Origin of the sequence: Paenibacillus swuensis, from assembly GCF_001644605.1 — a bacterium.
Lineage (GTDB): Bacteria > Bacillota > Bacilli > Paenibacillales > DY6 > Paenibacillus_N > Paenibacillus_N swuensis.
Window position 1 is genome coordinate 3,036,201 of sequence record NZ_CP011388.1, and the last position, 57,671, is coordinate 3,093,871.

Below are 57,671 nucleotides of genomic sequence, written 5' to 3' on the forward strand. Positions count from 1 at the left end.
CTTCGTCAAGTTGCCAAGCAAGGAGGAACCGTACCCACCCGTATAGGCAAAATAATGATGCTGGATAAAAGAACCATCCGCATAAAATCCGTCGGAGGTTTCCACCGTCGGGAAGACATCGGTCAGCCCTTCCCGGGCCGCTTCCAGCTTCTCCGGCTTGTTCCACAGAATCCCTTGAACGGCGAGAATCATGCATTTCCACACCCGGTTCGCACCGGTCATCACCCGCCCGTCCTTATAATCATAGGTGGGTCCCCAACGGTGGATGGCTTCCATCCAAGTCTGAACTGTCGCAAATGGCAACGAATCATAGAGCAGGGCGCAAATATCGTTGATCTGCAGCGGCATCCCGATTTCCCAGTACCACCATTTCTCCTTGGGGTCCGGATCCGGCTCGGATCTGTGTTCATAGATCCATATCAGCGCTTCCTCAATATCGCTCAACAACACTGGATTTCCTGCCAGCTCCGAGCCTTTCAGCACATAGGCAAGGGCCATTTCCTTGATCCTTCGAAGCGCCGCATGCGTATGATCCGGCAAAGTTAAGGCAAGATCCGGCCAAAGCGATGTCCGGTTAGCCGCCTTGTTCATCCCCTGCCAATGTTGATCGGCAAGGGTGTTAATGGTCTGTATTTTGCCACTAAGTAAAGGATCAGCGTTTTCCTCAGTCCCCCCGGTTAATAACGTATTCCACCGAGCTAACATGGCTTCGTTCCAATTTCGTTCCTCCGTTGTCAGGTTCATGCGGCAAGTTCCTTTCCTGTTCCCAGCTTGTATTGAGCATGATAATGCCTGAATTCTAACATGAATGACGAAGCCTGTCTTGTACAAAAAAAGAGACACTACTCCCTCGTTATGGACATGTGAATAGAGCGCTTTCTAAGGTAAATTGAAGCGAAAGGGAGGTTGCATCATGTCATCGAACAACGCACATACATCCGTTGCTTCGCTTCGGAAGCACGCAGGAACGCAACGTAGTACATCCAACTTTCAAAGAAATCTAAGAAAATACGCCTGGTTCTATATGTTAATCACGCCGGGAATGCTCTACTTTATTCTCTTTCATTACGTACCCATGTGGGGAATCGTGCTTGCATTCAAAGATTACAGCCCGTTCCTCGGCGTAGCGAAGAGTGAGTGGGTAGGCTTGGCTCATTTCAAAGATCTGTTCCTTCACGATACGTTCGGCATGCTGATGAGAAACTCGTTGCTGCTCAGCGCGATGAATATGATTTTGTATTTTCCGTTTGTAATCATACTGGCGTTAATTCTGAATGAAGTGAGACTTCTGGTATACAAAAGGATCGTGCAAACGATTGTTTATATGCCGCATTTCATCTCCTGGGTTATTATCGCCGCGATTACGCTGATGTTCTTCGGACCCTCCGGTGTCATCAATCATTTCCTGGAAAGCTCGGGGGGTAAGGAAGTTCCGTTTCTCGTCAGCAACGAATGGTTCCGGCCGATTATCGTGTTTCAGAGTATTTGGAAAGACGCGGGCTGGGGCACGATCATCTTTCTGGCCGCATTGGCGGGAGTTAATCCAGAGTTATATGAAGCTTCCAAGGTGGACGGCGCGAACCGCTGGCATCGCATCTGGAACATCACACTGCCAAGCTTAAAGAGCACGATTATCATCCTGCTGTTGATTCGTCTGGGGAACGCGCTGGATTCCGATTTCCTGCAAGTGTTCCTGATGGCCAACTCGCTGAATGCCGACGTTTCCGACGTATTTGATCTGTATGTGTATCGCAAAGGGTTAATCGGCGGGGAATTCAGCTTCGGGGTTGCGGTCGGATTGTTCAAATCTGTCATTGGTTTAATTCTGGTGTTATTCGCGAACTGGATGGCCAAATTAGCCGGCGAAGACGGTATATTCTAACTTCAACTGGGAGGGTCTGTGCATCATGAAAGAAAGATTTACGCTGATTGACGGGCTGTTATACGCCTTCCTGGCGGCCTTGTCCCTGCTGGTCATCGTGCCGTTCGGACATTTGCTTGCCGTATCGTTAAGTCCCGCGGAATACAGCTTGGGCGGTAACTTCTTCTTAATACCTAAAGATTTTACGTTGGAGGCTTACAAATACTTGCTGACCAGCTCCGACCGCTTCCTAATCGCCATCAAAAATACGGTATATCTGACCGTGCTGGGAACCATCGTCAATCTGGCGGTATCCATTACACTGGCTTACGGTTTGTCCAAAAAATTCCTGCCCGGCCGCAGCCTCATGCTGCTGCTCATCTTCTTCACGATGATCTTCTCGGCCGGTTTGATCCCGACGTATTTACTTGTTCAGAGCCTGGGGCTTCTGGATACGTATTGGGCGATTATTTTGCCCGGTGCAACGAATGCTTTCACGGTTTTCGTGATGAAGACCTTCTTTCAGGGGCTTCCGGAGAGTCTGGACGAAGCGGCTCGGATCGACGGCGCAGGAGAAGTTCGAATTTTGCTTGCTGTCGTGATTCCGCTCTCCATGCCGATTATAGCCACATTCTCCCTGTTCTTCATGGTGGGTCACTGGAATCAGTTCTTCCAAGCTATTCTCTATATGAGCGACAGTGATAAATGGCCGATTCAAGTGTTGCTGCGGCAAATGATCTTGTCGGCAAATGCCAGCATTGGCGCGGAAGTCAGCTCGGAAGCGATGGAATTCCAAATCGGCAACAACGTGAAGATGGCGGCTGTCATTCTGGCTTTGGTGCCTATCGTGTTGGTGTATCCGTTCCTGCAGAAGTATTTCGCCTCCGGCGCTTTGCTGGGGTCTGTTAAAGAGTAGCAGGGGGGAACCTCCTGATTCTTGGGGATAAGCCGGCATCAGGGCAGCAGGGGAAGTGAACAACCTGATTCTTGGGGATAAGCCGGCATCACGGCAGCAGGGGAAGTGAACAACCTGATTCTTCGGGATAACCCGGCATCTGTGCCGCAATAAAAGTTTTGAGGGAGGTGGTGGGCCCCTTCGCGACAAGTGGGGGAACACGACAGAAAAGTATGATACAATTTCAAGCATATAAAGGGAGGCTCACTTAGACATGAACACAAAGTTCAAGATGAGAATGACTGCGACGGCACTAGCCATGGTCTTGGCCGTATCCGGTTTAGCGGGATGCAGCAGCAACAGCAATGGTAATGGCGCGAACGGGAACAAGAATACAAACTCCGGTACGACTCCGAATGAAGCGGCAACCAACAAACCGGCAGAGCCGGAAGGGCCGTTAAAAATTAAAGCGATGAGCGTTCTGTTCGGAGATGCTCCGGCTATGCCGAACCCAGCTTTGGAAGCGGTTCAAAAAGCGGGTAATGTTGAACTGGACATCGAATATGTGCCAAGTGACGTCTACAATGATAAATTGAATATTGCAATGACGAACAATGAATATGACCTGATCCTATGGGAAAAAGGGAAAGCCGACGAGAAGTTTATCAAATATGCGAAGCAAGGCGCGTTCCATGATGTAAGCGAAATGGTGAAGGGCAAGAACAAGCTGGATGAAATTCCTGCAGCGACGTGGAACTTAACGGCCGTGGACGGCAAGAACTTCGGTATTCCCCGCCCGCGCGCTTCATTCGGTAACGGTGAAAGTAACATCATCATCCGCAAGGATTGGCTGGATCAATACGGTTTACCCGTACCGAAGACGGTGGATGAGCTGACGAACGCTCTGAAAGTGTTCAAAGAGAAAGATCCGGCAGGCGGCGGAAAGACCATACCTTTGAGTCTGTATGGCAGCTGGGCCGGTAATGTGACTTATGACTATGTATTCGGCAACACGACGCCGTTCCGTTTCGCATTCGGTATGCCCGCCGAATGGCGTATCGAAGGGGACAAGGCAGTCCATGAGTCACAGACGCCTGAATACAAGAAGTATCTCGAGTTTGTGAAGACCATGTGGGCGGATAAGCTCATTGATAAAGATGCGGCGATTCTTAAAGGTGACCAGGCTACGAACAAGTTTCAATCCGGCGTGGTTGGCGCAATTGCGAACAACGTACGTATGATCGGTGAACCGGAGATTGAGAAGATTCAGAAGAATGATCCGAAAGCCGAGCTCGCGTTCATTCCGGTGTTGACGGGTCCTGACGGCAAAGCCGGTACAAACCTGACCAGCGGATACTACGGACTGTGGGTTATCCCGTCCAAGGTGGATAAAGAGAAAGCGGAACGTATTGTGGAATTCCTGAATTGGTCGGCAGACGGCAAAGTAAACGGCGATTTGTCGCTGGGCATCAAAGGCATTCACTACTCTGAAGTCAATGTAAAAGACGCGAACGCGGTACCGCCGATTCGTGAGGTGATCCAGACGGATGAGCAGAAAGAGGCGACCAAGAAAGATCGTCCGGACCATTTTATCATTCAAAATCCATTTAGCCCTTATATCAACAACGGACGTTCGTTGGAAGTGGTGAAGCAGCAGCGCGCCTATTTTGACGAGATGAACAAGAAAGAATGGTTAATTCCGAATCCGTTCGACGGCATGTCTTCCGAGACGCTTGCGAAGAACCCGGATAACCGCAAGAAGCTGGACCAAGCGGCGCTGAGATTCGTGCTGGGCGAAGTGCAGTGGGACGGCGTTCAAAAGGAGATCGACGCGTGGGTCAAAGCGTATGGCGAAACGATCGGCAAGGAATACCTGGATCAGTATAACGCGGCACAGAAGTAAATAACGAAGAGGTTAAGCAGGCAATTAGCTGCTTAACCTCTTTTTTGCGTCGTGATCAAGGTTGCATTAAGGCAACATCTTCCGATACTCGCTGGGGCTCATCCCGACTTCGCGCTTGAACGTTTTGTTAAAATGCCGGTAGTTTTCCATCCCTACCCGTTCGGCAATCTCGAAGGTTTTCAGCGCGGTCGTCTCCAGCAGCGCCTTAGCTTTGTTCATCCGCAGCTGTGTGACGTATTGAATGTAGGTGAGACCGCTGAATTTTTTGATCAGATGGCTGAAGTACGGAATGCTGTACCCCGCCCGTGTCGCGGCATCTTCAAGGGAGTAAGGATGGTCTAAATTAAGCTCGATTTCAGCCAGGATATGAAGCAAATGCGCGTCTTCGAGCTTGGTTTCTTTAATCAGATTTTTTAATTTCACCAGGAACGTTTCCACCGCTTCATTCACTTGATGAATGGTCTGGGCGGCATCAATCTGTTTAAGAAGCAAACTCGTTTCCAGGGATATTTCTTTGACGATATTTTCCTGAACTTGCTTGAAAGCGATAAGGGCTTCAACGAAGATACTCTTGATTTGCAAGGGGTCCCACTGCTTCTGTTCGGCTTCCATGACGAGCTGACGCTGACTGGGAGCTCCGCCGCTTTCCCCGGTAGGATAATGGTACAGCGACATTTGTAATTTCTTCACACGGTCTTTACGAACTTCAGGAGCAATCGGCGTATAGCAGAATAAGTCTTCATTCGAGTTCGCGGTCAAGTCCTGATTCTGCTTATAAAAGAAACGGAATTCCGTCCGGTATAAAGCCCGGAGCGAATCCAGCCAAGGCACGGCGGCTCGCTCGGCATCCATGGTGCGGATCGTCGCGCAGAAGACGTTCTTCTTCAGATAGGTCTGAAAAGCTTGGCGAATCGCGGCGATCAGCTCTCCCTCGGCGGAAGGTTTCGTTAATGAGCATATGCCGATGAATTTGCCTTTGTCCAGAGCCACAACCTTGGCCGAACCGTATCGTGACAGTAACTCCTGCAGGACATTCACGCCGGCGAATTGCCAAATGCGAAGCTCTTCGGTTTCCTCCAGCATGAATCGCAGCGAATCCTGATCCAGCTCCACGGCGATCAGCAGCGGCGACTGATTGTCCGTGTCTACACCGCATTCGGCCAGCCTTTCGAGCCACGGCGCCTCCTTGCCGCGGATCAGATCAAGGAACAGGCTGCGGTCCTGATCGAGCTCGCCGGTACGCAGTTGTCTTTCCAGTTCCTGTTGACGCTGTGTACGGGAAGACTCCTTCTTCAGGAGCGAGGCAAGCTCCATTAATCTGCCGATAAACACCTCTTCATTCAACATGCATTCATCTTTAATTAAATAGGAAGCCGCGCCAAGACGAATCGCTTCCTGCGCGTAGTGAAAATCTTGGTGACAAGTAAGAATAATGACCTGCGGCATGGGGAGCCGACCCTCGTCCGCGGCTTTACGCAGCTCGCGAATCAGCTCAAGTCCGCCCATAACAGGCATCGTAATATCGGTAATCACGATGTCGGGCATTTGTTCCAGACAAAGCGCAAGGCCGAGCTTCCCGTTGGACGCCTCCCCGGTAACGCGGAATACTTCCGGGTACTTGCTTACCATACTGTGAAACAGGAGCCGGATCGGCTTCTCATCTTCAATGATAACGACATCTGCACTCATGTTGAGGAAACCTCCTTCTTATGGTGAATACGGTGCAAAGGTAAAATCAGTGTAATCTGTGTTCCCTGACCGGGTTCGCTTTGAATGTCCATGGAGGCTTCTGAACCATAGAGGAGACGAACACGTTCCGCCACATTCTTCAGACCGATATTCTCATCTATATCCGGCCGGTTCAGGTACATTCGAAGCTGTTCCAGCTTATCGGCGCTGATGCCCTCACCGTCATCCGAGATGATGAGCTGCACCGTTTGCCGAACCGGATCCTCCCTGGACATCAGCGTTAACTTGCCTTGCTCCCTTCCTTGCGGGAGAATGCCGTGAAAGAGGGCATTCTCCACCAACGGCTGCAGAAGCAGCTTGGGAATGCTGATGTCGAGCAAGGATTCATCGACGCTCACTTGCCAAGCCAGCTTGTAGCCGTAACGCAGTTCCATCATGTATAGATAATCGCCAAGATACGCGATTTCTTTACGCAAAGCCACGGTCTGCTCATAGTTCTCCATGGAGTATCGCAACAAGGCGAACAGTCTGTTCATGAGTTCCTTAAAGTGCACCGTGTCGTTCATTAAAGCGTAAGCGCTGACCGTGTTCAGACAATTGTAAAGGAAGTGCGGATTGATCTGGGACTGCAGTGCCCGAATTTCGCTTCGCCTTTTCATTTCTTCGGTCGTGCGCAGTTCTTCAATCACCGTGTGCAGCTGATGGGTCATGTTGTTAAGAAAGCCGCCTAATTCCCCGATTTCATTGTTGGGGTAAGTCGGGAAGGACGTTTCCAGATGACCATGTTTAATGTGGGCGATATGCCGTTTCACAGTCTGTAACGGACGATACAGATAGTATCCGAGGCCAATGACGCTGACAACGCCGAGCCCTAGCATCATGAACAGCAAGAGCTTCACGCGCGTTTCCATGACCAGGGTCTTAGCTGTGATCTGAGCGATCGGGATTTCCGACATGACCAGCCAATTGCCAAACGTCGTAGGACGGTACATGGAAATCATGGAGGCATGGTCCGTGAACTGATCCGGTTTACCTTGAGACTCCCAGCGGGTGAGTAACGCCTGCGTGCGTTCTTCGAATTCCGTCTTGTCCATGCTATTGGATGTGGCGATCATCTCGCCCGAGTCGGTAATAATCGATACAGATCCTTGAGGACCCAGGTCAATATGAGAGACAAGCTTCCGCATGGCAAGGTCCGGGATGGTAATAACAAGAACACCGCGGGCTTCGTCATACGAATTATAAGGAACTTTACGCAAATAAAATGTGTTGCCGTTCAGTAAGGGATTGGCATGATTCTGGCTTTTGTCCAAATACGAATTCGCCAAGCCTTGTTCCATGAAATTCTCCACGATACCGCGGAAAGGTGACTGGGCGAGCGGCGTGATATTCTGAAATTTCGTCAAATTCTGCGTGGACCGGGTAGAGGTGAAGATATCGCCGGTAATGTCGGTGTACAAGCTGAGAAACACACCTAAATCTTCAATAACGGTGGTCTCCGCATCCACCGCGTCCGCGATTCGCCTTTTTTGCTCAATATCGTCGAACTGGGTTTGCGCTACCTCCATACGGTCGACGAGGGATAAAAGGCTGTTCTGATAACTAAACTGCTTGATGCGGGAAAAGGCGCTGTCCATGCGCTCGCCGACCTGGGAAACGACCTGATAATTCACTTTATTGACTTCCGCTTCGAGAATGGATTTCGAGGATTGTATCGATAACAGTGCGAGCAGAAAGAGCGGGACGATGCATACCAGAAGCATGATCATGACCGTGCGAACGTAAAAGCTTTTTTTGAGAAACATCCAAAAGGGTGTCTGCATAGGGTTCCCTTCCATTTCGTCAGGTGGATTGACCGGGCTGATTGTCTGTGTTCATGATCTAATTGTAAAGGATTTCACGGCCAGTGAACATGACGGATCCGAGGTGAAAAAAAGACACACTTTTTCCGCTAAAAAAAGATACACCGGTTCGGCTTATACTTAAATGGCTAGGGAAGGAGCGAGTGGGTGTGAACTATCGACAGCTGCGCAAGGATCATACATTTACGAAACCGCTTATAAGTGACGAGGAATTCTTTATGGAGGTGCTTGATTCAGGGAGGCCGGGCCTGGAGGTTGTTCAGGCTTGTATCCAGGAGCAGAATTGGCCGCGCGCCAGAAGTGCTTATTTGGATTACGTGGAGGCGACGAGCAGGGAAAGGTATTTTTTTGGAAATCAGGATGTGCCGGGGTTGGCCGCGTTTATTCATGATCAATACCAACCGGAAGCGTACGAGCCGATCCTCGCTGAAGCCAAACGTGTGGTTGACCTGGATATCCCTCTGTATGGGAGCAAAAGAATGAAGTTCGAGCCCGGCGCCGTCGATTGGAACGGTTCGTTTCATGATTCTTCCCAGCACCAGTTGTTTCTCACGAGGTTCGGTTATGTGCTGCCGCTTGCCCGCGCTTATTTGCTGACGGGGGACGAGGCTTATGCCATGTGCTATAACGATTTAATGGCTTCGTTCATTGCGGAGTGTCCGGTTCCGAAGGACGACACCTTCCTTGTGGAGCATTGCTCTTGGGAGCCGCTTACGACGGGGATCCGGATGTTCATGTGGCCTGAAGCGTTTATCATCTTTCTGAGTTCGGAATCGTTCCTTCCAGAGGTGCGGATGACGGTGATTAAGTCGTTTTATGAGCACGCCGACTACATCGCCCGTTATCATACGAAGCACGGCAATCATGCCACGATGCAGCTGCGGGGATTGTTTTATACGTCTTTGCTGTTTCCTGAGTTTAAGGCTTCGGCGGGGTGGCGCACGTATACGCTAGAGGTATTTCCCGGTTATATTATGCAAAATGTGTACGAAGACGGCATCCAATTCGAAGCCAGTCCGACGTATCATATGACGGTGCTCCGGGATGTCATGGAGTTCGTCGAGCTGTGCAAGCGGCATAATCTCCGCCAGGGCGAGGGCTTGGTGATCGTGCTGGAGAAGATGCTGGAAGCGGTCATGCATCTCCGGACACCGGCGGGCGAGCTGCCCCGCTTCGGCGACACGGACGTGATCGGCGGCGCGCAGCTGACGTCCGTGATGAGCAACGGCGCGCGTCTGTTCGGCCGCGCCGATTTCAAGGCCTTCGGCGAAGCCAAGCTGCCGGTTCTGACCGCCCTGCGGGTCGGTCCGGAGGAAGCGGCGCGCTACGCCGCGATGGAGGCACGGCCGCCGGAGGCGCTGGCGGCCGTGTATGCGCAGGGCGGCTATATGCTCGCCCGCGGGGGTTGGGATCCGCAGGCGATGTATGTCGCCATGCGGTCGGGCGGCGGCGTCGGCGGGCATGTGCATGCCGACGCGCTCAGCTTGGTGATCAGCGCGTTCGGCCGCGAGCTGCTCGTGGATTCGGGCAAGGGCGTCTATGAATGGGACGCCGTGCGGAAGTACATCATCTCGACCCGCGCGCATAACACCGTGGTCGTGGACGGGCAGAACCAGTACGTGCGGAACCTGCACTGGGATTCATCCGTCGGCGCGCCGGCCAAGGTCTGGGACCACAGGAGCAATGAGAGGTACGAGTTCTTCTTCGCGAGTCATTACGGGTACACGCGGTACGATGATCCGGTCATCCACTCCCGCAAAGTATTGTTCGTCAAGAACCGCTACTGTGTCGTCATGGATATCATGCAGGCGGAGAAGCCGCATACGTATGAGCTCTATTACCATTTGCCTCCCGGAGACGTTGGAACCAGCGCTTGTTTAAAGCGGATTCACACCTTGGCTGAGGGACAGGCTAATGTCATGCTTCTGCGCGCGGATGGAGGAGATCAAGTGAATGCTACGCTGGAGAGCGGGCTGTTCTATTATGATCAGACGTATTCTCCGAAGCCTGTTGTGAAGTATACGCAGTTGGCCGGACATGCGACATTCGTAACCGTGCTCATTCCTTACGAGGATCGCAAACCGGAGGTCGCGGAGGTGCGCACGCTGGGAGCGCTTGTGGGCGGAAGAGAGGCTAAGCCATGGGAGGTTACAGCGCTGGAAGTGGAGTTGGACGGTGAAACGGAACGGATCTGCGTCAATCACTTATCCGTGAAAGCGGAGAGCTTTCTGGATGCGACCGGGAATCCGGTGGCCGCGGATTTGATCCCGGATAAGAGGGACTCGGTTGAAGTAGAGTTTGAGGGTATGCGATTTGCTACCGATGTTGTACTTTTGTGATTGACGCGAGTTGAACATGAGAAAAAGAAACACATTACCGTGGAATAAAACATGGGACTCTTCCCGCGCTTAAGATATGCTGAACATGCTTAGATCGTTAAGCATGTTCTCATTTCCGGGAAAGAAATGTTCGGATCTCTAATAAGTCGGGCCAAACGTTTCAAAATGTGTAATCGCTTACAAATTTAATCATTATTGGGGGGACGATTTGTGATTGTAGTTAAGTCTTATCGGATTTCGTTGGTACTTTGCGCGCTGCTGGTTATTTCATTATTGTCATTAGCACAACGTGTATTCGCCGAAAACATTCAATATCCGGCGGATGCGGGCGTCATTGATGTAACGAAAGCGCCGTATCTCGCGGACCCTACCGGGGCCGTGGATGCCACTGCCGCTATACAGAAAGCTATAACCGATGCCCGGGGAAATTTACGGGCCCGGACGATTTATTTCCCGAACGGGACGTACAAGGTTAGCGATACATTAATTATGGGAACGGATAAGGATGCACACCGAGGGATGATCTTGCAAGGTCAGAGCCGCAACGGCGCCGTCATCAAGCTTATCAACAACGCGCCCGGATACGGGAATTCCGCACAACCGAAGGTGCTGATTAATTCCAGCCGATCCAAGGATAACTGGGCCAACAGCAACTTCAATCTCAGCGTCATGAATATGACATTGGATGTTGGCGCGGGCAACCCCGGCGCGGTAGGGCTTGTCTATATCGCATCGAACGAGGGGACAGTTCGGGACGTACTGATTCAGTCGAGCGATCCTGCCGGAGCGGGTTATATCGGCTTCGATGAATCCCTTGAGAAGATTCCGGGTCCCGCCTTCATTAAACGGCTGGAGGTTAGGGGCTTCGATTACGGAATCAAGACCGCCTCGCAACAATACAGCACAACCATGGAAGACGTTACGCTGAAACAACAGCATATCGCGGGGATTTATAATGCTTCCCATACGCTGAACATCCGGAAGCTGAACAGTATTAACTCGGTGCCTGCAATTGTGCAGGCTGAGGATTCCCTTGCGCAGCTGCCCGACGGGCAATACGCGATGGAAGGACCGGGGATGATTTCCCTGATTGACAGCCAGTTAACCGGCGGATCGTCTGCTGTGCCGGCTGTGGACATTCGCAGCGGCCATTTGTTCGCGCGGCAAGTGCTGACATCAGGCTACAAGTCCGTTATCAAGGACCACGGCGTAGAAGTAGCGGCAACAGGTAACGTGGACGAATACGTGACGGGCGGTATCGTTCACGCGACATCATTTCAGAAGAATTCGCTGAATCTGGAAATCAAAGAGACACCGGAACCGGCGTGGCCCGATCCAGCTACCTGGGTGAGTGTGCGCACTTACGGCGCGAAGGCGGACAGCCTGACCGATAATACGGCCGCCATTCAGGCCGCGATGAATTCCGGCGCGGAAACCATCTATTTCCCGAATACTTCCGCGGATGAAGCTTCGGCTCGCTATAACGTCAGCGATACCATCACCATCCCGGCAAAAGTGAAGCGAATTGTAGGGATGTTTTCAATCCTGACACCGACAGGAACGCTGAAAACGACAGTCGGCAAGCCCATGTTCAAGCTGGAGGACGGTCCCCATGAGATCGTGCTTATCGAAGGACTGCGGACAACCGTGAATAACGTGCATTCCTATTTTATTGAAAATAAGAGAAACAAAACATTGGTTATGCGCGATATGGCCATCCGGGCTGGATACGCTTACCGGAATTCGGGTACGGGAGACCTGTATCTGGAGAATTTCCACACCCTGGCGAATTTCAATCCGCCTATAGCGAATCCTGAGCCCGGTCTAATCTTTAAAAACCAGAATGTTTGGGCTCGCCAGTTTAATCCGGAAGTTTCCTCGCCGGAAGTGATTAACGAAGGCAGCCGCCTGTGGATTCTCGGGATGAAGACCGAGTACGAAACCACATTGATTGAAACCCGGGACAGCGGCAAGACCGAGCTTATCGGCTGTCTGAGCGCGACCGTAAAATCGACGGGGAAAGCGCCGGCTTTCATCACGACGGACAGTGAATTCTCCGCGGCGGGTTGTTCGGAGACGCGGAATACGGCGAGCAACGGTGTATTCGAATGGATCGCTCAAGAGAATCGAAACGGTGTGACGCGCAACGTCTACGCGAATGATGTTCCATTCCACCGCGCTGCGCAGGATCCTTCGGCCAGAGCTTTTGCCATTCCGCTCTATACCGCCTATGGTCCCATGGATATTCTAAAGGAAATCAAGGTAGACGGTATACCTGTTACATTCAACGGTGAATCCCATCTTACGGTTACTCTGCCTTCGGGCACGACCAACGTTCCGACGGTAGTCGGCATAGCCGCGGACCCGGCTGCGCAAGTCCATGTTTATCCGGCTGCTTCCGTGCCCGGATTGACGCTCATTTCTGTTCAAGGAACAGGTGCCGATGCAACGCTCCGCTGGTATCAAGTGAAGTTTGTAACCAAAGACGATGTGTTCGCGACATGGATTGATGAAGCGGATAACGATGATCAAGTCTATTCGAAATCAGCGAATATGGTAAATACACCGGTGGACTCCAGACGGGTTTACGGCGATCTGTTCCGTTGGGTGTCAGACGGTAAACAGGCGGGGAACGCCAACCTGGTATATCGCGCACCCAAAGGTACCATAGAGCGTGTACAGGTGGAGACATACGAGCTGATTAGTTCGGCGGCCGCATCCGGTTTGCGCATGTCCGTTGCCAAAGACGGCACATCCTATCAACCGCTGGCTGTCCAAAGAAGGGTGTTGTCCGTTACCGAGGGCATGAGCCGCGTATTGTATACGGCGACTGCGCCATCCGTAACGGAATCCACTTATCTCGGTCTAAACTGGTATGCCGAGCAGACGGAGGGTATGCCGAGGATGCAAATCGGCCGCGTCAGCTTCGACTATGACGTCGATGCTGTGGTGCTGTCGCCTGCGGCGAATCAAGTATACTTGGACCCGGCTCATGTGGATTTCAGCATCTACACGTCCGATTCTTCGGGCATTAAGAACATTGAAATCTATGCAGGATCCACTTTGCTGGGTGAGGCGACAAATGCCGGTGACAGTGTTTACAACTTCCGTTGGTCGCAGCCTCCGGGTGGCGATTACAGCTTGCAGGTGAAGATTACCGCAGGCTCCGGACGTATCATCTATGCCGATCCGGTCCGGATTTCTGTGAAGAATCGGATTGAACCCGGCGCGCCGGTTCCGATTATTGACAGCTCCCCGGTGGATGGTTATATCTCCTACGTGGACGGAACGAATAATCCGACGAATACAGGCAGATTAAACGGCTATTTACGTTTAAAGCCTGACGGTACGTTCGCAGGGGCGGACGGCGCTGTGGTGAAAGCGGAGAATACGCTTGTTTACGAAGCGAACAAGACCTACAAAGTGCGGACTCAGCTGAATCTCGGAACGAAGAAATACAGCCTCTGGGTAACGCCAACCGGCGGACAGGAAGTACAGATTGCCAATAATTACACCATGAATACTTCTGGCTGGGGCATCAATTATGTACGCCGCATGGTGAATAAGTCGAATGCGGACGGCGAATTCAAGGTTGAGAATCATAAGATCTGGTCGGACGGGGCACCGAATCCGGTTACAACGCCAATCTTGTACAGCTCCGGGTCTTGGGGAGCAGGGCTAGCGACAACCGACTTGGTATCCACAAACTATACTTACATCGGCAACGTATATACGTCCTATAATCTGACACCTCGTCCCGTGGAGAAAAGTAATAGTGTGCTGTATGACTTGGGCGTTGTGAGACAGATGAACGGTATCGGTGTGGTATGGAAGAACGGTGCATCGGCCTCCAATCCGTTTACAGTGGAAGTATCGACGGACGGAGTGAATTGGACTCCAGTATTTAAAGGCAAGAACAGCGGGAAGACGACGAATGAAGAAGTGTACCACTTCAGCAACGTGTCCGCATCCAAGGTACGTGTGTTAAACGCACAAGGTGTGCTTTCCGCGGTCATGTACGGCTATGAACCTACGTTGGATGCGCGTTTGCAGGAAATAAGAGTGGACGGGGTGAGCATGAAAGGCTTCTCCCCGGAGAACACAACGTATCATGTCGGCGTATCTCCCCATGTTACTGCAATGCCTACGGTCACTGGCGTTACTTATGCCGTCTATGGCAAAGCTGCCGCAACTGTCAATGCAGGCGCAGCGGTTCCGGGAGAGTTGAACATTCGAGTTGTCACGGACGGCGGTGTGAAACGTACCTACACGTTACATGTAAGTTCAACATGGAGTCCCGGTTCCAAGATCGAGGCCAGCGACGTTACTTCCGACAGTGTCAAGCTTCAATGGCCGGTCCCTGTCGGCAGCGCACCGGTCGCAGCCTATCGATTGTATCAGAATGATGCTTTACTCACGACGGTGACAGGCAACGTATATGAATTGAAGGGATTACAAGCAGCGACAACACATCAGTTCCGCATTGAAGCTATGGATGTTCACGGGAATGCGCACGGATTTCTGATCGGCGAAGCTGCAACGTTGAAGGGTGTGCCTTATTGGCAGCAAGGTAGCGCGCTAACAATTGTGTCTCCCGCCAAAAAAACCGCTGTGCTTCAATGGCCTCAGGCCGCGAGTGTAAAGCCGATTGCCGGGTATCTGATTTACCGAGACAATCAGGTGATCGCCAAAGTGCCGGGACATGTTCAACGATGGGAAACTAAATCGTTGGATACAGGGAAATCCTATAAATTTGGGATTGTTGCTGTGGACCACAGCGGCGGCATGAGTGAACCGTTAATCGGGAACATCACGATAAAATGAAGAAAACAAAGGAGGAATGAAGAGAATAGAAGGGTTCCGCTGACTGTAAAGGTTGGCGGTTCCTTTTTCATATATAATGTAAACGGTTACAGCTTGTCTATTCCAGTTAAGAGAGGAAGTTGATTTATGGTGCTTATCAGGAGATGGTTGGTTTGCGGAGTGCTGGTTTTGGCGCAGGGATTCGGATTCGGTTTGTCGGCTTCGGCGGAGAATATTGTATTTCCCGGTTCGTCTGGCGCGAATGCCAGATCGGGCATCATTAACGTCGTTCAAGACCACGGCGCCGATCCTACGGGAGCCACGAATGCCGCGGGGGCTATTCAGAATGCAATCAACGCGGCGAGGGGGAAATATAACGTGCGGACAGTGTATTTCCCCAATGGGCAATATCGAATTGATACCCCGTTGGTCATGGCGACCGATGAAGCGAACCACAGGGGGATGATTCTGCAGGGTCAAAGCAGAGACGGCGTCCGCCTGTTCGTGGATTCCACGAAAACGAATAAATTCAAAACCTCCGGTACATCCGTTCCTACGGCGGTGATCTCGACTCATAGCGGGATAGCGTGGACGAACAATGCGTTCAACACAAGTATCCAAAATTTAAAAATCGATATCGGCGCGGGCAATGATAAAGCGGCAGGCATATCTTATATCGCCAGCAATCAAGGCTGCGTCTGTGATGTGAAGATTATGAATGCCGCCCAAACAGGGACAGGTGTGGATTTGGCTACACAGACAATTCCGGGCCCGTCTTTGATCCGCAATGTGGAAATTCAAGGCTTCAGTGTCGGGGTGAAGACGTCCCATCAACAATATACGACTACCATGGAGAACATCACCCTGTCGGGGCAAGGCTCGGCAGGGATTCTTAACGATGCGCACGTAGTTACCGTCCGTAACTTGACGAGCACGAACACGGTTTCGGCGGTCAAGCAAGTGCCCGGCGGGTCAAGCGCGGGTATGCTGACGTTGGTGAAAGCGACACTCAGCGGCGGAGCTTCAGGCAACTATGCCGTGGATGTGCAAGACGGCTTCGTATTCGCCAGGGACGTCAGTGCTACAGGCTATGCGGGAGCCTTGCGGGACATGACGAAGGCACCAGTGGCTGCCGTCGCCAGTCCGTTGTCGGAATACGTCTCCAACAACGCCTATTCCTTATTTGAATCCACCAAAGTTTCGTTGGAGCTTGAAGCTAAGGAAACACCGGCGTTACCTTCGGCAGGCGACGATAGTTCCACAACGGAGGACGACCCGTCCAACTGGGCCGATGTGACCGATCCGAGCACATGGACTTATAATCCGAACGGCGCAGCCGGGGCCGTCCAAGGAGACGCGCTGGATGATACGGCCGCGATTCAGGCAGCGATGCTGTCCGGAAAGTCCACGGTATATTTTACGAACAAAGGGACGTCAGATGTAGGGTCCCGGTATAGAATAAGCGACACGATCACGGTTGGCCCATATGTGAAGCGAATAATCGGAATGTATGCGCAGATTGACCCTATCGGTACGGTGAAGACGTCCTTGCCTTCCAAGCCGCTGTTCGACTTTGTGAATGCTTCAGGATCACCGAGTACGATTTTAGTTGAAGGTTTGCGTGTAGGGACGGCGGGCGGCCGCCAATACTTTGCACGCCAATCTTCATCGAAGACGCTAATCTTCAAGCACATTTCGGTTCGCAACGGCTATGGTTATCGCAATACCGGGGGAGACGGCAGCGTGCTGGGTACAGGCAATGTATATATGGAAGATTTCCACGTGCTGCCTAATCAGACGCCGGATTCACCGGCACAACCGGCGTTTATCTTCAAGAATCAACGCGCCTGGGCAAGGCAGTTGAATCCCGAGCAAGGCAACCCTAATATTATGAACGACGGGGCGCGGCTATGGATACTGGGTTTAAAATCAGAGTGGCCGACAACCCTGGTGCAATCGGTAAACGGCGGCGCGACGGAAGTGCTTGGTTGTCAGAGCACGCCGGTTCATGATGCGGGAAGTGTTCCGTTCTTCATTGATCATACGTCAAGCACTTCCTATGCGGGATGCGCTGAATCGCGGAGCGTATCCGACAATGGCGGCACCGTTACCTCGCAGGGAGCCTTCTCAACCATCGTAAGCGAAACGAAGGGGGGCACCACCTCATTTCTAACGTCCGCCGCGCTGCAATCCGGGGGATCCTGGCGGAAAGCGGAGCAGAATGGGACGTCTGCCATCGTGAAGTCATTCGTCTTGCCGCTTTATGTCGGCTATTCGGTACCGGCGCAACCTACCAATCTCGCTTCTTCCGCGGGTGCGACAGGTGTCGTTAACCTTACTTGGAGCGACAATACGATGTCCGAGCGAAGCTACGTCGTTGAGCGTTCGTTAAGCGATACTTCCGGGTGGGTCGTCATCTATAACTCCAACGGGATTCCGGACATCGATGCGTACAGCAATACAGGTCTTCCTTCAGGCACAAGGTATTATTACCGGGTTAAGGCCACGAATAACCTCGGCAGTTCCTATTACAGCAATACGGTGAGCAGGGTGGTACCATAATGGGTTAACTCAATTGAAGCCGATCCCGATGTAACATGGGTCGGCTTTATTTTTCGTGAAAGGGTCTACTTATTCTTATTAAAATGTATTATAGTATATATTGTCAGACAATCGTATAGGAGAGAGGATGGTTGGAATTTGATAAGCGGAAACAATGCTCGTAAAATTCAAGGCGTTATGCCAGCTTTAATCACACCGCTTCATGCGGATCAATCGGTGAACGTAAACACCCTCAGAAAGCAGGTCAACCGATTCCTGGATTCAGGTGTCCACGGTCTGTATGTGCTGGGAACAACCGGTGAATTTTATGCCCTCTGTACGAATGACAAACTTCTCATTGCTCAGACGGTAATTAATGAGGCCAACGGACGATTACCTGTTCATGTGGGGGTTGGGGGCAACTCTACAGAGGACGTAATCCGAATGTCGCGCAATATGGCAGATCTCGGCGCGGATGTATTGAGTGTCATTACACCCTACTTCATGAAGTTTACTCAGGCTGAGCTGCTGAACCACTACGAACGCATTGCGGAGGGGAGTTCATTGCCCATTCTGCTCTATAACATCCCTTTGTTCACTCAAAATATACTCGAACCAGATACGGTAAAGACATTATCTTCTCATTCCAATATCATTGGGATTAAAGATACAAGCGGTAATATGGATCTGACGACATCTTATATCAATTATGCCGGTCCTGAATTCTCTGTCCTCGGGGGTACGGATTCGCAATGGTTAGACGTGTTGAAGGCGGGCGGTGACGGAGCCATATCTGCACTCACCAATCTTGTTCCGACCTTATTCGTTGAGATCTACAGAAGCTATATGAGCGGTGAAAGGGAGAAAGCCGAACATCTTCAGCAACTCATACAACCCCTTCACGAAGCAACAGGTAAAGCAACCATTCCTGCCGCATTAAAGTACTTGATGCATTCCGCTGGTTTCGAAGTGGGTGAACCCAAACTGCCGGCATTGCCTGTAGACAATGAACTTGCTCAAGCCTTAACCATAGTAGTTGAAGATTACCGTGATTATCTATACATATACCATAACAAAGGTTGATGAACATGTTAAAACAAATCAAGCCTCTAGGGGCAGTTGAAGCCGTAACGAAGCAAATTATGGACTTAATAAAATCGGGATACTTTAAGCCCCATGAGAAGCTTCCGGGTGAAATGGAATTAATGGAAATGATGAATGTGGGGCGCTCCACGATCCGAGAGGCGAAGCGGATCCTCTCAAGTATGAATCTAATTGAAAGCCGCGCAGGTAAAGGATGTATAGTGAAAGAAGTTTCTGTTGACTCCATATTTAATGAAGATATGCTGGAAATGCTTATTCGGGATGAAGAAGAGATGCTTCACGAATCACGTATTCTAATTGAAAGCCAGATTGCGATGCTTGCTCTCCAGCGCGCGACAGAGGCGGATTTGGCAAAGATGCAGCAATGCGTAGAGCTTCTTAAACGAGCAATTACCATAGGCGGAGATGTTTATGAACCCGGGACCGCGTTTCACAAAGCGTTAAGTGAAGCCTCGTATAATCGGGTCATGATTAAGATTCATGATTTGTTATCCAGTACGCTCGTCAAACTTCAGAAGCCTGGATACGAACAGAAATACGACCCCGACAAGGAGATTCAAGTGCATCAGGATCTTGTGGACGCTCTGAAAGCCAGAAATAAAGAAATGCTCATGGAAGCGCTGGACCGTCACTTTGAATATGTGAGAGAAATATCGGAGAAGCGCTAAGCTGCCGGCTCATAGGAGGAATCTTATATGAAAGAAACAGCAATTGTCACAGGCGGAGCCGGGGGGATTGGACGCGCGATTGTGCGGGGGCTGCTCGCACGCAATATTAACACAGCTATTGTGGATGTTGATAAATCCGGTGAAATGTTTGCGCTGGCGTGTTGTGAAGAGTTTGGAGCGGACTGTGCCCGGTTCTATAAGGTGGACATAGCCGACGTTCATCAAGTCACGGAAGTCGTGAAGAAACTGGAACAATCATGGGGTAACGTTACCTATCTGGTTAATAATGCGGTTTACTCTGTGTATGAGCCCTTTCTTGAAATTACACCTGCCAGTTGGGCCAAAGTAATGGATGTGGGGCTGACCGGTTCTTTCTATTTCGCGCAAGCCTTCTCCCGTGTGCTGGTGGAGGAAGGCAGAGAAGGCAGGATCGTGAATGTAGCTTCGATTAACAGCTTCGCGGTTGAACACGGAGTCGCGCATTATGCTTCAGTTAAAGGCGCTTTGGTACAATTGACGAAATCACTTGCATTGGAACTTGGCGCTCATGGCATCATTGTGAATGCTGTCGCACCAGGGATGACCGAGACGGATAAGAACAGGGAGATCTTTAATACGGAACCTTTTGTGACTCTAAAAAAACGAATCCCGCTCGGCAGGACTGGTACACCGGAGGAGATAACGAATGTAATTCTCTTCTTGCTGCTGACCGAGCACTATATGACAGGCCAAACCCTGTTAGCGGACGGCGGATTACTTTCCGGAATATAGAAAAATTTATCTGTACAACGGGCAACCTGGTATGATATATTCTCTTCAAATATTTAATTGTCTGACAATATATACTGGTGGAGGTAAAGATGATTAAAGAAGTGAAGACGGTAGGAGCGGCGGACGCAGTCGTGAAACAGATCACGGATTTAATTAAGTCCGGATATTACAAACCGAATGAAAAGCTCCCCAACGAGATGCGGTTTATGGAGATGATGAATGTCGGCAGGTCCACCGTACGCGAAGCCAAGCGAATGCTCGCAAGCATGAATCTGATAGACAGCCATCCGGGTCGCGGGGCATTCGTGAAAGAGGTTTCCGCAGTATCCATGATCAATTCAGATATGTTCGAGATGGTAATCAGCGAAGATGTCGACATGCTTCACGAAGCGCGTATTATCTTGGAAACCCAGATGGCATTGCTTGCCATGAAACGGGCCAAGGTTGAGCATATCGACAATATGCAACGCACTGTTGATCAACTAAGTCAGGCCATTCAGAACAATGCGGGAGTTTACGAAGCGGGCCGCGCCTTTCATATCTCTTTGAGTGAAGCTTCGCAAAACACAGTTCTGATGAAAATGAATGATATGTTGAATGAACTGCTGATTAAAATCCAACAACCGGCATACGAACTAAACTATAACCCGGATTATGAGGTCGAGGTACACCAGAATATTGTCAATGCCATTCGGGAGAAGGATTATTTAAAGGTTATATTTGCAATGGAGCAACATTTCGATTATGTAGGAAAAATCGCTAAGAAACTAAAGTGATTTTTTTTAAACACTATTGTCTGACAAACATACAACATGACATGTTACATATGATGAATGCTTCTGTCCTATGAGATTGGGATCTTATTATGTAGTAACAATCTCATTTTATCACTATAGACAGTGAGTTGAAGGCGGAGGAGAGATACGACAAGCTTGGTTTTTTCACTTCCGAAAAAGTCAGAAAATTAAAAAAATAGGATGGTGGATCCCATGAGAAACAGGAAGTTTATCGCAATGTTTATGGCTTGCAGCTTATTGGTCATTAACGCTTGTTCGTCTAATAACGGTTCGAATACCCCTGCTATGACTGAAAGCTCAGAGAAAACGGAAACGGGCGCTGCGGCTGAGAAAAAGGTTACAGGGGATATTACGGTGACCTATATGAAGTCAGGTACTTATGATTTGGCCGCGGAAGAATTGGCTGGAAAGATGAAGGACAAAGGAATTAACGCGACGGTGGCTTCCTTCCCGTGGGTGGACCTCAGACAAAAGAACACCAATGACTTGATTACCGCTTCGGGTAACTATGACGTTATGTCCGGAAGCTATTATCTGGCCGATGTATACAGCTATTTCAGTCCGCTGAAGGAGTATATCGACCGAGATGGTTTCGGGGATACCCTGACGGAAGGGCTTATGGAAAAAAGCGAGCATGTCGACGGTGAACCGATAGGCATTCCCTATGGTGCTGATGCGTTAGGGCTGATGTACCGTAAGGATTTATTCGAGCAAGCCGGGCTTGAGCTTCCGAAGACATGGGATGAATTCCAGAACGCGCTCAAAGTACTTGACGAGAAGTTCTCTAAAGACGGCATTGTGGCCTATGTAGGCGGGGGAGTAACGGATATACCTTATGTATTCATGTCCAGATATGCAGGGAAATTTATCAATAAAGACGGTAAGTATGAACTGAATCCAGAACTATCGCTTGAAGCCATCCGGATTGGAATGGAAGATTACAAGCTGGGGCCCAAGAATATTACGGGTATGAGCGGGGATGAAGCCAATGCGATGTTCATCAACGGAAAAGCCGCTGTGCTGGAAGGCTGGCCCAGCTTCGTTCGGGTCAACGCGGATGACGCCGAGAAATCCGCCATTGAGGGGAAATGGGCGGTTGCGCCGTATCCGGAACCAGGACTTGTTCTGCTGAGCTTATGGCAAATGTATTTGCCCAAAGAATCCAAAAATAAGGATGCAGCTTGGGAATGGATGAAGAATTTCGCGTCGGAAGAAAATGACAAACACTATTTTGAAACTTATGGTATTTCCCCAATCTATAAATCAACTTATGAAGATCAAGATCTGATGACGAAGTACGGACATTATTTCCCTGGTGTATTCGCCAATCTTAAACGCGCGCAGAATCCTCCATTTAGCGGTGAAGCACAGGATTTCATGACCGCTACGTTGGGCGATATTTTCTCCGGGAAGTTGACTCCCGAGAAAGGCATCGAGACGATTAATGAGAAATGGAAGACGCTTGAAGTTCCCGCTTCACTGATGGAATCCGCTAAACGTAACAATCAGATTGCCGATTAAGCTGACATGGAGTGAGATCATGCGATTGCATTATGGAACGAAGGACCGTGTTACGCTGCTATTATTTCTAATTCCCGCACTGCTCATTATCGGGGTATCGCAAGGTTATCCGCTAGTCTATTCGCTCTATGTAAGCTTTATCGACTGGTCGTTGGCCAAGTCGCCCGTACCGCAAGGTTCATTCAGTTTCGACCAGTACACGAAGCTCTTGCAGGATGATTTGTTCAGATCCAGTGTTCTCCGCAGCCTCCAATTCATGGCTTTCACCACTGTAATTACACTAATTGCAGGGTTCTTAATGGCCCTTCTACTGGTGGGCGGAGGACGTTGGATCAGGCTCTCCAGAACGCTGCTGATGCTTCCGATGGCGATTGCTCCCATTGCCGTCGGGACGATCTGGCGGTTGATGTTGAACTCACAATCCGGGTTGCTCAACGCATTTCTCGGTCTTCTGAACATAAAAGGGCCGGAATGGCTGGGAAATCCGGATGCTGTCATGTGGGCAGTGATTATGGCGGGGTGCTGGGCCTGGATTCCTTTTGTCATGATCATATACGTCGCGGCGATTAGTTCTATAGATCCTTCCCTGAAAGAATCGGCGCAGATCGACGGTGCGGGACGCATCGAAATTGTATCCAAAATTATCGTTCCTCTGGTCATGCCGTCTACAATCCTTATTCTGATGATGGTGGTTATCGATACCTTCTTCGTTGTGGACTTTGTTTACTCCCTCACGAATGGCGGTCCGGGAACAAGTACGTACATGGCTTCGTTATATGTATACTTTCAAGGTTTTAAATATTTCAACATCAGTTACGCGTCGGCTTCCTCCTGGTTGTTGATGATCATATCATTCCTCTATGCAGCTATATTGTTGAAGTGGAAAAAGCATACAGAATCCCGATTGTATTAGGAGGCACTATGAGTAAAATCGTCAAACCCTTGCTGGTCGGTTGTATTCTGGTGATTATGCTGCTGCCTCTTCTTAATCTGGGATTTAGCAGCTTTAAGACGCAGAATGACTTTTATCAATCCGCCCGAATGTTGTTAACAGGTAAGCTTACTTTTGAGAACTATATTTATATTTTTACCAAAATGAAAATCGGTCAGTACCTGATTAATTCTCTCTCGGTAACGATTCTGGTGACCGCGGCTTCGGTCGTGTTCGGATCCTTGGCGGCGTTCGCGCTCAGCAGGTTGCCATACCGCTGGCTTACCTTTGTCGTGTTGTTTATTGTTATGGTTCGTTTCTATCCCAAGATTACAACAATTATCCCCTATTATATTCTGATGAAAGATTTAAAAATGTTGGATACGATCGGCGCAATCGTTCTGGCGCAAACCGGATTATTTATTCCTTTCGTCGTGTTATTGATGACAACATTTTACTCGGATCTGCCTAAGGAAATTGAAGAGTCTTGCAGAATAGACGGGGCTAATATCGCTCAGTCCTATATGAAGATCATCGTCCCGATGACCGCGGGAGGTATGGCGGCATCGGCCATTCTGACAGCCCAATTATCTTGGAACGAATTCTTGTTTGCCTCCGCTGTTTCATCGGTAAAGAGTCAGACGTTGCCGATTGCCATCACGAGCTTCCTGACAGACAAGGGCTTGAATTTAGGTGCGCTCTCCGCGATGAGTGTCGTCATTGTGCTGCCGATTGTTTTGTTTATATTTTTCTCCCAGAGGTTCTTGGTACAAGGGCTGACGCTTGGCTCTGTGAAAGGTTAATGAATATAAGAATTGAGGTGTATACATGATCTGGACGTTGGAACGACCGGCTTCCGCATTGCCTAAATCCTATTTATGGACATGGGATCACAGTACGAATTGGGTGCTGGATGATCCCGGAATCATCAACTACGGCTGCTATAACAGATATCTGAAGAAACCGGAGACCTTCAAGGAAGATTATCGTCTGCTAACGGACTTCGCGGCAGGTTTGGGTATTCCCGGGATCGTCATTTACGGTTTCTTGCGGGATTCCCACGGAGGTGAAGTGTTTGCGCGAGAGGTGGCTGAATATGCGGCATCCAAGGGTGTAGATATCTATCCCGGTATTGGTCTGACTTGGTACGGAGGACCTTATTATGAAGGACAGCACCGATTCAATCTGGATACATTCCTGGATCAACATCCCTCAGCGAAGCTGGTAAACAAAGACAGCGGCGACGGCCATGACCCGCTCAATTACACTTTGCTGCTGCCGGACGGGACAGCCGCCGAGGACAGCGGCATTCAAGGGATTTGTCCTAGCGACCCCACTTATAAGCAATGGATCCAGGATGGTTTGCAATGGTTGTTTGAAGCTTTCCCGATCGGCGGCGTCAACATCGAGAACGGTGACTTTATCGTCTGTCATTGCGAGATTTGTCAGTCGCATAAGCAGAATTGGCCTGCAGAGGATCCTGAGTTTTTCAGACATCAGGCTTTAGGTTATGACACGGCGTTGCGCTGTTTAGAAGCGATAGGTGAACGCAAAGATGAACAATTGCTCAACACCTGGGCTACCTATACCGGTTTCATTCCGGGTGAGGGAGAGCGGGATAACGCGACAGGATTCATGTTCTGTGATCGTCCGGCTTTATTGGATCGGATGGAGAGTCTTGAAACCATACAATGGACGATAACAGGGATGGTGCTCAAAAAGCCGTTGCCCTTAACCATGTATTTGGATCATGGAAGACCTGAGGAAATGTTCGATAATCCCATGTGGCCCAAGGAGCTGAAGCCTCCGATTCCGGGAGGGGTAGGGTTATTGCATCAGGGAAGTCAATGGAACGCAAGCCGATACGATTGTGTGGTGAGTACGATTAAAGAAGGATGCGCGCGCGCTCATGACTCCGGTATGGAAGGGGTTGTTATCCAAGGGGAAGTTTCTTCGCGGCATATTCCTTCCGCACTTAATTACCTGGCCTTCTCTCATTTCACACATTGGCCGAATGATACTTTGCGGGATTTCGGCAGAAAGACCCTGGGGCAGGTGTTTCATGATGAGGCAGAGGGAGAAGCGTTTGTTGTTCTGTTCGCCCATTGGGATGCGGGAACATTGACAGAAGAGCATCGTGAGTTGCTGAGCGCCAAATGGACGGCATTACAGAAGCTTATAACCGTAGGAAACAGTGAGACTGTAAATGACAAGATGGATTGGTTCCGGTTCTGGCACTGGCTTCATACGTCCATAACGGCTGCCAAAGAGCCCCATACGGCAACGTTCTATTGATTCACTAATAACAGGAGGGATTTCTGTGATTTCAAGAATGAAAGTTACGGCGGCTTTAACGGTCTTGCTGGTGACGATTGTTATGTTAAATCAAGGATTACCTGTGGTGAAGGCAGCCGTAGCAACGGTTACCGTGGATATGTCGGTTGAGAACGGTACGCCGCAATATTGGGGTTCGGGGTTTCTGTATGGCTTAACGGATGATGGACAGAATCCGGATTCCAGTCTGTTTGAAGCCATTAAACCGCAATGGTTGCGAGCCGGGACGATGGTCATCGGCCCCCAATACGCCAGTTACGCATCTCGTTGGAGTCAAGCGCAGGCTTATTATAACCGCAGCGTCACGGCCGGTGCCAAATATCAACTGGTATTATATGATTTTCTATATGACATCGGGTATAATGCTTCCGCTAATGAATGGCCGGGTGACGGCGGACAATGGACATTATGGGAAGATTCCGTAGATCAGGTTATCACCAGTGTTATTAATAACAACTGGAATAGCTCTGTTCTCTATTGGGACATATGGAATGAACCGGATTTAAGTAACAGTTGGGGGGCTTCACAATCCCAATATAGAGAAATGTGGAAGCGAACTTATAATCTGATTAAGAATCGGATTCCGGATGCGAAATTCGTTGGTCCGGATATTTCCAGATACGATCACGATTGGTTAGATTCGTGGTTACAATACGTCAGTGCAAACAATGTTAAACCGGACATCATAACTTGGCATTTCAGTGAGGATACTTACGCGGATGCTTCAGACTTGTATCAGTTGAAGAATAGCAGAGGATTCAACACAGCCACAATGATGGAGCAAGAGTATGCCTGGAACTATCCGGGTTACCCGCTGCAGGAGAATCCGGGATATATTTTATGGAAAATCGCAAGACTTGAAAAAGCTCAAATCCCGGGACTTCATGCCATCTGGAAAGAAGACAATATTCAGAATACGGGATACGATACTACAGCCAATGACGGAACGATAGGACATATTCTTATCAAATCGGGTAACAATTATCTCAAAAAAGGACAGTGGTGGGCTTACAAATCATATGCCGATATTACAGGAACCATAGTTGATGTTTCATCAGACAGCATGAACTTTGACGGAGTGGCAGGTAAAGACGCATCGCTAAATCAAGCCCAGATAGTACTTGGCAACCGGCTGAACGATACCGGTTTGATCGACATTAACATCAATAGGTTGGATCAGGCTTCCTACTTAATCAACAATGGCCAGGTGAGAGTTGTAGTCAAGAAAATTCCTTACAATAACAATGGCGAAGTTAACACGCCGATTACAGTGTTGAATGAAGTATTAAATGTAAACAACAATAGCGTGACCTTAACAATTGACTGGTTAACGGCTCAGGATGGATATGTGGTCACACTGGAAAGACCCTAGCGAATACTGATGGATGAAATAGAACTAGACACAGTATACAGGAGGAACCGGCTTTGAATGTTATTTCACGGAAAATCAAATCTCTTCAATGTACCGAATGCGGGTCGGAATATGAATTGGGCCCGATCTATGGGGGTTGCACAAATTGTAGAAGCCAGGGAAAGTCGGGCGCGTTGGAGGTTCATTATGATCTTGACGCAGTAAAACTGTCACGGGATTGGCTGGACGGCGGTGTGCGCTCTATCTGGGAATACCGACAACTGTTACCGGTTGAGGATCCGAACTGTTTTCTCTCGTTAGGTGAGGGCAATACCCCCCTAACTAATGATTCTTATTATGACCAACAATACGGGATGCCACATGTTTATTTGAAAAATGAAGGTTTTAATCCTACCTGGTCCCATAAGGATCGATTGAATGTAGTGCTGGTGTCCAAAACCAAGGAATTAAAGGGAACCGGAATTGCAACTTCGTCTACCGGCAATCAAGGCATATCGGCCGCCGCATATGCCGCTGCTGCGGGATTGCCCAGCTATGTATTCTATCCGCCCGAAACCGCGTCCATCTATCACAGATTGACCGGCATGTACGGAGGCAAGGCTGTGGTTACACCTTGGGAGAGCAGGGGAAAGCTGCTTCGTAAGCTGGTGGAAGACCATGGCTTCACACCCTCGTATCCGCTTGTGGACGGAGAATTATCGAACCCGTATGGGATAGAAGGGTATAAGACGGTGGCCTACGAGTTGGTCCGACAGCTGGGGGGCGTACCCGATTACATTCTCGCTCCGGTATCCGAGGGAAACGCGCTCACCGGCATGTGGAAAGGATTCAATGAATTGTTGCAACTAGGACTGACGGATAAACTCCCAAGACTGTATGGTTGTCAGGCTGCGGGGGCAGATGCCCTTGTTCAATCCCTTCATCAGGGGGATGAAAAGGTCAAAGTATTGGACGAAGCCTATTCTTTGGCTACTTCCACGCGTGAAAGAACGGCGGGAGTTCATGTACTCCGGAGTATACGGGCTTCCGGCGGAGGAGCGTTCGCCGTCTCGGACCGACAAATTCAGGATACAATGATCGCACTTGGCAAACGCGGGTACTGTGTGGAGTCTGCTTCAGCCATCCCGGTGGCATGTCTTGAACAACTGTTTCAGGAAGGGAAAGTGAGGCCGGAGGATAAGATAGTCTGCCTGATTACTTCGGCCGGACTGAAGTGGCCTGATCTGATCGCGGAGTTGGCGCCGCCGCCTCTTCGGATTGAAGGGAACTGGGAATCATTCAGCAGGGAAACCGGTTTATGAACATGGAGATCTCCATTGATCAGATGACGATCTGCGATATTCCCCGCGGCACGAAAACTTGGTTGTCTGTAAAGTTGCTAGATACCTTAGCGGGACCTGTTTGTGTCCCAATCGCGATAATTAAGGGTGATAAACAGGGTCCTGTATTGTTAGCGACAGCCGGGGTACATGGCGATGAATTTGAAGGAATGGAAGCCATACGCAGTGTCTTCAAGCAATTGCAACCTTCAACGCTGCGGGGAACATTCGTCGGTGTTCCGGTGGTCAACCCTTTTGCTTATGAGGGACAAATGCGGGAGACGCCGGCGCTGTGGGACGGGTTGAATCTGGCAAGAACTTTCCCGGGCAGCCGGGACGGGACCGTGACGCAGCAACTCGCGAAGCTCTGGTCTGACTGGGTATTAAGGATACTGGGTGAATCGGATGTGTTTGTCGATTTTCACAGCGCCGGCACCCGATATGAGTACGTACCGATTATTGCTTTTCATCAGACAAGGGATGGTAATGAAACAGAATCGCGGGAGCTTGCTCAAGCATACGGCATAGATCGTGTATGGCGCATTCCGGACCGTCCGGATACTCAATTGACGTTCAACGGATACATAGCGAGACAAGGCATTCCCACGATAGCGACGGAAGTGCGCGGGCGGGGAAGCATGGAGATGAATGATGTTTCAATGCTGGAAGCAGGGCTGATTCGATTAATGCAGTATAAGAATATGATCGAATCTGTTGTTGATGCTGGTGCTCAAGAGATGCAGAAACAGACTTGGAGTACTGAATGGGCATGGGTGCACACAACGGGTTTCTTTAAATCAAAGGTTCAGCTGGGTGAACGTGTAATCAAGGAACAGATTCTAGGTGAAATTGTATCCATTTCAGGTCAAGAACTAGAGGTTGTTAAGGCGCCGGTTGCAGGCGAGATATGGGGAATTCGAGTGTTCAACACCATACGGAGCGGTGACTACGCGTTACTAATCGGATATGAGGAGCGGGAGCAATCATGATTACGAAACCGATATTATTTCAAAAATTGACCGACGCGGAAATTAACGAAATCGTCAAACGTGACACGGTCGTCATTATTCCCGCAGCTACGCTGGAGGATCATGGCCCTCACTTGCCGGTGGATACGGATGTGGTTATAGCGGAGGCGATCTGCAGGGAACTTGCTCTTAAAATTCCGGAACAGGTAGTTTTAATGCCTTGCATTAATATAGGATATTCTCCCCATCACATCGACGGCCCCGGGACCGTAACCATCGAATGGGATACATTTATTAATTATTGCAAGGACATCACTCGAAGTCTGATTCATCATGGGTTCCGCAGATTATTGTTTGTGAATGCGCACGGAAGTAACCATCCCGTTCTGGATATGGCGGCAAGGTTGACGAATGTGGAAAACCCGGAGGCCCGTTGCGCGCTGGTATCGTGGTGGAACCTCAAGAAAGTGCAGCAGGCTGTGCAAGCATTTCGCGAATCGGAGATTACAGGACACGGCTGTGAACTCGAGACGTCGTTATATTTGGCGATTGAACCGGAAGCCGTGAATATGAATCTAGCTGTGAAAGACTACACGCATCCTCGCTCCGCGCATTTTTGGGCCGATCTTGTGGGTCAGTCATCTGATCCGGAAGCCGGTAATCCGGTAAATCTGAACGAGTATTGGAGTACGGTTTCGGAAACCGGCGTCTGGGGAGATGCTACGGTAGCGACAAGGGAAAAAGGTGAAATCATCCTTGCAGCAGCCTCTGACGAATTATGCGAGATTGTAGAGGAATTTCTGGCACGACCGATTCGCGAGCGTGTAGCCCGTCAAGGATTTACACCTAAGTATGCTAAATACTAACGGAAACAGGTGAAATAGAATGAAGCTGCTTCCTGAGGTGCATCTAGTAGCCAGTGGATCGCTGGGTTATGGCATCACGGACCCTTATGATTGTAATTGTTATTTATGGGAATATGAACCGGGCCAGTTCGCTCTGTTCGACACCGGCGCAGGCCGCAGCATGAATCCGATGCTCGAACAGCTCCTCCAAGTTGCTGGGAAGCTAACGAATATTAACTATATTTTTCTGACGCATCATCATGCAGATCATATGGGCGGTTCTGCTGTGCTGAGAGAGTTAACCGGTGCTACCGTCTGTGCCTCTGAGCACTCGGGTGCCTTAATTGAAGCAGGAGACGAGAATGCGATTGGCCTCGCCTATTCACGTTCAAAAGGGGGGTATCCAACGGATTATAGAATCCGGGGCTGCCCGGTCGATCTCGTTCTTAGCATGAGCGCGCGTATGCCGCTTGGCGAAGCGGCCTACCTGGATGTTGTGTCCACGCCGGGTCACTGTAAAGGCGGCGTAACTTATCTGATTCCAACAGGTAGCCTGGGAAAGAAAGCGGCTGTTACGGGGGATATTGTGTTCCCTGACGGAAGGATTATGTTGTTGAACTGGCCGGATTGTTCTTTGACCGAGTATGCTTTAACGATTGCTAAACTAAAGGATCTGTCAATCGACATCCTGCTGCCCGGACATGATCAAGCCATTATCGGCGGTGCATCCGAAGCTATAGAGATGGCCCATAACTATTTTGACCGTATGCTCGTTCCGCCTAGTATATACCATGTAAATGTGCAGAGAGGATGAGAGATTTGTCCGTATATGCAAGGTTAGAGCAGCTTGGCCTCAACATCCCCGATCCTCCGGCCAAAGGCGGGATCTACGCCAAGATTAAACAAACCGGCAATCTGGTCTACACTTCGGGACAAGGTCCGATGCTGAACGGAAAGGTCGTTAAAGAAGGTAAGCTTGGTGTGGAGCTAACGGTTGAAGAAGGACAAGAAATGGCGAGAATCGCAGTGTTAAATTGCCTGAGTGTGCTGGAGGAAGGTTTGGGCAGCCTTGAGCGGATTTCTCAAATCGTAAAGATTCTGGGGTTTGTCAACAGCGGTCCCGGGTTTAACAATCAGCCTCTGGTGATAAACGGTGCGTCGCAGCTGCTGTTGGATTTGTTCGGTGAAAACGGGGAGCACGCGCGATCCGCGGTGGGCACGAATGAATTGCCGCTGAATTTCCCCGTAGAGATTGAGATGATTGTGGAATTATCGGCAGACTGATCAAGATTACACGACCAAGGCATTTAAAGCAGCTTGATTGCTTTAAATGTCTTTTTGTTCTTGTGTTGCAATTAGGGCACTTCGGCTGCTTATGATTCACTAGGCTTTCGGAAAGATCCCGGGGGTTTTCCGTAATACTGCTTAAAGGCCCGGGTGAAATAATTGTTCTCCATTCCAATTCGCAGGGCCACTTCGGAGACAGGTAAATTCGGATCGCTTTCAAGCAGAGCTGTCGCATGATTCATTCGAATACGGTTAAGGTATTGCAGCGGTGTCACACCATATTGCACTTTAAAGAGAAAGCCGAAATGCTGAATAGAATAGCCTACAGCCTTCGCGAGATCGGAAATTAGGATAGGTTCACCGTAATGCTCTTCCATTAAGACAACAGCTTTGCGCATGGCTTTATTGCTCACGGACGGATGGTCGGCTTGAACCGGGTGTTGAGCTTGATGATGGGTTCGGCCCAGCCATAAAGGAAGTTCGTAAATTAACGGGGAGCTTGACCATACAGATTCCCCGTCCGTCTTGTCGAACAGCTGCCAAATGGATTCAAACCGGCTCCACACCGGTTCCCAACCCGCCATCGTATAGGCTTGGAATGGGTTCAATCCGTTGACTTCCGCGATACGTTCTGACAGAGCACCGCCGAACCCGATGAAGGCCAATAGCCAAGGCTCCCCTGTAATGGAACTATAGGTATGGGGTTGGCCAGCCGGAATTACTCCGAACTGAGAAGGGCCAAGTTCCATTTCCTCTCCTCCCTGAAACTGAAAACGTCCTTTCCCTTCTCGGCAAAGAAAGATTTGGGCGGCGGGATAACCTCCGGATCTCGACATCGGCTGCTGCTCGTGATAACCAATGCAATACAGATATAATGGGGGGCGCGGATGTTCATGAGGTTCACCTGTAAGCCGAAAGGGAAGCAGTTTGTCAGTCACACTCGATCACCATCTTCATTCTGTACTATGATTGGCTTCCGTTTGTACTAACCGGTTACCGCTCTGTTCGTCTATGATTTTAACTATAAATCATAGGCAGGGTGGGGTAAAGCGCATGTTTAAACAACGTTTGAGCTTGGATAGAGACTGGAAATTTCAGCTGGGGGAAATCACCCAAGAACGACCGGTTAACCATATGGAATACTATTTGAGTGCCAAAGCCGGCGGAGGACAACCCGTCGCGCAGGAGAATTGGAACGATGGCCTGTGGGAGAAAGTCCAGGTCCCCCATGATTGGGTAGTGGGTAGGGATTTTGACCATTCGGAAGCCATTCCTCAGGGCTTTAAGCCCAGGGGTAAGGGATGGTACCGCAAGAAATTCCGATTAGATTCGGAAGATAGAGGAAAGAAGCTGTACCTTCAATTTGATGGAGTGGCAACGCATGCGGCTGTATATGTGAACGGCATTTTGCTTCATCGAAATTTTTGCGGGTATACCAGTTTCACAGTAGATATCACAGATGTAGCCCATTTCGGAGAACGCTCCAATACGATTGCTGTATTCGTGGATGCCGAAGCTTTCGAAGGCTGGTGGTATGAAGGGGCCGGGATTTATCGCCATGTATGGCTTATGAAACAATCTCCGGTTCACGTAAAACCATGGGGCTTGTGGATTAAACCGGCGCGGCGTAAGGCCGGTGAATGGGATACACTCGTAGAAACAACGGTCCGAAGCAGCCTGCCGGAAGGCGCTTGCGAATTCCGACTGGTGACGTCCGTCTACTCTCCCGTGAATGAATCCGTAGCGGTATCCACTGTAGAGGGAACGGTGTACGCGGGAGAAGATACCGTTGTGAAACAGAATCTGCCTCTTACCCATCCCCTGTTATGGGATGTCGATCATCCAAACTTATATTCGTTGGAGACCAGCTTGTATGTGGACGGTGCCCTGACAGACACAGCAACTTCTTCTTTCGGTTACAGAACCATTTCCATATCTGCGGATCAAGGATTCTTCCTGAATGATAAACCCTTAAAGCTGAAGGGAACCTGCAACCATCAGGATCATGCGGGAATTGGAATTGCATTGCCGGATGCCGTACATGAATACCGGATTCGCATGCTGAAGGAGATGGGGTCTAACGCGTACCGGGTTGCCCATCACAATCCGGCCCCGGAGCTATTGGACGCTTGTGACCGCTTAGGGATGTTGGTTATGGACGAAAACCGGAACTTTATTTCCTCAGAGGAAGGCTTGAAGCAGGTCGAAGCCATGGTGATCCGGGATCGAAACCACCCTTCCGTCATCATGTATTCCATTTTCAACGAGGAACCTCATCAGGGTACATATACGGGGCGTCGTATGGCACAATCCATGAGACAATTTATCCGGAAACTTGACGATACCAGACCGGTAATCGGAGCGATGAACGGAGGCTTCCTCGAGGAGAACGGGGTATCCGATGTCCTGGATATTACGGGTTTTAATTATATGCAGCATCAGTATGATGAATTTCACCAAAGGTACCCCCATCAACCGATCCTGGGCTCTGAGAATAACTGCACCTTCTCTACCCGTGGCGAGTACCGGACGGATGCGGAGTGTCAGGTTTTTGCTTCATATGATGAAGATAAAGCGGAATGGGGCCAAACGATTCGTGAAACCTGGCAGGAAATCCATTCGCGTGATTATGTTATGGGATGCTTTGTCTGGACCGGGTTCGATTACCGCGGGGAGCCGTCCCCTCACAGATGGCCAAGCATCAATTCCCACTGGGGTGTCATGGACACCTGCGGATTTCCCAAGGATGCGTATTACTTATGGAAGGCTTATTGGAAAGAGGAGCCTGCTCTGCATGTATTGCCTCATTGGACGTGGGAGGGGCAGGAAGGTACAGAGATCAAGGTGATGACCTTTACCAACTGCGAGGAAGCGGAACTCTTTCTAAACGGAAAGTCACTGGGGAGAAAGCAGGTACCCTTGTATGAGCAGACGTTCTGGATGGTCCCTTATGAAGCCGGCGAGCTTAAGGCGGTTGGCTATGGCAAGGGGGCGGTCATTGCCGAGGATATCCGAAGGACGGCGGGGCCCATAGCGCGGCTGAGATTGGAAGCGAATCGAGAGAACCTGTTGGGTAACGGGCGGGATGCTATGCTGGTAAATGTATACGCAGAAGATGCAGCCGGTACACCGGTGCCGCATGCGGACCAACTTGTGCAGTTCCGCGTGGAAGGGGCTGGGACTGTGCTTGGCGTAGGAAATGGCGATCCCAATTGCCATGAAGCCGATAAGGCCGATCGAAGAAGCTTGTTCCACGGCTGCTGCCAAGCGGTTATCGGAGCAACGATCCTGACAGGGAATGAATCGGACACATTGAGTATCCAAGTCGAGATTCAGGGTAGCTTGCGGTCGGAAAGGCTGACCATTCCGGTTCTGAACGGGGGTCACATCCCGGTTCCGGAAACGGAGGAGCTCCGTCTCATTAACCAGTGGCTTCTCTGTCAAACGAAGTTTGAGGAACGTCCGAATCCCCATGCCGAGATCAACGATTCGGATATGAATTCCTGGGAACGGATTGAAACGGGTAACGGGCCGCAGCGGCAGCTCGAAGGCTTACTCGGCTTTGCTCTGTTTCGGACTTCAATTACTGTGGAGGAGCATGAAACAGAGCATCCGGTGCAATTGTATTTCGGCAAGATCGACGGCTTTGCCGAAATTTATATCAACCGCGAACTTCGGGCCGAAAAGCTTTATTCCCAGGGGAATTCTGTAACGGTTTCCTTGCATAAAGAAGGTGCATTACCGAAGTCCGGCCGCGTCGAAATTACGGTTATGATTCGTGGGGATGCAGATATATCCTGTCCAGGAATCAGCATGTCGGTAGTTTTGCAGAAGTAATCCGAAGTAATCCGCGGCGGGTACGAAGAAAGATAAAGTGGAACAGGCCACCAGCTCAAGACTGAAGTCTAGAGCTGGTGGCCTGTTTATGAATCTTTATAAACTTGCCGCGCTCAAATTATCAAAAGCCGCGGCTGTATTGGAAACGCGGACACCGACAGCTCCGGATCCATGAGAGCTGTCATTCACATTCAACTTCGGTGTGCTCATATCCTGAACAAACACCTGAATGTTGGACCCACTGGCTACAACTTTCATATGATAGGCGGTGTTGGTAGAAACGGTCATATTTGCCGAAGCGATGAATGTCCAGTTGTTGCTCATTTTGCCCAGAATCACGGTCCCGTTGGTGTTAATCGCCGCATAGTATCCATGTAGCGTATCGGCTCCGTTTCCCGGATTGGTTGCTCTGAAGAGAAGGCCCGCATCGCCATTGCCAGACGTAATCGTAACATCTCCCTCATAAACTACATTGGAGAAGGAGGACCCGTTGTAAACCGCTTTATGACCCCCGCCCGAATTCACGGTATATTTACTGTTGGTAACAGCCCAGGTTCCTCCGTAAGACGTCCATCCATTCGCATTCCCGTCATCGAAGTTGTCGTTCATCGAAGTAACGTTAGCGCTGACAAGTTCCAAGTCTATGCTGTCGATTTCCGCATATTGATTCCCTTTGGTGAACTGAATCGTGTTATTGTAGCCGAGATTAAGAGAGGTCTGGAATGAAACCGTACCGTACGTATCCCAACCAATGTTATTATAAGTTACCGCAAAGCTGCCTCCTCCGTTAACGGAAACATTATGGGATGCGGTTGCGCCTGAGCCGTTCGTGTAGCGAACCGTTACTTTATAAAGACCTGCCGCCGGTACGTTCACATCCCGGAACATTACACTGCTGTCCGCGTAGTCAATGTAACCTACGACCTTACCCCCGGATGCTGCACTCTTGTTAGAGATGGCAGCATTCTGTACCGTTGCATGCTCGGCTTCAATCCGGTATTCGCCGGATGGCACGCTCAGCGGCGTATTCACCGGTGCAGGCGCTCCGAAATTCGGAGAACCGTCGGCATTCCATGTGAATTTCTGTGTACGCGTTGGACGGCCGCTGCAACCAAGTCCAGTCCCGGTATTCGCGTGGTAGACGATCCAATCTTCCGTGCCGTCCTTGGAACGCACAAAGCTGTTATGTCCCGGACCGTATATATTATTGGCAGCCGATTTCTCAAACACCGGTGCGGAAGCCTTGCTCCACGATGCGGCAGAGAGAGGATTTGCCGTATCGGGCGCGGTCAGCATGCCCAAGGCATAGTTGTCCGACCAACAGGCGCTGGCGGAATATACAAGATTCAGCTTTCCGTTGCGTTTGAGGATCACGGCACCCTCATTGACGGCAAGGCCGCCTTCTTTCTCCCATGCGTACTCCGGCTTAGTAAGAACGACATTCGGTCCGGTCAAAGTCCATGGATTGCTCATTTCCGCGATAGCCACAGCCGTTCCGTAATCAGGCCAATTCCCGTAAGCGGCGTACATGAAGTACCGTTTCCCCGCATGATCGAATACGGATCCGTCTAACCCCGCATACTGTGCGTTCACTTTCCCTTTATCCGACCAAGTCCCCAGTAAAGGATTCGCGGAACTGTTCTCTAATACATATACACCCCGGCAAGAATCGCCGCATCCCGTATTTGCTGTATAATAAATGTACCATTTGCCGTCCAGATGATGTATTTCCGGCGCCCAAATGTCATTCAGTCCGGACGGTTTAGTCCATACCGTCTTTCGCTCTCCGTGATCAATCCCCGTCAACGTTCGCGAACGCCAGATGTCCAACTGGTCGCCTAAAGTTCGCATGTAATAATAGTATCCATCGGTGTGATAGTAAATCCACGGATCCGGCCCCTCCGCATTCAGCGGATTCGTGAACGTCGTTGTAGATGCTGCAGATGCGGATGCTCCGGGAGTAACCAGACCAGGCAATAACATCGTTAAACATAATGCAAAGATTAAGGTTTTGGGAAATTTAAATTTACGGTGTTTGGACCAAAACATGATTTCATCCTCCTTATTGTAAAAGCGCTTACACAACGATCTGCTTTAAAGCTATTTGATTTACAACATCACTCCTTCGGGTACAGAATGAGTTTATTGTATACGCGCTTCGTGTCAGGCTGCATCCACAATTCGCAACTGTTATTTCCTATTTGAACGTATTGTCGTTAATTTGAACAAAGAGGAGAACTCATCATGACTTCATATTATAAATTCACAACACCGCCGTGGCCGCACTTCGTTGTAGGCGGTATCGCCGCGCTTTCCGTCGGTGAAGGGCATCAGAATCGTTCCAATATCGGCGTATTTGACATGCTTATAGTGACTAAGGGGAAACTTTCCGTTCGGGAAGGCGGAGAGTTATGGGAGCTGTTCCCCGGACACATGCTGATTCTTCGTCCGGATCTTTATCATGAGTCGGGCGGCGCTTGTACGGAGAGAACCGAATATTTCTGGCTGCACTTTCAAACATCCGGAGATTGGGAAGAAGTCAGGCAATTCCAAGAGGGTGAACCTTATCCGAAAGCCTATAGTTACAATGAGAGGGTGGAACTGACTTCCGTATCAAGGGAGACTGAGAGGAGCGGTGAGCTCCCCTTTGCCTACAAATTCAGTTTGCCAAAATCGGTTAAGTTACCTGATGCAGAACGAGTTTATCGCCAATTAATGACAATGATTGAATTCGAACATAGCCCCGCGCTGGAATCCCGAATCCAACAACAATTGTTGTTTCAGAAGCTGCTTCACAAGCTTTCCTCCGAAAGTAAAGAACGGATCATCAGCGCTTCATGCGAATCCATTGCTAAAGATGTAGCCGCATATATCCATCAACACTATGATCAACCCGATGTATATGAACAAGTAAAGGGTACGTTTCATTACTCCACCGCCTATTTGACGCGCTGCATGAAGCAAATGTACGGATATACCCTGGTCGATTATCTGCAACAGTATCGGATCCGGCAAGCAACAGCGATGCTTAAGGAATCAAAGTACTCGATAACCGAGGTGGCTTACCAAGTAGGCTATCGTAATTATTCGCATTTCACCAAGTGTTTTGTTAAATATACAGGTTTAATCCCCAAATCTTACAGAAAGTTATCAAAAGATCATAAACCTCAATTATGCGACATATCAGCCGACGCATCCCCTTGCTACAATGAACTAGATTCATAGTATTCACGTCACCGAAAGGAGTATCCACCATGCAACTCCCTGCCTCAACCCGCAAGTTCAGATGGCCGCTGTATTTCATGTTGCTGCCGGCAGTTCTGCTCACCGTCGTATTTTCCTACATCCCTATGGGCGGTCTGGTGATTGCTTTTCAGGATTACCGTCCTGCACGAGGTTTTACGGAATCGGAATGGGTCGGATTAAAGCACTTTAGAAATTTGTTCGAATATCCGGAGAGCTCCACCGCTTTTTGGAATACGCTGATTATTTCAAGTCTTAAACTAATATTCCAATTATGGGTCCCGATCGTCTTCGCCTTACTGCTGAATGAAATGCGGCATATGGCGTTGAAGCGGACGGTCCAAACGTTAGTATATCTGCCTCACTTTCTGTCCTGGGTTATTCTGGGCGGCGTGTTAGTGGACATCTTGTCCCCTGACGGCGGGATGGTCAATCAGGCGCTTTCCGTCTTGGGAATCGGGCCGATTCACTTTCTGGGGGACGGCGCGTGGTTTAGGTTTACGGTCATTGTCAGCGATGTGTGGAAAGAGTTCGGGTTCTCGACGATTGTGTTTCTTGCCAGTCTGGCCGGTATTAATCCCGCGCTTTATGAAGCGGCCGAAGTAGACGGTGCGACAAGGTTACGACAGACGCTGCATATTACATTGCCCGCGATGACACCCATTATTATTGTGGTAGGCACCCTGTCTCTGGGAAATATTCTGAATGCGGGGTTTGATCAGATCTTTAACTTGTATAATCCTCTGGTCTATGAGAAAGGGGATATCCTGGACACCTACGTATATCGGGTGGGCATTCTGAGCGGCAAGTTCAGCTTCGGCACCGCCGTGGGACTCCTGAAGTCGGCTATATCGTTCTTGCTTATTGTGGCAGCTTATAGAGCAGCATATCGTTATGCCAATTACAAAATATTCTGAGGTGACTTATGTATCACAAAACCGCTGGTTATCGACTTTTCACCTTATTTAATACGCTATTCTTAGTGGGGTTGGCACTGTTGTGCATCCTTCCGCTGCTTCATATATTGGCTGTTTCACTAAGCGGGAGGGCGGCAGCGAATGCCAATCTGGTTGGCTTCTGGCCCATAGACTTTAATATGGAATCCTATAAAACGACCATAGGGAATGACCGTTTCATCAGGGCGCTTTGGGTGGCGGTGGAACGAACCGTGTTAGGAACAGTCTTGTCCATGACGATTATTCTTCTGGCGGCTTATCCTCTGTCCAAATCATCCGCAGTCCTGAAGGGAAGGACGTTCATTTCCTGGTTCTTTGTCTTTACGATGCTGTTCTCGGGGGGCTTGGTTCCTTGGTATATTACCGTGACCAAGTTGAATCTTACCGATACGCTCTGGGCTTTAATTTTACCGGGCGCTGTCAATGTATGGAACCTGGTGTTGATGATTAATTTTCTCAGGGGTATCCCCAAAGAATTAGAGGAAGCGGCTTTCATAGACGGGGCGGGGGACTGGGCGACCTTGTTCAAAGTGTTCCTGCCTCTGTCCATGCCGGCCATTGCAACCCTGTCATTATTCACGATGGTCACGAATTGGAATGCGTGGTTCGACGGATTGCTCTTTATGGAATTCGAGAATTATCCGCTTTCGAGTTACCTTCAGACCATTGTGGTGCAGCAGGATTTCTCCAAAGGTGTGATGCGTCCGGAGGATCTGGAGAATTTCTCTCAACGGTCGATTAAAGCGGCTCAAATTTTCGTATCCGCTCTGCCTATCCTGTTAGTATATCCGTTCTTGCAGCGCTTCTTTGTCAAAGGGATGGTGCTTGGCGCGGTTAAAGAGTAACATAGAAAAGCGCTGCCGTTTACTTCCACGGCAGCGCTTTTACTCATGACATGCGAGATGCGGATTCACGGTATTCCTGCGGAGTCAATTCATAGTATTTCTTGAATACCTTGATAAAGTGCTGCGGATTCTGATAACCGAGCTCTGATGTAATCTCATAGACTTTCTTGCGGGTGTTAAGCAAGTCGTAAGCGGCTCGTTCCATGCGAACCCTCATGGTGTAACTGCTAATAGATTCACCGGTTTCATGCTTGAACACTCGTGAAAGATAGGATGGATTTAAGTACACATGATTGGCAAGCGTCATAATGGAAATATCCCCGGAAAGATGAGTCTGAATATAAAGCTGGACCTTCTTCGTTAAATGGTTGCCGGTTCGCGTCTGCGAATCATTGCGGTTTAAATTGCCCACTTCCAATTGCTGAAGGATCGTGAGCGCCCAGCGTTCAATTTCGTCCAATACAAAAGTTTTCGGCGTTTTCTGCAATTTCTCGGCGAGCTTTGAGGCTTCATCGGCATCCAGATTGCTTTTGTGGAGGATATACAGATAGGTGCTGCATATATAATAATAGGCCTCAACCAAGTGGGCTTGCGTCAAGGTTGATTTCGTTCGAAGCTCCGTACAGATGCTCTGAATCTTGTCCCGCGCTTGGTCCCATTGACTCGCTTCCAATAAATGAATGAGTGTCGGAGGCTCATAGAGGGTGTGAATGGATTGCTGCTCCGGCACGACGGCGAATTCATGGGCTTTCATTAACCACTGTTCATCCCTATTCACTTTGCTTTGATAAAGTTGGATACAGGATTGGTACATTTCCTCCAGATGCTCCGGAAACTCGCCTACTTTACTGATGCCGATCGCGATATGGGCTTTAAGATATAAGTCTATGTAATATTGCAACTCATTCGCCAGTCGTTCCAAGGTCAGGTTTTCGGTATCATCAGACTTAGGAAAAAGCAGGAATACATAATAATCATTCGCATCTTTACAGTACCATAACGTGTAATCGGGCTTAAACAGTTCTTCAGCTATATTTAAGAACGCATATTCCAACAAGGTCTGATCATGGTAGGCATAACGGTAAAAACCTTCGCCCAACCGAATTAACAACAGCGAGAAGATATCGGAGTTGTCCAGGTTTAACATCATACCATAGGTGCTGCATTTCGCACGAAGGTCCGATTTGGAATACTTGGCCCCTAACAATAGGGAGTTTAACAGGTTATGTTTCATTAATGGAAGATGATCCCGCATCAGGGTTTGACTTGTTTCCATAGAACTGATCCATTTCCATTGCTCTTCCTGTTTGGCAACAATGGAGGAAACGGTTTTAAGCAACTGATCCTCATCCACCGGTTTCAACAAATATTCGGCAGCGTTCAGGTTGAGCGCTTCCTTGGCGTACTCGAAATCCGCATAACCGGTCAGCAGCACACACTGCGTGCGCGGCCAGCGATTCTTTACCACGCGAATGAGTTCCAACCCTGACATGCCGGGCATACGGATATCCGTAATCAGAATGTCGATTACATAACTTTGCATGAGCTCCAGAGCAAGGTCGCCGTAAGAAGCGGTATAAATATGCTTAACACCGGCCTTCTCCCAAGGAATCGTCTGTTCCAAAGCCTCAATCATATGCAATTCGTCATCAACGATTAACAATTGTGTCATGGGATTGCTCCTTTGTTGTCATAGATTGGTCCCTCCAATGCAGCAAGACGGATAAACCGCCGAGCGGCGAAGGCTGCACGCTTAGTCCAGCATCTGTTCCGAAATGATGAACCGCGCGATGATGCACATTCCACAGTCCGCAGCCTGTTGTTTCACTCAGAGGCAGCTGAAGAAGCTCCATTAAGGACTGGAGTTGCTCTTCATTTAAACCGACACCGTTATCTTCAATACGCAATAAGTAATCACGGCCCTTCTCTTCGCCGGTAATCACAATGCATGCATCTTCCGTAGGAAAGGGAAAGCCATGTTGAAGACAGTTTTCTACAATCGGTTGGATCAACAACAACGGGACATTCTGTTCAAGCATGGTCTGCGGAACATGACATTCGTAGCGCAAGTATGGAAACCGCATAGATTGAATTTCCATATAATTGGAGACATGCCCCAATTCCTGATGCAACGGAAGAATCTGTTTCTCGGTTCGGGTCGTATACCGGTAGTAGGAGGACAAATGTCGTCCCATAGCAATCACAGCTTTGTTGTCATTTAATTTGGACATGTTGATCATGTAGGAAAGGCAGTTATACAGAAAATGTGGATTGATCTGGGACTGCAGCTGTTTAAGGGTAACTTCGTTTAATCTGATTTTTTCCAGATATACGGTTTCAATCAAGTGTTGAATTTGGATCGCCATCTCATTAAAGCGATGAAACAAGAACGTGAATTCTCTGCTGCTTTCCCCCTGAATTCGTGTGCTCAGATCACCTCGCCTCATACTGGAAAGACCTCCTATTAAACGCTTTAAAGGGATTTGGATGTTCCGATACAGAACATAAGCCAAGGATGCGCTCATTCCGAATAGAAGAGTTAACCCGGCATAGAACAGGGAACTGCTCTGTTTCACCGGCGCAAGGATGTCTTCCAGCGGCACATAATTTACGACATAAAAATCCGAAATTCCGGATTTGCTATAATGAAAGGAATAGCGTGTGGCATGCATTTCTCTCACCATTTGTCCGGTGTCCTGCAGTTGAACTGAACGGAGCAGATTTCTTAGTTCCATCGTTGTCTCGGTGTAATCAGAATTGGGGAAATTCCCTAGCAATTTCTCGTCCGATGGCCTGTACAGCAAGGTTTCTCCGTCACCGGTTGTATCGAACGCGCTCAACATATCAAGGATGTTATCCAAATATAATTCCGTCTCAACAATGATTGTGCGGTTAGCACTTTTCATATAGAGGAAGAAACTCTCGCGCTTGGAATCATAGACCCACCGGCCGGTAGGTCTGTCGTTGATGGATAACTGCTCATAAGGGATAGGCGTTTCCGAAGCTAAGGCCAACTGATTCCCAGAGGAGAAGATGCGGACATCATTCTTCCAACTGGACAAGGTGCTTTGGTAGCTTAGCTTGTTCTGCAGTCTTCGCACAATATTAACCCAGTCATAGGTAGAGTACTGATCCGAATTCAGTTCAGCGAACTCTTTCGCATCTGCGTCACGGGATAACAGAATATTGATGTCCATTAATTGCTGTAATTGAGAGGAAACTTGGTTCACCATAAATTTGAGTTTTCCGTTCTGGTTTTCAACAATTTGCTGTTGGATTACGTTAATGCTCGAATTGTATGTGAAAGTATACAGCAATACAACGGGAATCAGAAACAACAATAACAAAGACAGGACTTTGGTAAAGATATTCATTCGGATCACGGTACGCCTCCTATAAAGATTAAATCTATTATATGCCGAATCTGGGCGGTTGGGCAGTAGAGTACTGCTGGATTCGCAAACTAGTAATAGAAACATCATGAAAGGAATGAGAGCGCCATGGGGTGTTCCGAACATATCAAGTATATTAAATTTGTAAGCCATTACATAAGGGGGAGTTACAATGAAACGCAATCCTAAGATGCTCATGCTCATGCTAGCATTGACCATGAGTGTATCGATGACAGCATGTTCTACAAACCAGACTGGTAATGAAACCAATAAGGAATCCGGAGCAAACAGCGGGGAAGGGTCTAATACAGCGGCAGCCGAAACGTTAATGAAGAACGGTAAATTTGATCCGCCGCAAACCATGACCGTAGGCTACAACACGAAGGTCATGAAGTTCAAGAACGGAGAAACGCCGGAGAATAACATTCTTCATGACATTTTTAAAGAGGAAAAGGGAATTGAAATTAAGCCTTTGTGGACGGCGGCAACGGATGACGCTTACAAGAATAAAATTCAATTAGGCGTTGCCGCAGGTGAAGAACTGCCGGATGTATTAGTGACCGCTGACGCGACACTGATTAATCAGATGATAGAAGACGGAATGTTAACGGATATCGGTCCGGTGTTTGACCAGTACGCGGGGGCCAACTTAAAGAAGGCATTTGAGCAGGCGGGTCCAACGGTTTGGAACAGTGTTACCAAGGACGGTAAACGGTACGGCTTGCCGATCATCGGTTCCAAGGGCCAAGTAGATCCGGTGCTTTGGTTCCGTGAGGATTGGATGAAGAAATTAAATCTCAAGGCGCCGAAGACATTGGAAGATCTGGAAGTCGTTCTTGATGCCTTCGTAAATAAGGATCCGGATGGCAACGGTAAGAAAGATACCTACGCCATCTCGGCCGGAACTAAGAATAATATGGCTTCCTGGATGGCCGATCTTGGCTTCGTCTTTGGCGCCTATGGAACCGCTCCCTGGGACGGCATGTGGAGAGAAGGCGAAGACGGTAAACTGATGTATGATGCCATCCGTCCTGAGAATAAACAGGCTTTAGCGAAATTGCAGGAATGGTTTAAGAAGGGATACATGTCTCCTAATATGGGAGTCGTAGATGAAGGAAAAGGGGCGGAGGATTTCACTTCAGGTAAAGCGGGCTTGATTGCAGGCCCCTACTGGCTGCCGGACTGGCCGTTATCCGACCTGCTCAAGAATGTGAAAGGCGCGGAATTTAAACCGTACGCCTTGCCGACGGGTCCGGATGGAACACTAGTGCGTATGACGTGGGCGCCTCTCTTCGGTAATTATATTGTGAGTAAAGAGATGGAGCATCCTGAAGTGTTTATCGAATACCTGAATTATATCTATGATGAAATGGTGGATCCTGCATACGGCGGCAAGTATGAGCATGGCATCGCGGAGGGCTACGATTACGCGATGGTAGACGGTAAACCCACTTCAAACCCGGAACAAATACCGGGCGGAAAAGTAAGCATATTCCCGGAGTATCTCCTGACGTCTAATGTAGATATGCCTAATCGCATTTTCGACTCCCTAACCTATCTTAACGGCGGGAAGGAACCTCGTACACCAAAGGAAAAAACGCTGAAGCAGGACAAGCCCAAATTTATCGAAGCGGGCGCTATTCTAAACTCTCAGAAAGAAACGGCCGTTGTGTCCCAATACCAAGGACCAGTGACTCAGAATATGATTGATAAAGGCGAAGCGATAAAAACGATGTGGATTACCGATTACACGAAAATTATATATGGTAAGGAATCCGTTGATTACTTCGATACTTTCGTGAAAAATTGGAAAAGCAAGGGCGGCGATGAGATCACTGCTGATGTGAATGAATGGTATAGCGAGATGAAAACGAAATAAGTATTAAATCCGGTCCCTCTGGCTTCTTGTTAAGCCGGGGGACCGTTTTTTTTGGGAAAGAACCATGACAGGTCGTTATTGTGCTATATAAAGTCGTGTTCGTAGATACCCCGTTTCGTGATAAACGCTTACATTAAAAGTATTACAGATAAAGGGATGGTGGATCAGATGAGTCCAACTAAAACGATGGCGTCCAGGACGGTATGCGACTGGCCGGTGTTGACCCGGTACGATCAGGATCATCTGCGCAGAATCGCGCTGCCTCTGGGCGGAATCGGAACAGGAACCATTTCGTTGGGCGGACGGGGTAACCTGCAGGATTGGGAGATCATGAACCGGCCTGCCAAGGGGTTTACGCCGCGAAACACATTCTTTGCCTTATACGCCAAGGCGGAAGACCAGCCTGCGGTTACCCGGGTGTTGGAGGGGGTATTGGATGAGCTTGAGCTGGACGGAGCACACGGCAGTACTGTGCCTAATCACGGACTGCCGCGGTTCAGGACTTGCTCCTTCGAAGCGGCGTATCCTTTCGGCCAAGCGGTTCTTGACGATAAAGACGTCCCCGTGTCCGTGCGTCTGGGCGGGTTTAATCCGCTTGTACCGGGGGATTCGGACATAAGCGGTATACCGGCGGCTGTGCTGCGATTCGAATTGACGAACAAGACGGACAGAACGGTTAAGGCTTCGGTATGCGGAAGCTTGGAAAACTTTATCGGCTCCGACGGCAACTCGGGTGCGCCCAACCATAACCGGAATGTGTTCCGTCACCAACCCGGCGTCGGCAATGACCCGGGTGTGCGGGGCATGTACATGTACTCGGACGGGGTGGACCCCTTGGCTGAACAATATGGCACAATCTGTCTGGCCACGACAGAACCGGATGTCAGCTACTCCGAAGCTTGGCAGGGATGGGCCATCAAACACGGGTGGGGGGAGCGGCTGACGAATTTCTGGCGGATGTTCAGTGAAACCGGACGTCTTGTCACGAACGATGATCGATCGGAACAAGCTCCTGTTGCTTCCCTTGCCGCTTCGGTGGAACTAGATCCTTATGCTACGCGCACGTTGACATTCCTGATTACCTGGCATTTCCCGAACCGCCAATCATGGGACATTCTGATTAAGCCTAAGGTCCCTCAAGCGAATACGTCCTGCTGCGGCGGAGGGATATGTGTGTGTGAGCCTGTGGAACGGGTTGGGAATTACTACACCACACGGTATTCCGACGCGTGGGATGCGGCCGTGGTTACAGCAGAGCGTCTGGAAGAGTTGGAGGGAGCTACGATCCAGTTCGTGAAGACATTTATGGATACGGATGTTCCGCCTGTTGTGCAGGAAGCGGCCTTATACAACATAAGCACACTTCGTTCACAGACATGCTTTCGGATTGAGGACGGCCACTTTCTCGGATGGGAGGGCAGCAATGCTCATGACGGTTCCTGCCACGGATCCGCTACGCATGTCTGGAATTATGAATCGGCTACCGGATTCCTATTTGGCGATTTGGCCCGCAACATGAGGGACGCGGAGTTCCGGTACGGAGTCACCGAGGAGGGTTTGCTTAACCACAGGTTGATGTTACCTCTGCACCGGGCCCAGGAATTCGGGGTTGCTGCCGCGGACGGACAATGCGGAACTATCATGCGCTTGTACCGCGAATGGAGACTGTCCGGTGATGACGAGTTCCTTCGTGAATTATGGCCCGCAGCGGTCAGAGCCCTATCGTTCTGCTGGCAGGAGGGAGGCTGGGATGCCGATCAGGACGGGGTTGCGGAAGGTTGTCAACATGTAACCTACGATATTGAATTTCATGGACCCAATCCGTTATCCGGCATCTGGTATTTAGGGGCACTTCGAGCCATGAACGAGATGGCGGCATATTTGGGGGAAGATACGTTGGCGGACATGTGTCGAGAACTATTTAACTATGGCAGCCGTTGGATGGACGAGAACTTATTCAACGGAGAGTATTACGAGCAGGAGATACGTCCGTTCGATCCGCAGTTGATCGCCCCCGGATTGCAGACCGGAGAAGGAGCCGTCAATCAGCAGGAACCTGAAGTTCAGCTTGGCAGCGGGTGTTTGACCGATCAACTGATAGCACAGATGGTCGCCGCCCTGATCGGGCTCGGGGACTTGGTTGACCCGGAACATGTCCAGCGGACGTTGCAAAGTATACGAAAGTACAACTATAGAGCAGATACGTATGAAGCGTTCAACCATATGCGCAGTTTCGTGATGAATGATGAGCCGTCCCTGGTCATCTGTTCCTATCCTAAGGGAGACAAACCGGCTTTCCCGTTCCCTTATTACAGTGAAGCGATGAACGGGATGGAATATGCGGCCGCGGTGCATATGCTTCTTGTAGATATGACGGAAGAAGGGTTGCAGGTGATCCGCGATATTCGATCCCGTTATGACGGCCGCAAGCGCAATCCCTTCAATGAACAGGAATGCGGATATCATTATGTCCGTTCCATGGCGTCATGGGGGGCGATTCTTGCATGGACCGGCTTTCAATATGACGGGGTTCGTCATACGATGACCTTCAAGTCCGCTGCGGAGAGAACCCGATGGTTCTGGTCCAACGGTTCTGCATGGGGGTCATTCGAACAATCGCCGGAGGATGAGGGCACGGTTATAAAGCTTACTGTCATGCGCGGCATGCTGACCTTAAACAAGCTGGGCATCAAAGGTCTAGGCCATGTGGATTACCCCGCAAGTAAACGCTTGTCAGCCGGCGAATCCATTGCGGATAAGTTGGTCAGGCCCATATAGCCGCTATACGGATCCTTGCCTGCGTTTACGATATTCGCCCGGTGTAAATCCTGTGTGTTTCTTGAATAGTCGGATAAAATAATTGTCATTCTCCATCCCGATTTCCATGGCGATGGCGGATATTTTCAATTCCGAATGAACCAGCAGCAATTTGGCTTCTTCCATTCTTAAATAGTGCAGGTATTGCAAGGGCGTGAGTCCGGTATGTTTTTTTAGGCAGCGTGTGAGGTAGTCGATGTGGAAGTGAAACGCTTGTTCCATGGTCTGCACTTGGAATGGAACGGTATAGTGACCGGCCAGGTACTCCTTAATCCTGTTGCTTAATTTCATGGAGGGCGTTATTTTCAGCGAGCGCTGAAGCCCCTTCTGTAACCGGCTCAGAAATTCCATCAGGTATACATGCAATTGTATGGCATTGCCTACATTCAGTAAGCTTTGAATTTGGAGCATGGACTGCAGTACCGGGATAAGTTCTGAAACATCGCAGTTCATGTATTTAGGAATAAACATGGAATGCTCACGCGGTGCGGGGTCAACATCGGTTCCTTGCTGGAGAATTCGGTTCCACTCCAATTCTTTAAGCGGACGCGTTCGGGACACGCCGGGATGCGTGAAATGTACCCAATAAATCTCGGTGTCTTCTTCGCAGGCCTTGTGTCCGAAATGAGCCATGCCGGGTTCTAAAACCAGAAACTGACCCGGACCCACGGAATAAGCCTGGTCACGTTCTGTCATATACAGAGTGCCTTTCACCACTAACAACAAGTCATAAATATGAAATGTTCTCGAATTATGTACATTTCCCGGCTTCCATATATCATGTCCAATGGTAATGAACTGAGGTAACGGAGGTAAAATCAGCTCAATGCAATTCATGACACCATCTCCTGTTCACTTCTATTGCGTGCGATTCAGTATATATCGTTTTTGTGCTATAACAAGTCGAATCCGTTCCTTACTTATGAACCATTATACGCTTACATTTAATCATATGAACAGTACATCAAAGGAGCGAATTTCAATGCGATTCAGACAAGTACATTTGGACTTTCATACATCGGAGGCCATAGCCCACATAGGAACCCATTTCACGAAAGAGAACTTTCAGGCTAATTTGATCCGCGGAAGTGTTGATTCTATAACGGTTTTCTCTAAATGCCATCACGGTTGGGCTTATCATCCATCCGTTGCCAATCAGCAGCATCCCGAGCTAAAGTTCGATCTGCTCGGTGCCATGATTGAAGCTGCCCATGAAATTAATGTCAAGACCCCTGTGTACCTGTCGGCGGGATTAGATGAAAAGCTGGCGCGAGTACATCCGGAATGGTTAATTCGGAACGCGGATGACCGTACCGGTTGGGTTGACGGATTCATGAAACCGGGTTACCACGAATTCTGCATGAATACCCCTTACTTGCCGATATTGCTTGAGCAGATTAGGGAAGTCGTTACCCGCTATGATGCCGACGGTATATTTCTTGACATTGTCGGTGTCCGTAAATGTTACTGTCAATTCTGTGTTCGGACCTTGCGGGAGCGGGGACAGGATCCGAGGGACGAGGCGGCCGTCTTAACTCTGGCGGAAGAGGTCTATGCGAATTACGGGAATCAAGTAAAAGAACTAGTGCATTCCATTAAGCCGGGTCTAGGTACGCACAGACCTTACCGTTCCTGGTGTGGCTGACAAGCAATGGCATCTGATTACGGTTACGCATAACCGGGACGGAGAGGCTAAAATTTACAAAGACGGACAAGCAGCCGCTTCGGCCAATATTGCCCCTAAACAAGGAAGCATCGATACGACTTACAGCACCAAGGTGGCCCAGGACGGGACAGGCACGTACAACTATGCTTTGAATGCCAAAATCGACCATCTTCAAATGTTCAAAAGAGAGCTGACCGCAAACGAGGTTCTGTCTCTCTATAAGTCGGCGCCGTCATCTCCCAAGAAAGTGTTGGTTATCGGGATCGACGGGCTAAGACCGGACGCTCTGCAAGCAGCCAACACCCCTAACATCGACGCCCTAGTCAGCAACGGAAGCTACAGCTGGAATGCTCAAGCCAATTCCAACTATACGTGGAGCGCAACCGGCTGGTCGACGGTACATACAGGTGTGTGGTACGGCAAACATGGCGTAAAAGATAACTCTTGGGCCAATTCGAACTTCAGCCAATATCCGCCTCTGATGAATCGGGTTGAGGATTATAACAGCACTTTGTACACCGCTTCCATCGTGCATTGGGCACCGATTAATGCGACCCTGCTCAGCGGTATCGATAAGGAAGTGAATGTCTCTACGGACACGGCAGTTACAACGGAAACGCAAAAGCTTATGCAGACAGCCAATCCCGACTTGACGTTTGTACATTACGACGATGTCGACCATGCGGGTCACGATTACGGTTTCAGCCCCGCGGTTCCTCAGTATATCAGCGCGATTGAAGCGATCGACGCCAAAGTCGGCACCCTGGTCAATGCGGTTACCAGCCGTGAACAATACGCGCAGGAAGATTGGCTTATCATTCTAACTACCGACCACGGAGGTAAAGGCACTTCGCACGGCGGAAGCAGTGTGGAAGAGAGAACCATCTTCCTGATTGTGAGCGGCACAAGCGCGGCTAAAGGCGCTCTGGCTGCCGCTCCCAACCAGACGGATACCCTGATTACAGCGCTGAAGCACCTGAATGTTCCGATCCGGACGGAATGGAATCTGGACGGTAAAGCTGTCGGATTGCTGCCCTAACATGCGAAAACCCCGGCTTCCCGCCGGGGTTTTTCAATCAACTATATGTTCGGGTATGTAATGATCCTTCCGAAACCTCGGAAGCTTGCCTTAAAGGTTGCTGGGCTCCGAATACACGGCGGCTACGCCTGTGTCGCGGGCAAGCCGGAAGCCGCAATTCATGCAGAACTTGGTTTCCTCTTCAATTTCCTCTTTGCATGAAGGGCAAGTATCCAGCGTTTCCTCAGGTTCTTCCTCAACAACGACCGCTAACTCCCCGAAACGGTTGCCGCATTCAGGACAAAACTTAGCCCCCAGAGGAGCGACAGCGCCGCATGAGCATTGACGTTCATTCTTATACTGGTGAATTCGATATTCGAGTTTTTCCACTTCCTGTTCCAAAGCTTGAATATCTCTTGAAATTTCATCAATCGGACGTTCAGCCAGAGCAAGGTCGCGCACGCGGTAAGCCTCATAAACGGCTTCGCCCATTTCATGGAGCTTGTCGTCCATTTGTTCGCGTAAATCTCCGATTTGCGTTCTGAGTCTGTTTATTTCAACCGCTGTTTGCGCTTTGCGTCCCGCATCAGCCGCGCTTCTTCTGAGTTTATCAAACAAATTCATGGATTAAATCCCCCTTATGGTAATAAAACTTCTATATCCAAATGATGATTTAACCTACTTTACCGCAATTGAAACAGACAAACCAATAAAAATTTTTAATAGGTCTTGCAAAATAACTCGAATCGAGACTAATGACCTAATGTCACCCGATCTTTAGTCATGAAAAATTCAACCGCGATTGAAGCCGCTCCCAGGACTGTGGAACGATCGCCCAGTTCAGCGAATTCAATACGGACCGGGCCGCGGTGGTAGGGCAATGCGCGCGCTTCAACCGTCTGGCGGATTCCCTCGGCGACCCAAGGCTCCGCATGGATGATTTCATTGCCGATTAGAATGAGCTCAGGGTTCATCACGTTGATGATATTCGCAACGCCAATTCCTAATGAAGTTGAAATGTTGATCAGCTCGGAAGTGGCTTCTTCATGACCTGCTAGGGCATTTCCCGCTGCTGAAAGAAACGTGCCGTCCCCGGATGCGGGCGTTAGGGCCTGCTCGGAAGCATACAATTCCAGACAGCCTATGTTGCCGCAAGTACAGCGGATGCCCGACGCATTGATCGACATATGGCCCGTTTCACCGGAAAAGCCATAAGCGCCTTTGAACAATTCCCTATTCAAAATGATCCCGGTCCCAATGCCTGTACCTACGCTGAAATAAACCTGGTTTCGGGAATCCTTGCCGGCGCCGTATCTCATCTCGCCCAACGCACCGACATTCGCTTCATTATCAATGGTCACAGGCAGGTTCAACTGACCGGAGACCAGCTCCTGAAGACGGACGTTCTCCCAACCCAGATTAGGGGCGAACAGTACGGTGCCGTTCGCGTCCACAATGCCCGGTACGCCAATACCAACGCCGACAACGCCTTGAGGGGAAAGGGGAGCTTGCTCCGACAGAGCTTGTATCATGTTAAGCAGTTGTTGCAATACCGATTCCGGTTTCCGACTCGCGAGAGGTTGCTTAAGTTCGGTGATAATATCGCCTTCCAAATCCGTAAGGACACCGACCAATTCATGAACCCGCAAATCGATGCCGACAGCATATCCCGCCCTTTTCTGAAAAGTCAGCATCACGGGACGACGGCCTCCGCTGGATTCACCGGGACCGGTTTCGTCCACAAACCTTTCTTCAATCAGCTCATTCACCAAGGAAGATACCGTGCCTTTGTTAAGACCGCTAACCTCGGCCAGCTTGGCGCGGGAAAGCGGAGAGTGGATGCGGATGAGTCCGAGAATGATGGATTTATTGATTTTTTTGACCAGATGCTGATCACCTGTAGTACGCATGAATACACTCCGTTCGAGAATAGAATCTTGTTCTAGTGTAGTGTGAAAAAATAAGAATAGCAACTTAGTTTATCCATTGCACAAACTAAGATGTCATGTTATGCTACAGGTGATCAAGTCGAAAATATCCAACGGGTAAACACATTTTAGGAGGAATTATACAATGGCTTATTTTGAAAACGTAAACAAAATTCAATTCGAAGGCAAAGATTCCCGCAATCCCCTTGCTTATAAACATTACAATGCGGAAGAAGTCGTAGCGGGGCGCACGATGGATGAGCACCTGCGGTTCGCCATGGCTTACTGGCATACCCTGACCGGCGGAGGCTCGGATCCGTTCGGCGCCGACACAGCCATTCGCGGTTACAGCAAGTTTAACGGCATGGATTTGGCTAAAGCCCGTGTGGAGGCGGCCTTCGAATTTTTGGAGAAAACCGGCATTTCCTATTACTGTTTCCATGATCGTGACATTGCCCCCGAAGGAGCCAATCTGAAAGAAACGAACGCGAACCTCGATGTGATTGTGGCGATGCTTAAAAACTATATGAAAACAAGCGGCAAGAAGTTGCTGTGGAACACAGCCAACATGTTCACAAATCCACGCTTCGTGCACGGTGCGGGAACGACTTCCAATGCGGAAGTTTATGCTTACGCCGGTGCGCAGCTCAAGAAAGGTCTTGAAGTCGGTAAAGAGCTCGGAGCGGAAAACTATGTGTTCTGGGGCGGCCGCGAGGGCTATGAAACACTTTTGAATACAGATATGAAGCTGGAGTTGGATAATCTGGCGCGCCTGTACCATATGGCTATCGATTATTCGAAGGAGATCGGCTTTGACGCGCAATTCCTGATTGAACCGAAGCCGAAAGAGCCGACAAAACATCAATACGACTTTGATACGGCAACTTGTGTGGCCTTCCTGCAAACGTACGGGTTGAAGGATCATTTCAAGCTGAACCTGGAAGCCAACCACGCCACCCTGGCAGGACACACGTTCGAGCATGAGCTTCGTGTAGCTTCCATGCACGGTATGCTTGGTTCCCTGGATGCGAACCAAGGCGATCTGCTGCTGGGCTGGGATACGGATGAGTTCCCGACGGATCTGTACGCGACGACCATGACGATGTACGAAGTGCTTAAGAACGGCGGCATCGGACGCGGCGGCATTAACTTTGACGCGAAGATCAGACGCGCTTCGTTCGAACCGGTCGATTTGTTCTACGCTCATATTGCAGGTATGGACGCTTATGCCAAAGGCTTGAAAGTGGCAGCCAAGCTGATTGAAGACCGCGCGTTGGATACGTTCATTGATGAGCGTTACAGCTCCTTTAAGGAAGGCATCGGCGCTGACATCGTGGCTGGTAAAGCAACGTTGCATACGCTTGAGAAGCATGCGCTGAACCAAGGGGAAATCCGTAATGTGTCCGGCCGCCAAGAACTGATCAAGTCGGTAGTTAACCAATACCTGTTCGGTTAAGTTAAGCTGCGAGGCGGCCTGCGGGTCGCCTTCGTTTTGTTGACCACCTTGAAAAGTATATGTTTTCGCTCGCGAAAACACGCTTTTCCAATTGGCATAATAACCTACCTTTAATCGCGGTCGCCCATCCTGAGAAGCCTCAATAGAAGTTACTTTAAGGCAAGGAGAAGTGCAAAGCGGATGATGAGATACGAGTTGGCAGATATGCTCATGATAAATAAGAGGTTCAAATAGCTTAGCGTAAGATTTTTACGTTATTGGAGAAATCGACAGGATTAGCGTAAGTTTTTTACGTTAATTTGCTTATAACACCAAGAATTCAGGTCAAAGTCAAGAATTGGTCAGAAATAACGTGATTTTTCAACGCTATTTTGGCACGGAATATGTTTAACGTAGTTTTATTACGCTAAGCACCGAATGAATGAATGGTTAACGGGTTCTATGAACGGATTGGACGGAGGGGAAAGGGTATGAAGTATGTTTTAGGGATTGATCTGGGCACAAGCAGTGTGAAAGCAGTGCTGGTCAACGATGCGGGCGACGTCAGCGCGGAAGCTACGGCAGCTTATCCGTTGATACAAGAAGAGTCCGGATATAGTGAGCAAGACCCGGACGAGTGGGTTAAAGGTACCCTTCTTGCCGTCCGCAGCGTAATGTCCGAGAGCGGCGTGGCTGCGGAACGCGTCGAAGGAATGAGCTTTTCCGGGCAAATGCACGGGTTGGTACTGCTGGACCGGGATCGCAAAGTCATCCGCAACGCGATTCTGTGGAACGATACGCGCACTACGGCGCAGTGCAGGACGATCGAGCAGGTGCTTGGCGACCGGCTGTTGACCATAACCCGAAACCCGGCGCTGGAAGGATTTACCTTGCCGAAGCTGCTCTGGGTGAAGGAGCACGAGCCTGAGCTGTACGCTAGGGCAGATGTGTTCGTTCTGCCCAAGGATTACCTGCGATACCGCCTGACGGGGCAGATCGCGATGGATCTTTCCGACGCAGCGGGCACGCTGCTGCTCGACGTGGGCGCGAAGCGCTGGAGCGCCGAGATTTGCGAAGCGCTCGGCGTGGACTCGGCCGTCTGCCCGCCGCTGGTGGAATCGTCCGACGAAGTCGGTACGATTACAGCCCAGGTGGCGGAGCAGACCGGCCTCTCGCCCGCGACGAAGGTGTTCGCGGGCGGTGCCGACAATGCCTGCGGCGCCATCGGCGCGGGCATTCTCGGGGGCGAAGCCACGATGTGCTCCATCGGCACATCGGGCGTCGTGCTTTCCTACGAGACCGACGGAAGCGCGGATTACGGCGGTCGGGTGCACTTCTTCAACCACGGGCAGAAGGACGCCTTCTACGCGATGGGGGTGACCCTCGCGGCGGGCTACAGCCTGCAGTGGTTCAGGGAGACGTTCGCGCCTGCGGTCGCGTTCGACTCTTTGCTCGCGCCGCTGGGCGACACATCGCCCGGCGCGAAAGGGCTGCTGTTCACCCCGTACCTCGCGGGTGAACGGACGCCGCATGCCGACGCGGTCATCCGCGGCAGCTTTGTGGGCATGGACGGCGCTCATGAGCTGGGCCACTTCACGCGCGCCGTCGTGGAAGGGATCACGTACTCGTTACGCGAGTCCGTGGACATCCTGCGCGCGTCGGGCAAGCGCGTGAGCAGCATCACCTCCATCGGCGGCGGGGCGAAGAACGAACATTGGCTGCAGCTGCAGGCCGATGTGTTCGGCGCCGAGGTTGTGAAGCTCACGACCGAACAGGGTCCCGCGATGGGCGCCGCCATGCTGGCGGCGGTGGGCTGCGGCTGGTTTGGCTCTCTGGCGGAATGCGCGGAGCGCTTTATCCGCCCGGCCAAGACGTTCCAGCCGAACGCGGAGCGGCAGAAGCAGTACGACGAGTTGTACTCGGTGTACTGCGATGTGTATGCCGCTACGCGGCCGCTGAACGAGCGGCTTGCGAAGTTCAGATAAAATCAGGCCTTACAACTAGAACGAGCTGAGCTCGTCGGTTGTAAGGCTTTTATTATGGCGGCTTCGCGCCTTCAATTGAGCTGCCGGCTAGGATGGAGTATAATAAGTGCTTGCAACTGCATGGTCGGATTTCGAATTTACAAAGAAAAGAGGGTTTTCCTATGCAAGACACTTTCCAACAACAATTACATAAATATGCGGAACTCATCGTTAAGGTAGGCGTCAACTTGCAGCCTGGCCAAGTGCTTTATGTGGAGTCCCCGCTGGAAGCGGCCGAACTGACGCGTGTTCTTGTACGCAAAGCCTATGAAGCCGGAGCAAAGTACGTCCAGGTAGCCTGGGATGACGAGGCCGTTACAAGAGCACGTTTCGAAACGGCTCCCGAGGATTCCTTCTCTTACTATCCGCAGTGGAATGCTTCCATGATGGAGCAATTGGCGGAGGGCGGAGGCGCCCTGGTCAACATTAAAGTGCCGAATCCGGATCTGTTCGAAGGAATTGACGGCCGGAAGGTATCGACGGCAACCCGCGCGGCGGCTAAAGCTAGGGAAACTTTCTCCGGGTATGTTCGGACGAACAAGTTAAGTTGGTGTTTAGTGAAGGCGCCAACCCGCGTATGGGCCAACAAGGTGTTTGCGGACCTGCCGGAAGAAGATCGTATGCAAGCGATGTGGGAAACCATCTTCATGATGAATCGAATCGATCAGCCTGACCCGGTTGCCGCATGGCAGAAGCATATCGCTCATTTGAACGGCGTATCCGAGCGTCTTAACACGAAGCGTTACGCCAAATTGCACTTCCGCGCGCCGGGTACGGACCTCACCGTAGAATTGGCCGATAATCACATCTGGGAAGGCGGC

Annotated in this window: 40 protein-coding genes and 1 pseudogene (2 of these 41 cut by a window edge); 31 read left to right on the plus strand and 10 right to left on the minus strand. The window is 49.9% G+C overall.

The annotated features are described in order from the left end of the window. Positions 1–744, minus strand: the 5' end (the start) of a protein-coding gene (locus SY83_RS13360) for a polysaccharide lyase 8 family protein (protein ID WP_068607258.1). The gene continues 1,563 nt to the left of window position 1, outside the view; only the first 744 of its 2,307 coding nucleotides appear in the window; its start codon is at positions 742–744; its stop codon lies off the left edge, out of view. A 169-nt stretch (positions 745–913) separates the two neighbouring features. Between SY83_RS13360 and SY83_RS13365 the strand changes: the two genes are divergently transcribed. From SY83_RS13365 to SY83_RS13375, 3 genes are all read left to right on the plus strand, one after another. Next, a complete protein-coding gene (locus SY83_RS13365; protein WP_068607260.1) occupies positions 914–1,882 on the plus strand; it encodes an ABC transporter permease in 969 nt (322 codons plus the stop codon). 25 nt (positions 1,883–1,907) lie between these two features. Beyond that, complete coding sequence (locus SY83_RS13370; protein WP_082882520.1) at positions 1,908–2,777, plus strand: carbohydrate ABC transporter permease; 870 nt, start codon at positions 1,908–1,910, stop codon at positions 2,775–2,777. Positions 2,778–3,030: 253 nt separating this feature from the next. Then, positions 3,031–4,659 carry an extracellular solute-binding protein gene (locus tag SY83_RS13375; RefSeq protein WP_068607262.1) on the plus strand — a complete coding sequence of 543 codons (1,629 nt, stop codon included), beginning with the start codon at positions 3,031–3,033 and terminating at the stop codon, positions 4,657–4,659. 66 nt (positions 4,660–4,725) lie between these two features. Here the strand turns inward: SY83_RS13375 and SY83_RS13380 are convergent, their stop codons facing one another. After that, positions 4,726–6,348 carry a helix-turn-helix domain-containing protein gene (locus SY83_RS13380; RefSeq protein ID WP_068607264.1) on the minus strand — a complete coding sequence of 541 codons (1,623 nt, stop codon included), beginning with the start codon at positions 6,346–6,348 and terminating at the stop codon, positions 4,726–4,728. Continuing rightward, on the minus strand, positions 6,345–8,171 hold the full coding sequence (locus tag SY83_RS13385) for a cache domain-containing sensor histidine kinase (RefSeq protein ID WP_068607265.1): 1,827 nt from the start codon (positions 8,169–8,171) through the stop codon (positions 6,345–6,347). Before SY83_RS13385 ends, SY83_RS13380 begins: the two co-directional genes overlap by 4 nt. Positions 8,172–8,359: 188 nt before the next feature. Here SY83_RS13385 and SY83_RS13390 point away from each other — a divergent pair, with 188 nt between their 5' ends. From SY83_RS13390 to SY83_RS13470, 17 genes are all read left to right on the plus strand, one after another. Then, positions 8,360–10,549, plus strand: a complete 2,190-nt coding sequence (locus SY83_RS13390) for an alginate lyase family protein (protein ID WP_068607266.1) — start codon at positions 8,360–8,362, stop codon at positions 10,547–10,549. Positions 10,550–10,759: 210 nt separating this feature from the next. Further along, a complete protein-coding gene (locus SY83_RS13395; RefSeq protein ID WP_068607268.1) occupies positions 10,760–15,373 on the plus strand; it encodes a glycosyl hydrolase family 28-related protein in 4,614 nt (1,537 codons plus the stop codon). A 126-nt stretch (positions 15,374–15,499) separates the two neighbouring features. After that, on the plus strand, positions 15,500–17,914 hold the full coding sequence (locus tag SY83_RS13400; RefSeq protein WP_068607270.1) for a glycosyl hydrolase family 28-related protein: 2,415 nt from the start codon (positions 15,500–15,502) through the stop codon (positions 17,912–17,914). A gap of 177 nt (positions 17,915–18,091) precedes the next feature. Continuing rightward, entirely contained in the window at positions 18,092–18,976 is an 885-nt protein-coding gene (dapA, locus tag SY83_RS13405) for a 4-hydroxy-tetrahydrodipicolinate synthase (RefSeq protein WP_068611099.1), read from the plus strand. Positions 18,977–18,981: 5 nt separating this feature from the next. Then, the gene (locus tag SY83_RS13410; protein WP_068607273.1) at positions 18,982–19,665 is read left to right on the plus strand and encodes a FadR/GntR family transcriptional regulator; all 684 of its coding nucleotides are present in this window, start codon (positions 18,982–18,984) and stop codon (positions 19,663–19,665) included. Between the two features lie 27 nt (positions 19,666–19,692). Next, positions 19,693–20,436 carry an SDR family NAD(P)-dependent oxidoreductase gene (locus SY83_RS13415; protein ID WP_068607275.1) on the plus strand — a complete coding sequence of 248 codons (744 nt, stop codon included), beginning with the start codon at positions 19,693–19,695 and terminating at the stop codon, positions 20,434–20,436. A gap of 89 nt (positions 20,437–20,525) precedes the next feature. After that, positions 20,526–21,212 carry a FadR/GntR family transcriptional regulator gene (locus SY83_RS13420; protein WP_068607277.1) on the plus strand — a complete coding sequence of 229 codons (687 nt, stop codon included), beginning with the start codon at positions 20,526–20,528 and terminating at the stop codon, positions 21,210–21,212. Positions 21,213–21,425: 213 nt separating this feature from the next. Next, the gene (locus SY83_RS13425; protein ID WP_197479854.1) at positions 21,426–22,754 is read left to right on the plus strand and encodes an ABC transporter substrate-binding protein; all 1,329 of its coding nucleotides are present in this window, start codon (positions 21,426–21,428) and stop codon (positions 22,752–22,754) included. Positions 22,755–22,773: 19 nt separating this feature from the next. Beyond that, positions 22,774–23,667, plus strand: a complete 894-nt coding sequence (locus SY83_RS13430) for a carbohydrate ABC transporter permease (RefSeq protein ID WP_068607282.1) — start codon at positions 22,774–22,776, stop codon at positions 23,665–23,667. Positions 23,668–23,675: 8 nt separating this feature from the next. After that, complete coding sequence (locus SY83_RS13435) at positions 23,676–24,488, plus strand: carbohydrate ABC transporter permease (RefSeq protein ID WP_068607284.1); 813 nt, start codon at positions 23,676–23,678, stop codon at positions 24,486–24,488. Positions 24,489–24,513: 25 nt separating this feature from the next. Beyond that, entirely contained in the window at positions 24,514–25,980 is a 1,467-nt protein-coding gene (locus SY83_RS13440; protein ID WP_068607286.1) for a hypothetical protein, read from the plus strand. Positions 25,981–26,005: 25 nt separating this feature from the next. Then, entirely contained in the window at positions 26,006–27,391 is a 1,386-nt protein-coding gene (locus SY83_RS13445) for a hypothetical protein (protein ID WP_068607288.1), read from the plus strand. A 53-nt stretch (positions 27,392–27,444) separates the two neighbouring features. Then, positions 27,445–28,692 carry a threonine synthase gene (locus SY83_RS13450; RefSeq protein ID WP_068607290.1) on the plus strand — a complete coding sequence of 416 codons (1,248 nt, stop codon included), beginning with the start codon at positions 27,445–27,447 and terminating at the stop codon, positions 28,690–28,692. Beyond that, positions 28,689–29,699, plus strand: coding sequence for a succinylglutamate desuccinylase/aspartoacylase family protein (locus SY83_RS13455; protein ID WP_068607292.1), 1,011 nt, complete (start codon positions 28,689–28,691; stop codon positions 29,697–29,699). Before SY83_RS13450 ends, SY83_RS13455 begins: the two co-directional genes overlap by 4 nt. Beyond that, positions 29,696–30,544: a creatininase family protein gene (locus SY83_RS13460; protein ID WP_068607295.1), complete on the plus strand. Its 849-nt coding sequence runs from the start codon at positions 29,696–29,698 to the stop codon at positions 30,542–30,544. Before SY83_RS13455 ends, SY83_RS13460 begins: the two co-directional genes overlap by 4 nt. Positions 30,545–30,563: 19 nt before the next feature. Next, a complete protein-coding gene (locus SY83_RS13465; RefSeq protein WP_068607297.1) occupies positions 30,564–31,337 on the plus strand; it encodes an MBL fold metallo-hydrolase in 774 nt (257 codons plus the stop codon). Positions 31,338–31,342: 5 nt separating this feature from the next. Then, complete coding sequence (locus SY83_RS13470) at positions 31,343–31,807, plus strand: RidA family protein (protein ID WP_068607300.1); 465 nt, start codon at positions 31,343–31,345, stop codon at positions 31,805–31,807. Positions 31,808–31,896: 89 nt separating this feature from the next. Here the strand turns inward: SY83_RS13470 and SY83_RS13475 are convergent, their stop codons facing one another. After that, on the minus strand, positions 31,897–32,646 hold the full coding sequence (locus SY83_RS13475) for a helix-turn-helix domain-containing protein (protein ID WP_082882527.1): 750 nt from the start codon (positions 32,644–32,646) through the stop codon (positions 31,897–31,899). Between the two features lie 217 nt (positions 32,647–32,863). On the opposite strand from SY83_RS13475, the gene galA reads away from it, so the two are divergent. Continuing rightward, on the plus strand, positions 32,864–35,647 hold the full coding sequence (gene galA / locus SY83_RS13480; protein WP_197479856.1) for a beta-galactosidase GalA: 2,784 nt from the start codon (positions 32,864–32,866) through the stop codon (positions 35,645–35,647). Positions 35,648–35,743: 96 nt separating this feature from the next. Here the strand turns inward: galA and SY83_RS13485 are convergent, their stop codons facing one another. Continuing rightward, entirely contained in the window at positions 35,744–37,696 is a 1,953-nt protein-coding gene (locus SY83_RS13485) for a family 43 glycosylhydrolase (RefSeq protein WP_068607309.1), read from the minus strand. Between the two features lie 195 nt (positions 37,697–37,891). Between SY83_RS13485 and SY83_RS13490 the strand changes: the two genes are divergently transcribed. The 3 genes from SY83_RS13490 to SY83_RS13500 are packed head-to-tail and all read left to right on the plus strand — an operon-like array spanning position 37,892 to position 40,691. After that, positions 37,892–38,872 (plus strand): helix-turn-helix domain-containing protein, encoded by a 981-nt coding sequence (locus tag SY83_RS13490; RefSeq protein WP_068607311.1) that lies wholly within the window; start codon positions 37,892–37,894, stop codon positions 38,870–38,872. Between the two features lie 29 nt (positions 38,873–38,901). After that, the gene (locus SY83_RS13495; RefSeq protein ID WP_068607313.1) at positions 38,902–39,807 is read left to right on the plus strand and encodes an ABC transporter permease; all 906 of its coding nucleotides are present in this window, start codon (positions 38,902–38,904) and stop codon (positions 39,805–39,807) included. Positions 39,808–39,815: 8 nt separating this feature from the next. Continuing rightward, entirely contained in the window at positions 39,816–40,691 is an 876-nt protein-coding gene (locus tag SY83_RS13500) for a carbohydrate ABC transporter permease (RefSeq protein WP_068607315.1), read from the plus strand. 43 nt (positions 40,692–40,734) lie between these two features. Here the strand turns inward: SY83_RS13500 and SY83_RS13505 are convergent, their stop codons facing one another. Both SY83_RS13505 and SY83_RS13510 read right to left on the minus strand, forming a co-directional pair. Continuing rightward, positions 40,735–42,363, minus strand: coding sequence for a response regulator (locus SY83_RS13505; RefSeq protein ID WP_068607318.1), 1,629 nt, complete (start codon positions 42,361–42,363; stop codon positions 40,735–40,737). Next, entirely contained in the window at positions 42,341–44,065 is a 1,725-nt protein-coding gene (locus SY83_RS13510; protein ID WP_231891454.1) for a sensor histidine kinase, read from the minus strand. Before SY83_RS13510 ends, SY83_RS13505 begins: the two co-directional genes overlap by 23 nt. A gap of 190 nt (positions 44,066–44,255) precedes the next feature. Between SY83_RS13510 and SY83_RS13515 the strand changes: the two genes are divergently transcribed. Further along, entirely contained in the window at positions 44,256–45,962 is a 1,707-nt protein-coding gene (locus SY83_RS13515) for an extracellular solute-binding protein (protein WP_068607322.1), read from the plus strand. A gap of 168 nt (positions 45,963–46,130) precedes the next feature. Beyond that, entirely contained in the window at positions 46,131–48,740 is a 2,610-nt protein-coding gene (locus SY83_RS13520; protein ID WP_068607324.1) for a GH116 family glycosyl-hydrolase, read from the plus strand. Positions 48,741–48,743: 3 nt separating this feature from the next. Here the strand turns inward: SY83_RS13520 and SY83_RS13525 are convergent, their stop codons facing one another. Continuing rightward, on the minus strand, positions 48,744–49,616 hold the full coding sequence (locus tag SY83_RS13525; RefSeq protein WP_068607326.1) for an AraC family transcriptional regulator: 873 nt from the start codon (positions 49,614–49,616) through the stop codon (positions 48,744–48,746). A gap of 145 nt (positions 49,617–49,761) precedes the next feature. On the opposite strand from SY83_RS13525, the pseudogene SY83_RS13530 reads away from it, so the two are divergent. Continuing rightward, a pseudogene (locus SY83_RS13530) lies at positions 49,762–50,388 on the plus strand (beta-galactosidase); the annotation flags it as partial. Positions 50,389–50,416: 28 nt separating this feature from the next. Further along, complete coding sequence (locus SY83_RS13535) at positions 50,417–51,484, plus strand: alkaline phosphatase family protein (protein WP_068607330.1); 1,068 nt, start codon at positions 50,417–50,419, stop codon at positions 51,482–51,484. 90 nt (positions 51,485–51,574) lie between these two features. On the opposite strand, the gene SY83_RS13540 is transcribed toward SY83_RS13535, so the two are convergent. Beyond that, complete coding sequence (locus SY83_RS13540) at positions 51,575–52,087, minus strand: zinc ribbon domain-containing protein (RefSeq protein ID WP_068607332.1); 513 nt, start codon at positions 52,085–52,087, stop codon at positions 51,575–51,577. A 128-nt stretch (positions 52,088–52,215) separates the two neighbouring features. Next, the gene (locus SY83_RS13545) at positions 52,216–53,373 is read right to left on the minus strand and encodes an ROK family transcriptional regulator (RefSeq protein WP_068607334.1); all 1,158 of its coding nucleotides are present in this window, start codon (positions 53,371–53,373) and stop codon (positions 52,216–52,218) included. A 163-nt stretch (positions 53,374–53,536) separates the two neighbouring features. Here SY83_RS13545 and xylA point away from each other — a divergent pair, with 163 nt between their 5' ends. The 3 genes from xylA to SY83_RS13560 all read left to right on the plus strand — a co-directional run. After that, positions 53,537–54,847, plus strand: coding sequence for a xylose isomerase (gene xylA / locus SY83_RS13550; RefSeq protein WP_068607335.1), 1,311 nt, complete (start codon positions 53,537–53,539; stop codon positions 54,845–54,847). A gap of 470 nt (positions 54,848–55,317) precedes the next feature. Continuing rightward, positions 55,318–56,811, plus strand: a complete 1,494-nt coding sequence (gene xylB, locus SY83_RS13555) for a xylulokinase (RefSeq protein ID WP_068607337.1) — start codon at positions 55,318–55,320, stop codon at positions 56,809–56,811. A 161-nt stretch (positions 56,812–56,972) separates the two neighbouring features. Then, positions 56,973–57,671, plus strand: partial view of an aminopeptidase gene (locus SY83_RS13560; RefSeq protein ID WP_068607339.1) — the 5' portion only. It continues 534 nt past the right edge of the window; the window shows 699 of its 1,233 coding nt (coding positions 1–699); the start codon lies at positions 56,973–56,975; the stop codon falls past the right edge of the window.

Coding starts and splice junctions, on each gene's coding strand:
- SY83_RS13365 (WP_068607260.1), top strand. CDS start 914: ATGTCATCGAACAACGCACATACATCCGTTGCTTCGCTTCGGAAGCAC.
- SY83_RS13370 (WP_082882520.1), top strand. CDS start 1,908: ATGAAAGAAAGATTTACGCTGATTGACGGGCTGTTATACGCCTTCCTG.
- SY83_RS13375 (WP_068607262.1), top strand. CDS start 3,031: ATGAACACAAAGTTCAAGATGAGAATGACTGCGACGGCACTAGCCATG.
- SY83_RS13380 (WP_068607264.1), bottom strand. CDS start 6,348: ATGAGTGCAGATGTCGTTATCATTGAAGATGAGAAGCCGATCCGGCTC.
- SY83_RS13385 (WP_068607265.1), bottom strand. CDS start 8,171: ATGCAGACACCCTTTTGGATGTTTCTCAAAAAAAGCTTTTACGTTCGC.
- SY83_RS13400 (WP_068607270.1), top strand. CDS start 15,500: ATGGTGCTTATCAGGAGATGGTTGGTTTGCGGAGTGCTGGTTTTGGCG.
- dapA (WP_068611099.1), top strand. CDS start 18,092: ATGCCAGCTTTAATCACACCGCTTCATGCGGATCAATCGGTGAACGTA.
- SY83_RS13410 (WP_068607273.1), top strand. CDS start 18,982: ATGTTAAAACAAATCAAGCCTCTAGGGGCAGTTGAAGCCGTAACGAAG.
- SY83_RS13415 (WP_068607275.1), top strand. CDS start 19,693: ATGAAAGAAACAGCAATTGTCACAGGCGGAGCCGGGGGGATTGGACGC.
- SY83_RS13420 (WP_068607277.1), top strand. CDS start 20,526: ATGATTAAAGAAGTGAAGACGGTAGGAGCGGCGGACGCAGTCGTGAAA.
- SY83_RS13425 (WP_197479854.1), top strand. CDS start 21,426: ATGAGAAACAGGAAGTTTATCGCAATGTTTATGGCTTGCAGCTTATTG.
- SY83_RS13430 (WP_068607282.1), top strand. CDS start 22,774: ATGCGATTGCATTATGGAACGAAGGACCGTGTTACGCTGCTATTATTT.
- SY83_RS13435 (WP_068607284.1), top strand. CDS start 23,676: ATGAGTAAAATCGTCAAACCCTTGCTGGTCGGTTGTATTCTGGTGATT.
- SY83_RS13440 (WP_068607286.1), top strand. CDS start 24,514: ATGATCTGGACGTTGGAACGACCGGCTTCCGCATTGCCTAAATCCTAT.
- SY83_RS13455 (WP_068607292.1), top strand. CDS start 28,689: ATGAACATGGAGATCTCCATTGATCAGATGACGATCTGCGATATTCCC.
- SY83_RS13460 (WP_068607295.1), top strand. CDS start 29,696: ATGATTACGAAACCGATATTATTTCAAAAATTGACCGACGCGGAAATT.
- SY83_RS13465 (WP_068607297.1), top strand. CDS start 30,564: ATGAAGCTGCTTCCTGAGGTGCATCTAGTAGCCAGTGGATCGCTGGGT.
- SY83_RS13475 (WP_082882527.1), bottom strand. CDS start 32,646: ATGTCGAGATCCGGAGGTTATCCCGCCGCCCAAATCTTTCTTTGCCGA.
- galA (WP_197479856.1), top strand. CDS start 32,864: ATGTTTAAACAACGTTTGAGCTTGGATAGAGACTGGAAATTTCAGCTG.
- SY83_RS13485 (WP_068607309.1), bottom strand. CDS start 37,696: ATGTTTTGGTCCAAACACCGTAAATTTAAATTTCCCAAAACCTTAATC.
- SY83_RS13490 (WP_068607311.1), top strand. CDS start 37,892: ATGACTTCATATTATAAATTCACAACACCGCCGTGGCCGCACTTCGTT.
- SY83_RS13495 (WP_068607313.1), top strand. CDS start 38,902: ATGCAACTCCCTGCCTCAACCCGCAAGTTCAGATGGCCGCTGTATTTC.
- SY83_RS13500 (WP_068607315.1), top strand. CDS start 39,816: ATGTATCACAAAACCGCTGGTTATCGACTTTTCACCTTATTTAATACG.
- SY83_RS13505 (WP_068607318.1), bottom strand. CDS start 42,363: ATGACACAATTGTTAATCGTTGATGACGAATTGCATATGATTGAGGCT.
- SY83_RS13510 (WP_231891454.1), bottom strand. CDS start 44,065: ATGAATATCTTTACCAAAGTCCTGTCTTTGTTATTGTTGTTTCTGATT.
- SY83_RS13515 (WP_068607322.1), top strand. CDS start 44,256: ATGAAACGCAATCCTAAGATGCTCATGCTCATGCTAGCATTGACCATG.
- SY83_RS13520 (WP_068607324.1), top strand. CDS start 46,131: ATGAGTCCAACTAAAACGATGGCGTCCAGGACGGTATGCGACTGGCCG.
- SY83_RS13525 (WP_068607326.1), bottom strand. CDS start 49,616: ATGAATTGCATTGAGCTGATTTTACCTCCGTTACCTCAGTTCATTACC.
- SY83_RS13540 (WP_068607332.1), bottom strand. CDS start 52,087: ATGAATTTGTTTGATAAACTCAGAAGAAGCGCGGCTGATGCGGGACGC.
- SY83_RS13545 (WP_068607334.1), bottom strand. CDS start 53,373: ATGCGTACTACAGGTGATCAGCATCTGGTCAAAAAAATCAATAAATCC.
- xylA (WP_068607335.1), top strand. CDS start 53,537: ATGGCTTATTTTGAAAACGTAAACAAAATTCAATTCGAAGGCAAAGAT.
- xylB (WP_068607337.1), top strand. CDS start 55,318: ATGAAGTATGTTTTAGGGATTGATCTGGGCACAAGCAGTGTGAAAGCA.